Below are 57,671 nucleotides of genomic sequence, written 5' to 3'. Positions count from 1 at the left end.
CTCCATTTACTAAATACTACCATATAATGATAGGCGGGGCCCATGACTATAAATCTTAATGCTTTTGACTATAACGCCTCCAAAACCTCCAACCATGCAATGACCGTGGCCATGGCGATTGAATGCAAGGACAGCAATACTCAAGTATTCGCCGTCACACCTGGTTTCACCAAGACGGATTTGAACGGCAATGCCGAAGGCGGCAAATCCAAAGCTGACGGTGCAGCTATTATTGTCGGCTACGCAACGGATGGTAAACGGCATAACGGTGAGTTTCTCGATGTAAATGGTGTTTATGTCTGGTAATGAAAAACGCCCGCCAACGGATTACGGTTGACGGGCCACAATATAATAGACTAGCGTGTCACTTCCATGAAAAACTGCTGTAAATCCAATTCGGATTTTATATTTTCAATCACATTTTTCAAACCAGGAACCCAGAGCAATGTATCTTGCCGAATATAGTTTAAAACTAAGGCGCAACTCCGTTCAAATTTTTCAATATGGGGGCTGTGCTCATTTTTCAAAACTTTTCTGATCTTATCTGCTAATTCTATATAATCAGAGTCAATGTGATCTTGCTTATTTATTTCAGCGGGTTTTAATTTAGACCAGGCTTAAGCTCCTCCAGCCACTACTTCTTCAGATCCCTCCACATATTCCAGAGACGAATCCTCGTTAATGAATTCATTAATCCGCGCCTCTAAACCTTTGAAAGTTTGGACAAAATCAATTACGTCTTCCAAAAAGACACCTCCCAAATAGATAAGAAGATGTGATTTTCCGCTGCTGTAAAATTCCATCAGTTAGCAATCACAATCTTATGTAATTCCAGTGTATCGCATTTTGAAACAAAAATATATTGTGAAAATTTGAACCTTCTCCAGAAACTCACATTAGATGCTAAAACAAACCGATAGAGAGCGAACCATTCCAAGCGAAGACGTTTAATCAGTTTGATAAAATTCACTACTGCAATCATTGCTACTATGAAGGATGCCGCGAAGCCAATTAACATTAGAAGTAAATCGTCAGAACTCAACAAATCAGGCATTGGAACAGTCCGATTCCGAAGGCTTGTTTATAGCTAATCCCATCCATCATAACCGATCACGACAGGAGTAGGGCTGAATAAACGGCTTTTTATCGTGTCCTTGAAGAGGAGATACAGGATTAATGCAGGCAACACGGCTAATATCATATGAATGATGTTTAATTTACCAGTATACGGGGGACATCATTATTTCCAAATCGATTGACCTTACATTCTTCCATTCAGCATGACATATTTGTCACATTGATCATTCTTGTATTCATGGAGTGATAAGCACCCTGCTTGTTATAAATCATGAGCAGACAGATCTTCACGCTTGATATAAGGATCGTAGTTAGCCACGATCAGAATATCCATATGTCTTGCCGTACGGAGCAGTTTTTGAATAACCGTTCCTTCCCATATTCTTCTCCACACTGGGCGGTCACATTGACCAATAATTAGTTGGGTGGCCCGGTGCTTATCAGCTTTCTCCTGAATCACTTCAGCCAGCTTGGCGGAAGGAGCCGAGAGGATCATTTCGAAGTTTCCTCCCAGCCGTAGTGTCAGGTTCTCAATCGAATCCTTTTTCTTTCGTTCCTCTTCTGTCATCTCTTTGCCTGCATGTACGTACAACACGATCCATTCAGCTTTCATGCGAAAGGCGGATCTGAACCCCCGGCGGATAAGTTTTTCTGCATTCGGACTCAGCTTGACACAGACAAAGATCACCTCCTGCTTATTCCATGGTCCACGCAATGAATTTTTACGCTCCCATGATTCCAGACGCTCATCTACATCATCTGCGATCTCCCGAAGTGCAAGTTCCCTTAAGGCAATTAAATTTCCGATTTTGAAAAAGTTGCCCAACGCCTGATCTATTTTTTCCCGGGCATAGATCTTTCCCTCCTTCATTCGGGCTTGCAGCGCCTGAGGCGCCACATCGATGAGCTCGACCTCATCCGCCAGACGCAGAATGGAATCCGGCACCGTCTCTCTTACCCGAACTCCTGTAATTTGTGCTACAGCATCATTGAGGCTCTCCAGATGCTGAACATTGACGGTGGAAATCACAGAGATCCCGGCATCTAGAATTTTAATGACATCTTCATAACGCTTTCTGTTGGCGCTCCCTGGGACATTGTTGTGGGCCAGCTCATCCACGAGAACCAGTTCTGGGTTTCGCCGGATAATGGCCTCTGTATCCATTTCCTCCAGCACCGTATCTGAGTATTTAATTTGGGCTCTCTCAATGAAAGGCAGTCCGGCTACTTGCTGTCCAGTCTCCAACCGGCCATGGGTTTCCAGAAGTCCGATTACCACATCTACGCCCTTCTTCAGCAGGTGATTGCCTTCCCGCAGCATGGTATACGTCTTGCCGACACCAGGAGCTGCGCCAATCAAAACCTTGAACCGCCCCCGCTTGATTCGCCCAATCTTCTCATCTACTTCCCGCGAGCTGAGCCGGTGATACCTCGAATTATCCACCGGAGCTGCCAGCTTGGCCGGCATGATCCTCTCCCCCTGATGTTCTGCCCGGTCGGCAACCATAAAGATATCCATATTTGTGGACTTGCGGAGGATATCATTGACGACTGAGCCCTGCCAGAACTCCTGCCACCTGGATTGACGGGAATGTCCCAATACAATCCGGGTCACATTGTGCTCAAGAGCGTAGCGGATCAGACGGTCCGGCAATCGTCTCCTTGAATGGAAGGATAGCTCCTCGAAGTCTGCCCCAACCTTCTTAGCAAGCTTAACGAGCGAATCCTTAAAGGCAGCCTGTTCCTTCGTCAGCGGATGCTTCCTGCTCACAAAGGTAACCACAATCAGCTCTCCGTTCAGCCGCTTGGCGACCTGCTGACCCCGCCGCACATAAATGGAGCCATTCCAGTGATATTGGGTAGATACCAGGATGCGCTCCGCCGCTCCTGAAGGTCCAAGCATACCCATCTGCTCCCGGTGCTTCTCCAGGGAGTCATTCACCCCTTCGGCTACCAGCCGGAGGGCAAGCTCCCGCAGCACGCCCAGCGTTCCCCGCTGAAACAGGGGAGAGGCCTTGCTGTTTCGCACATGTCCTTCCGATACACGCTGAAGCAGCGTTTCCGGGGTAACATCGATCAGTCTGATCTCATCTGCAATCTCCAGCGTGTGCGCAGACACGGTTTCTTCTACCCGAATGTCCATGAATTTCTGAACAAGCTCCCTGACGTCTTCCAGCTCATACACATTGACAGTCGTCATGACGCTGATTCCATGACTCAGCAAGAAATGGATATCCTCTAATCTTGTCGGCCGCTCTGCACCTTGCCGGTTCCGGTGAGCCAGACCATCTACCAGCACGACCTCAGGATTCCTGCTAAGGATAGCCTCTATATTCAAATCCTTTTTTTCCATGCCTGCTTTCGTCCAATGAATACTTGGGATCCGTTCCAGTTCACCCACCTGTTCAATAGTTTCCGGGCGCTGCAGGGTAGAGACCGCACAGATTACCACGTCTATTCCCTGCTGTTGAAGCGTCGTACCTTCCCGCAGCATATGATACGTTTTACCCGATCCGCTTACAGCACCAATGAATATTTTGAGCCGTCCACGATGCAGCTTGGAGATGGACAACAATATTTCCTCTGGACTTTTCCGTTTGAAGTTCTCCACTTGGCCTTTCCCCCCACAATATACGCAAAGATCCGGCAAGAAATACTTGCCGGCGTCTTCGTGTATAACTTGATTAATCCCTTATTAATTTCATTTTCCACTAACCGTCTTCTGCACATCGATATTGAGCATAAGAACATTGACGGTCAGTTCACCAAAGATTCCAAGCTCTCTTTCTTTGGTATGTTGTGCGACCAGCGCATTCAACTCAGCTTCCGGTATACCCGTACTTTTACTGATACGCGGGATTTGAACCTGAGCAGCCTCCACACTGATATCCGGATCTAATCCGGATGCTGAATTGGTGATCAGGTCAACCGGCAGCTTGGATACAGGCACACTAGGGTTCTCCATCTTCCAGGCGTCTACGGCTGCCTTCGTACGGTCCAGCATGTCGGGATTGGAAGGCGCATAGTTTGGTGTACCGGAAGATGCGGCATTGTATTCAATACTGGATACCCGGCCATGAAAGTAACCGGGAGAAGTGAAATTCTGTCCGATCAGCTTAGAGCCGATGATTTCATGGTTATCATTATAGATTAAGCTGCCATCCGCTTTCTTCGGCATCACTGCCTGGGCGATCCCGGTCACAACCAGCTGATAGGCCAGAACGATGACCATGAGTATGATACTTGTTCTTATTGTAACAGCTATGCTCTTCATTTCTCATTCACCCTTCTATACCCAAAATTGGACAATCAAGTCAATCAGTTTGATTCCAAGGAATGGAACAACTACGCCGCCCAAGCCATATACAATCAGGTTGCGGCTCAGGAGCTGCGATGAGCTCATCGGCTTGTAAGCAACCCCCTTCATAGCCAGAGGAATCAGCAGCGGGATAATGACTGCGTTGAAAATCAAGGCCGAGAGGATAGCAGAGAGAGGGGAATGCAGTCTCATCACATTTAATACTTCCATTTCAGGAATGGCCACCATGAACATTGCCGGGATAATCGCAAAATATTTGGCGATATCATTTGCAATACTGAATGTGGTTAAGGCTCCGCGGGTCATCAACAACTGCTTGCCGATCGAGACCACTTCAATGATTTTGGATGGATCGGAATCAAGGTCCACCATGTTGGCGGCCTCTTTGGCAGCAACTGTTCCGCTGTTCATGGCAATCCCTACATCTGCCTGAGCCAATGCTGGAGCATCATTGGTGCCATCACCGGTCATGGCTACCAGTTTGCCTTCCGCTTGTTCACGACGGATCACGGCAATTTTGTCCTCCGGTTTACTCTCAGCGATGAAATCATCGACCCCGGCCTCAGCCGCTATAGTCGCGGCAGTCAGCGGATTGTCACCCGTACACATAATCGTTTTGATTCCCATTCTCCGCATCTGCTCAAAACGTTCCTTCATCCCTGGTTTTACCGTATCCTTCAAGTAAATGAGGCCGTACATCGTCTGATCGACAGCTACAGCAAGCGGTGTCCCCCCCGCCGATGCAATAGCATTGCTGTTTGCCAGCAAATCATCCGGGATCATCCCTCCCTGACCGGTAACCCATTGTCTTACTGCGTCTACCGCTCCTTTGCGGATATGGCGTCCATCCGGGAGGTCAATACCACTCATACGGGTCTCTGCCTTGAATTCAACGAACTCCGCACCTTCAGCTATGGACTCCTCAAAAGAGAGATTCTGATTCTTAATCAACTCCAGCACAGACCGCCCCTCTGGCGTCTCATCCCGGACCGAACTTAAGGCTGCCCAGGCGGCCACATCTTGAATAGAATGCTTACCGACCGGAATAAATTCGCTGGCCATACGGTTACCGTACGTGATCGTTCCTGTCTTATCCAGAATAATCGTGTTGATGTCCCCGGAGGCTTCTACCGCCTTACCGGACATAGCCAATACATTGAATTGAGTGACCCGGTCCATTCCCGCAATACCGATCGCTGACAGCAATCCACCAATAGTGGTTGGAATCAGACAGACCAGCAGTGCAATCAGTACTGGAACCTCCAGACGGATATCCAAATAATCCGCAAAGAAAGGAAGGGTAATCACTACAATCAGGAAAATAATCGTCAAACTGACCAGTACCGTATTTAAAGCAATCTCGTTTGGCGTTTTTTGACGTTTGGCCCCTTCTACCAATGAAATCATCCGATCCAAAAATGACTCGCCGGGATCACTGGTAATGCGGACCTTAATCCGGTCGCTGACTACCTTGGTTCCTCCGGTTACTGAACTGAAGTCTCCGCCGGCTTCTTTAATGACCGGAGCAGATTCACCCGTAATGGCCGATTCATCGACCGAGGCCAAGCCTTCAATCACTTCCCCATCCCCGGGGATCATTTCACCCTGGGCTACAATTACAACATCACCTTTACGCAATTCTGTGGATGGCACTTGCTTGACCGAGTTTCCACTGACCTTGTTTGCCGTGATCTCTTTTTTGGATTTCTTGAGCGAATCTGCCTGCGCTTTACCACGGCCTTCTGCCAGTGCTTCTGCAAAGTTGGCAAAAAGCACGGTGAACAGCAGTATGAACGCAACAGCCAGATTAAATCCAGAGGATACATCTCCGCCAAATGCCCCAGGTACAAAAACAAGAAGTAAGGTAATGATAAACCCCATTTCCACCACAAACATGATTGGATTACGCATCATAATGCGCGGGTCCAGCTTGATAAAGGACTGTTTGGTAGCCTGCATGACGATATCTCTAGTTAATGCACTTTTTTTTGTACTCATTTCATATTCCTCCATCCATAGCCTCTTAAGGTTTCAGCGTCAAGAATTCAGCAATAGGTCCCAGGGCAAGCGCCGGAAAGAATGTTAAGGCTCCGACAATTAGCACTGCACCAAGAAAAACAGTGCCGAACAATGCATTGTCTGTACGGAATGTCCCAGAGGTCTCCGGTACAGATTTCTTGACGGCCAGCGAACCGGCTACGGCAAGCATTGTAATGATTGAGAAATACCGGCCTATAAACATTACAATCCCAGTGGATATATTCCAGAACGGCGTTGCATCTCCAAGTCCCTCAAAGCCAGAGCCATTGTTGGCGGCAGATGAAGTGAATTCATACAGCGCCTGTGTCAGTCCGTGAAATCCGGGATTTGAGAGGGTATCCGACTGAGTCATAAGAGCCAGGGCCGTAGGCAATAGAATAAGCAGAGGATTGATTATCAAGGTAATCGCAATCAACTTCATTTCTTTACCTTCAATTTTTTTGCCGAGAAACTCCGGTGTTCGCCCTACCATTAGCCCGGATAGAAATACAGCAATCATCGCATACATGAGCACATTGACAAAACCTGCTCCGACACCGCCAAAGACGGTATTCAGCATCATATTCCCAATCGTTATTAGACCACCTATAGGCGTTAACGTATCATGCATCGTGTTGACTGCTCCGGTCTCCGTTGCCGTCGTGACCACAGAGTAAAGGGCAGACTGCGCCACACCGAACCGCATTTCCTTGCCTTCCATGGAGCCCTGCTGATGCTGAATGCCCAGAGCATTCATTACCGGGTTTCCGGCATTTTCACTGGCTAGCGAAATTCCCAGGAAGACAATGAACATCATTGCCATGGATACGAATAGTACCCGGCCCTGTTTTTTATTGCCGACCATTTTCCCATAAGTGAACGGCAGTGCCGTACCCAGCAGCATCATAAGTAAAATTTGCAGCAGATTGCTGATTGCACCCGGATTCTCGAAAGGATGGGCAGAGTTGACACCGAAGAATCCGCCCCCGTTGTTGCCCAGTTCCTTGATAGATAGGAACGAGGCAACCGGCCCGCGTGCAATCTCTTGTTTGACACCTTCAAGCGTATTGGCCACAGCTGTGGGCTCCAGAGTTTGCGGTACACCGAGAGCTACAAAAACAAAGGCCAGGACAAAGGATACCGGCAGCAGAATGCGTGTAATTCCTCGAATCATATCCACGAAGAAATTCCCGAGTGGTTTCCCGGCTAAACCGCGGATAAAGGCAATCGCTACCGCAAGCGCTGAAGCCGGAGCGGCAAACATCATAAACAGAATTCCTAGCATTTGCGACAAATATGAAAGTCCGCTTTCGCCGCTGTAATGCTGAAGATTGGTGTTCGTCATGAAGCTGATAGCTGTATTAAAGGCAAGTGTCGGCTCCATCGAAGCCACTCCGCTTGGATTTAACGGCAGGGCTCCCTGAAATCTGAAAATCAGATATACCAGTAGAATCATCACTGAGTTGCTGAGCACCACAGCCAAAGCGTATTGCTTCCAGCTATAATTCTCCTTACGTATTCCCCCGATAGCATAGATAGGTTTTTCGATCCAGCCGAACCAGCGGTCAAGCCCTGTTTTCTCATAATTGAAGGCTTGCGCGATATACAGCCCCGCAGGACGCGCAAGCAGCAGAGAGAGTAATAAGGTTATTGCAATAGCGATAAAAGACATCGTTGTCACTTGAATCCCTCCTGAAATCGTCTAGAATTGTTCCGGATTAAGAAGCGCGTAGGTCAGGTACACAAAAAGAGCGGCTATAAGGATTGCAAGTACCCACATCATCCTTGGTCACTTCCTTTGTCAACAGTTCCAGACGCCCATTGGCCCAGCCCTATCATCAGTAGGGTAAGGATTACTAGAGCAGCAATCATATATATATCCAGCATGTGAATGGCCCCCTTTAATTCATTTTCACTTATCCAGCAGAAAAGAAAGATTATCGCTGGTCGTTCGTATAACGTAATTCGCACCCAGTGCCTTATAGATCATTTGCGGGTACCGGTTCTTGGTAATGACGAAAATCGTACCTAACGTCCATTTCCGGAGAGTTTCAATAAGCCCGCAGCATTGACCCAGATCTTCTTCAAAAATATATACCTTGCTGAACTCATTCTCCGGAATGCTGATCAAGCACTTTTCTTTAATATCCACTTCAACAACATTTTTTACTCCCAATTCAAGCAGATGTTGTTTTTGTACAGGGCTACAGGACACCGCAGCAAAGCATTCACTTGTTCCTAGCGCCTGTATAAATTGATTCTCTGCCACATTAGGAGAGTACACTAACATCATGGCATCACTGCGACCCATACCATTCCCTTCTTTCTGAGATTAGCAGCACTGCACTGATAGCATATCCGCATAGTCAATCATTTTTTTCACGAGTTTCACCACAGTCCATCCCCCATACCTTCTTTCCTCTCTTTCAGCGACTGTTTATTCGCAAAATGCTTCGTTTTCATTCCTGTTTCAGCGTAACATTTCCAGCATTAGTTTAGGATTAGGGTTTAAATGAATGTATTAAGATCACCTTAAGAAGGATATTTCACGTTGAATAAAAAAAGCTATGCTCCCAAAAAGAGCATAGCTTTTTTTATGATATCCACCTTCTCAATAAAAGGCTTATTCATGAACATCTACCTCCTCAGCTTTCAGGGTGAAGGAAAAAACTGTACCATTCGGAACATTATCCTTGACACTAATATTACCCCCATGGGCATTTACAATCGATTTGCACAGGGAAAGACCCAGACCGAGTCCGCGGCGGCCATCTCCGCGTATATTATTTGCCGTGTAGAACATCTCAAATAACCTTGATTTATCTTCATCTGAAATACCGGGACCATCGTCAGAAACCTCCACCACAACCCACAGCTGGCTCCTCCTTACATGTATAGAGATCTGGGATCCCTCCTGGGTGTACTTGATTGCGTTATCCACAAGATTAATCAGCACCTGGACAATAAGCCGGGAGTCCATCCGGGCCATCATCAGTTCATCATCCAATAGGGTTCGAATGATATGCTTCTCACTGTTCCGGTTCACATGAAGCAGAGCCTCCGAAATGACCTCTTCCATTAATTCCGCCTGGAAATTCATGTTCAGCTTATCATTCTCCATCCGGCTAATGGACAGCAAGTTTTCCACCAGATTGATCAACCAAATGGAATCGTCATAAATATCGGAGTACAACCCTTTTTTCTGTTCTTCGTCCAGCACCCCTGCGTTTGCAACAAGAATTCCTGCATTGCCCGAGATGCTGGTAAGTGGAGTGCGGAGATCATGGGAGATTGAACGAAGCAGATTGGCCCGGAGATGCTCCTGCTGGATTTGCAGCGAGATCTCTTTTTGTATCTCATTCAGTCTTTCTTTCTCCAGCGCGAACGCGCACTCTCCAAGCATGGCAATCATCAGGCTTTTTTCAAAGACCTCCAGTGGCTCCTCCTCTTCCATGACGATGGCCGCTACTGCAAAAACAGTATCTCCTCCACGCACGGCATGGTATAGACAACTCGCACCAAAAAAAGTATCCGTGGTAGCTCCGGCACGTTTGTTGTTCTTAAATACCCATTCTGCAACTGCACGTTCATTGCTTCCTGTATAAGCCGCCGAATCGAATGCAGCTCCTCTCTTTGGAAATACCTGAGGTGCGGACAGCCCCTCCCGCTGAACCGGATAGAAGATAATCGTTCTGTCCAGGAGCTTCACCATCTGTTGCGCCATAGCATCAATAATCTCCTGTGAATCCTTCGTCTGCTGCAATTTCCGGCTTGTTTCCAAAAGCACCTCAGTACGATAGGCTTTTTGCGCGGATTGGCGTGCCTGTTCTCTAACACGCATGGTCAAAGTACTCATGATTAAGGAGGCGGACAGCATGACTAGAAATGTAATAGGGTATCCGGAATCATACGCAAGCAGAGAGTAATAGGGCTCTGTAAAAAAGTAATTAAATACAAGAACACTCATGACAGAGGAAATAACACTGTATACTCTGTCCTTAGTGACTAAAGCGCTTAATAAAACACCAAGAATGTACACCGTAATAATATTCGCTTCCCGAAACCCCAAATTTTTGAACCAGATACCAATGATCGTACAGACAGTCAGTATGGTAAGAACTTTGGCGGTGTCGACCAAGGAGAGCTTCGGATATTGGTTGTATAAAGGACGTTTTTTATAAAAAGTGGAATCGGTATACGGAATAATAAAAATCTCAATATTGGGGAGGAAGGCGGTTAATTTATCCACAACATTGGATTTTGCAAATCCCCTCTTTTTATTCGGAGAACGACCTAAGACAATTTTTGACACATAACTTGTTTTGGCATACTCCGCAATTTGCCCTGGAATATCCTCACCGTATACAGTGGCGATGTGTGCCCCCATTTGTTCGGCAAGTCTAATGTTTTCTCTCAGTTCTGTTTTATTCTTTTGAGTCAATTTTTGGGTTTCCGGTGTTTCAACAAACAGCGCTGTAAAATGACCGTGAAACGCCTCAGCCATTCTTGCTGCTGCCCGGATCACTTTTTTATTCGAAGCAGCAGAAGACAAGCAGACCAAAATATGATCTTTAATATCAAGCTCGCTTGTTTTCGTCTGCTCACTGATCTGCATCGCGATTCGGGTTAACTGGCTTGCTGTATTACGCAAAGCTATTTCACGCAGGGCGGTGAGCTTCTCTTTGGTAAATAAGCCGGCAATCCTAGGATCGTCCTGACGATACATGCTTGCCTTATTCAAGCGCTCAATTAAATCATCAGGTTCTATATCAACCAGTTCCACCTGATCTGCACTGTCAAACACACTATCCGGTATTCGCTCCTCAACCGGAATACCTGTAATGGAGTACACAATGTCTGCCAGGCTTTCAATCTGCTGGACGTTAATGGTGGTATATACATGGATTCCAGCGCGAAGAAGCTCCTCCACATCCTGATACCTTTTTTTGTGACGGCCTCCCGCCTCATTTACATGTGCCAGATTGTCCAATAAAACAAGTTCAGGGTTTCTCTGAAGGGCACGATCCAAATCAAATTCTGTGATGGTTGAATTATTGCTTGTACTATCCATGGAAGGCAAAACTTCCAATCCCTTCAATAGATTCAGGGTATCCTTACGGGCATGGTAATCAATATATCCAACAATAACATCCATCCCCTCTTTTTGATCTTCATGAGCCGCACTCAGCATAGTATATGTCTTGCCGACGCCGGGAGCGTAGCCAATAAAAATTTTCAATTTTCCCATGACCGCCATTGTAATCCCGCTTTCCACTTTCATTTTTTCGAGATTTATTTGAAGTATATCATGGGCCATATCATGATCGTGTTATGACTTCACCCATTGCATTAAGATTGCATTAAGATAACTTATCCATACTATTCAGCAAATACTCTAACAATATGGAGTTTCTCGCTGCTCATCTCGGTGGACTCGCCAAGTTCACTCAGATCCTGGCCACGGTGTTCATGTTCTTCTTGTTTCTCTGCGGCCTCAATGCCCTCAAACAAAGCATGTACCTTTTCTTGGAATTTGGCCTTATGCTTACTAACCGCTTTGCCGCACACGAAGGTATAACGATTCGCGTTGGCCTCTATCTTGGTACCGTTCACAAAAAAATGCTCAAGAGAGATGTACTTTTCATCGGCCAGGAACTGAATAACCGCAGTGAATACGGTTTCGAGAACATCTTTCATCCGCTCGGAGGAATAGATACGCTGAGTGTAGGCATAAATGATAACTTGGTGAGCATTTTAGGGTGGTAGCTGTCACGGCCACCGCCGGGGTAGGCAGCGTCAAAGATGGTATCGTCAAGCCAATTAACGGCTGCGTTAACGAGCGCGATCGAGGTGGTTTTCTGGAACGTCTTCTTCCAAGTCCATTGGCAAGCAAAGTGGGTCCATGGACTATTGAATGTACAAGGAAATCGCTCCTTTTGGGATGGTTGGTGGTACTTCCATTTTATTAAAAAGGCGATTCCTTTTTTTGTATTTTTGTTGAAGTTGGTGTATTCGTACCCCGCTTAAACAGCGGAGAGGACGGAACGACCCGCGGAAAAGCGGAAGCGTTCGCCTTGGTCTCCGGATTTTCACCGCTAAGGGAAATGAAAAACCCTCAATTTTCATCGTGGAATTTACATGCATTCCGTTCGTAATGAGCAAGGCTACTACAACTCCAAGAATTGCGATCTAACTGATAATAAACGGCCATGGTTTGTTATAGGCTGATTTGCCCACTTTGTACAATAATGTAGACACTGTAATGGTTCTCTCCCTTATTAAATCGAATAAACAAATCTAAGTCATCATTCCGTAATTAGGCTATCTACAGCGTAAAGCCGTGGTGCCTTTATGCCGTGCTTTCTGGCCTCTGATATAACTTCCTGTACGGCATAACCAACCTTAAAGTGGTTATGCTCCACAAGTGCATAGGGCATGCTTTTAGGTGAATAAACAATGTTACTCATAAGAAATCCAACAACACTCGGCGGTAGGGTGCTCACCACCCTTGTCAAAATATCAAGTTTTGATCCTTTTGCTTTCAAAATAGGGATCAATTCTTTCATATTACGACCTATTCCAGCGAGGGCTTCGGGTGAAGAAATGACTTTTTTAAAACTGCCACTTTTTAATACTTCGATTTCCATTGCAACGTTTAATGCGAAGTGATTCCAGAGCCAACTATGCGGATCCTTTTGAACCCTTATCTTGAAGCCTGCCTCAACAAAAAGCTTGCGAACCTCTAAATCTCTTTGGGTAGGCTCGGATTCAAATGTTCCAAACTGAACCGTCTTGTAAACACCACCGTAAAGAGTATTTCCTTCAAATCCGCCCCACCACCGGGGAAGCCAAAAACAATTTGATTGACCGGAATCGGCTGAATAGCGGATTGAGGATCTTGCCAACAGTTATTGAAAAACAGAACTGTTGCATTTCCAACTCGTGGAGCAAGGTACTCAACCACACTTGATACTTCTGGGCGTTTGGTTCAATCAGTGGATTAAGTATCAGAATAAAGAAAAAGAATTAGGCCTGGTTATATACTAAAGCCACTATTTATCTCTCTTTATTTTGAATTGATGATCAATTGTACATGCCCTTATTAGCGTAAAACTGGTAAGGGAGTTAATTTTAATGGGCATTGCTTATTGGATTTTTATAGTTTCAGTTATTATTGTTATTGGTGGATTAGTTGGTCTTAAAAAGCAGAGTAATTAGTAGGAGCTATAACAAACCCTACTAATTACTCTGCCGGTATGTTCGCCATCCTCCGCTGTGTTATCTCTTCGTACTGTGCAACAATCGTTAAGACTCTCGATGAAAAAGATTTATTAAGCTAATGGGCAGTTTAGATTTTTATGAAGAAAAGCGGTGTTTGTGGTATTATTTGTAATTATGGGTTATGAAATAAATGGATTTTTTCAAAATGGGGGAATCAAAATATGGAACGTAAAATTCAACTAATGGAAACCTACGTAAATATCGACCTTGGAAACTCACCCTTTTTAAAATTAGATAAAGGGTTGCAAATTCCATACTCTTCAATCATAGGAATAACAACAGGTAGACCGATACCAAATGCTTTTAAACTATATGGTGCTTTATTAGGAGGAATGAGAAATGGGTTATTTAGATCAAATGGTGGTTATCAACTGCACTTTTTTGAAAATGAGCTCGAAACTCTTCATTTAGATTTGAATAGCTTTAAAGTTGGTAAGTTCAAAATATCAAAGTTGATCATTGGTGTTGAAAATCCTGAAGAAATAAGTAAAAATATTTCCGAAAGAGTGAAGTGATAATTTGTTGATGAACTGTTCTTTCAACTAACAGAAACTTTAGTTCAACAATACAGCGACAGTGTATGACTCTAATTTCTAGTTCTGAGCAACCATCGATAAAAATTTTGGGCTAACGATTCCTCTCCCTCACTGCGCAGTTTGCGTCAACCATGAATCACACACAGTTTATAGAAAAATCTGTTTATAATCCTTGGAATCGAATTTCCCCGTTTCTCGATCTACAGCGACCAGGCCGATATCTGTATGAAAAAAACAATTCACCTCCTAACCAGTTAAGTTTTCGCACTCTAGTGCCCCTTCAGATAAACTTGATCTTATTTTGCTCGCGAGCCCATAAAAAGCAAAAAACCCTTACAGGGTAAGGGTTTCGTTGAAGTGGGCCCTACAGGACTCGAACCTGTGACCAATCGGTTATGAGCCGACCGCTCTAACCAACTGAGCTAAGGGCCCGGACTAGGATATCCGTATTTTACAAGTGCTGTCTGATGAAATAAAATTGGTTGCGGGGGCAGGATTTGAACCTGCGGCCTTCGGGTTATGAGCCCGACGAGCTACCGGGCTGCTCCACCCCGCGTCAGTAATCATATTCAAACAGCGACAATAGATAATATACAATATAAGCATGGATAAAGTCAAGGATGAATTTGGTTAATTTATTTATGGCAGAAAACGCACACCGTAGCGGCCCTTACGCGAACGGTAAATTTCCACAAAACGCGGATCATGATAGCCGTAGATCCAGCCGTCCTGCTCGAGTCTTTTGGCCAGACAACCCGCTTGAAATCTTGTCCTGAACAATTTTGCGAAGTATATCCAATTCATGATGCCCTTCTCCTTTTTCGTATTCATGTATGCTACTCTGATCATTATCATGCCCATTTTTTCATTAATAACAGGAAAAAAGTCCTGCGGAACGGTTGGCAAATTCTGCAACGCAATTCTGTGATTATTTTCCACCCAACAATTCAGAGGATAGTTGTATAATGTACAATTAAAAACAGCGAAAAGGGATGCTTGCCTCTTATAACTGTAGTCTGTACAACTAATTCTGTCCGAATCAGGGAAAACCGTCTGAAACAGGAAGTTTAATTGCACGAAATACAACTAAACAATTAATTGGTTATAAATCAGACGATTTAGTTGTACAAAGTACACTTAATCATACCGGATCGGATATACCATAATTGGGTTACTACAAACCATTGGCAAACGATTCTCCAAAGTGGTTCTCACTTGTTTAAATCTGATGCTATCCTACTTGCCCTTCACACTTCGCTCCAGCCAGCCGTTGTCCAGATTGAACAAGACTGTGGGATCCTTGCGCATCGCGTTAAGCATATGGTTGCCCTGCTGCTCCCAGGCCTTGAGGGCATTCGCTACCGTCCGTTTGCCTTGAATGACTTCGCTGAACAGCATTTGTCCGGCCAGATTAATCTGATAAATATTAGGCATCTTGTAAGCCAGACTCTCCACATTAGCGTCCGTCAGCGGCACAGGCTTCAAATTGTAAAAAGGTTCAAGGCTTACTCCAGCCTTCTGTGAACGGTTGAAATCCATACGGGAGGTAAGCTGATAAGGATTGGCCGCCTTGATTCTGGCTACTTCGTTGCTGTTCACAAACTTGATCAACTCCCAGGCATCCTCTTCATTCTGCGCGGTACTGCTGATGGCCAGCAGCTGATCCAGTCCAGCACCGACGGCCACGCCCGGCTTCTCGGCAAACGTAGGTACGGCGGCGATTCCCCAATCCACATGTCTGAAATTAATGTTCTTAATCAGGAGCGCATTGCGGTCCGCGGAAGCCAGCTCGTTGATATAACCATATTCTCCGATGACCATTGCCGCTTTGCCCGTCAGAAACCAGTCACCCAGAAACGGGTTAAATCCGGTCTCTGCAGGTTCGGCAACAGCTGCGGCTGCGGCTTCAATATCATCCGGGCCGGGGATAATCTTCTTCTGAATCAGATTGCTGAAGGTAGTCCAGCCTTTACTCCACAGCGCATTGTTCACTGTCATTGCCCTGCCTTGGTTATCGTACATAGCAGCTTGCAGAGGAGAGAGATACGCCTGCATATCCGCGAACGGATCGCCGGCATAACGGCTCCTTGAGAAGCCATATATCCGCTCATCCATCTGCTTGGAGGTCTTCGTCACCATACCTGCAAGCTTGAAGAATTCATCCCAGGTCATCCCGTCCGTTGGATAATTCACTCCGGCAGCATCGAATATCCCTTTATTATAGAAAACTACACTTGCGTTGAAAGTAGGTGCCAGCGCAAACAGGTGGCCCCGGCCAAGCTGACGTACACCATACAGCATCGTCGGTGCCATATTGCTGATATCATAGCCGTCACGGTCAATCAGCGGCTGCAGAGGCTCAAGCATGTTCTGGGCTGCCAGACTCCTGATCAGGCTGCTGTCTCCTATGACCACATCTACCGGATTACTGCCAAGCATGATGTCACGCATATGCCCCAATGCTTCCGGTCCTTCCACCATGTACGTGTTGGTGAAGCGGAACTGCTCCTGATCCACCGCCGGAACAAACTCCAGCTTCACGTCCGGATGCGTGAACTCATAGAGGTCAGTCAGATTTTGGCGCAGATAGGTATCATCGCTGCTACTCCACAGACTGCCGATCCGCAGGACCCGCTGTCCGTCCGATGGCTGCGTCACCACGGATGCCGTCAAGGGTTTGGCCGAAGTGGCAGAGCTGACAGGGGCTGCCGCCGCTTCAGCCGAAATAACAGGCAGCAGTACCGCCGTACAGAGTGCCAGCGGAAGCCCGCGCCTGAGCAGAAGATGAATCGTTGATTTAGCCATATTTATAGCCCCCTAATGAAATATCATACACCTGGACAACCGGCAGAGCATTCCTTTATTTAGCATTATATAGCCTATTCGAATATCGGAAGTGACATCCCGTTTAAACTAAAAAGACAGTTTGTTCACCTTGGCACAGACTGCTTTTGTCTAACGCAAAAAAGAAGCCCTGCTGTACCTGTTGAACTGTGACCCACAAGAAAGACACTTTGAAAAAAGTGACCTTCTTGTGGGTCTTTTGTGTTTTAATCAGAATATTGGAAAAGGAGCGGGATAAGACTGTGGGAAATTTAAATCGAACCCTATTTACGGAAGATATCATCAGAAGATTAGAGAAGAATCCAAATGTTCAGCGAGTATCCGAGACGAATATTTCGTATACTGCTGAGTTTAAGTTGGCGGCAGTGAAGGCCTACAACGAGGGGACACCCCCGTCAGAAATATTTCTTAAGGCGGGCTTTGACCTAAATCTCATCGGTTCTAAAAAACCAAAGCATAGTTTGAAACGCTGGAGAGATAGCTTTGCTAAATATGGTGAACTGGGACTACTGGAAGAACGGCGTGGCAAAGGCAGCGCTGGACGAAAGCCTGCATGTGCCTTGTCTGCTGACGAAGAACTGAAGCGCGCAAAGGCGAAGATTAAATTACTAGAAGCTGAGGTCGACTTTCTAAAAAAGCTCGAAGCGCTCGAACGGAACCAAGGAAAACCTTAACACCTTCGGAGCGCTACGAAATCATTTATCACACCCTGAGAGCCCATGGATTAAGCCGTATGACTCGTTATCTATGTGGAGTCGCCGCTGTGAGCACCAGTGGCTATTACAGATGGCTGGGCGCCGAGCAAAGGCGTCAACTTCGTGCAGCCGACGACGAGCGCGACCTTGTTCTTATTAAGCAACACTTCAACGCATTACAAGGAAGAGCTGGCGCTTTGGTGATTAAGATGCGTTTGGAGCATCTCAGCGGTGTCACCATGAATCACAAGAAGATTCGCCGATTAATGCGTAAATTTAACCTTGTCGCAGCCTTACGGCAAGCTAATCCGTACCGTAAGATGGCAAAGGCAACGCAGGAGCATCAGACCTGCGCAAACTTACTGAAACGCCAATTTGACCAGAAAGAGCCGGAGAAAGTCTTTCTAACCGATATCACCTATCTGCGGTACGGAAACGGACAGTGGGCTTATCTTTCGTGCATAAAAGATGGAGCAACCCGGCAAATTCTTGCTGACTGTGTAGCAGGGACACTAGAGTTACCACTCGTTGAAAAAACCATTCGGCGTCTGCTGGAACGGCTTGATGGAAATCTTCATCCAGAAGCCATTTTCCACTCCGATCAGGGCATGCACTACACACATCCTAAAACTCGTCTCCAAATTGAGCAGGCAGGTTTTCAACAGTCTATGTCCCGTAAAGGGAACTGTTGGGACAATGCATCGATGGAGTCGTTCTTTGGGCATATGAAAGATGAAATGAGCGTTCGAGATTGTCAGAATCTCACAGAAGTCAGGGCTCGTGTTTCGGAATATATTGCCTACTATAACTCCGAGCGATACCAATGGACATTAAAGAAGATGACTCCTGACGAATTCAGAAGTCATCTCCTTGCGAGCTAGCTCTAGGGTATTTCTTTTAAACCGTCCTCAAATTGGGTCACAGTTCATGTGAAGGCACGGGGCTTCTTGCTGTATTTCTGGCCTGCTTCCGGGCGGCGGCTGTTGTCGCATGAATTTCCCGATTCATCCGCCTTCTATGGTAGAGATCCGTTATCATTACACAAAATCCTGCCCAAAATACAACATTTCCCTCATCCTTTCGGCCCAAATCGAAGATTGTTGTAGAAAATGCAGCATTTCCTCTTCACCAAGCAGCTTAACGGGAATATTCTTGTATTTCATACAACAATCCTCCTGAACACCTGGCTATCCATGAGTCAAAGTTGTAAAACGTACAATATTTGTGTCCACACCGCTCAATAAGAAAACTCCAATGGGCAAGTAACAAATCAAGTGTGAGGAATAACAGTATTCAGCCGTCCTGAACCTGCTGACAGCCCACGAATCCCGCTTATACGCCGAACGCTGCAGGATCTTTGCGCCACGATTGCAGCAGCGCTACATCCGAATCGGCGATCGTGCCTTGAGCTAGCGCCACATCAATGAGTGTGCTGTAATTGGACAGGCTTTGCAGCGGGATATCCGCAGCGGCGAAGGCATCTACGGCGCGGTCCAGCTCGTAGCTGAAGATGGCCAGTACGGCCAGCGGTACGCCGCCCGCTTCCTGCACAGCCTGCGCGGCCTTGATCGAGCTGCCGCCGGTGGAGATCAGATCCTCGATCACGATCACCTTCTGGCCGGGAGCGATCAGTCCTTCGATCTGGTTCTGCTTGCCGTGGCCTTTGGCCTTATCACGGATATAAGCCATCGGCAGACCGAGCTTATCGGCCACCCAGGCCGCGTGCGGAATTCCGGCGGTTGCAGTTCCGGCAATCACTTCAGCATCCGGATAGCTGCCTCTGATCAGCTCTGCGAAGGCGTTGGCAATGTAGCTCCGGACAACCGGGAAAGACAAGGTCAGGCGGTTATCGCAATAGATCGGCGATTTGATGCCGGACGTCCAGGTGAACGGCTCCTGCGGACGCAGGGCTACCGCTCCAATCTCCAGCAGATAACGTGCAACTTGTTCACTTTTATTCTCTAATGGGCTCATACTTCGCTCATCTCCTCAATAATGGTAAGTGCTGCGGCGCGCGGATCTGCCGCCGCTGTAATCGGCCGGCCCACTACCAGGTAGTGGCTGCCCTGCCGTATAGCTTGTCCCGGCGTCATAACCCGGGACTGATCGTCCAGCGAGGCACCGGCAGGCCGGATACCCGGGGTCACTGTACGGAAATCCGGTCCGCAGGCTGCTGCGATCACCGCTGATTCCTGCGGCGATGCCACCACGCCATGCAGCCCGGCTTCAGCTGCAAGCTTGGCGTAACGTACTACGGTGTCTGTCACCGTACCGTTGATGCCGATTTCGCTGTTCATAACCTCCTGGCTGGTGCTGGTCAGCTGGGTCACCGCAATAATGAGCGGAATATGCAGCGACGGATTCAGGCTGACGGCCTTGGCGGCACCTTCCAGCGCAGCAGACATCATGGCAGCTCCTCCGGCGGCATGCACGTTGAACATATCAACGCCCAGCATGGTTAGGCTCTCAGCCCCCCCCCGTACGGTGTTCGGGATATCATGCATTTTGACGTCCAGGAAGACCGAATAGCCGCGTTCCTTCAGCTCCCGGATGAAGTCCGGCCCGGCAGCATAGAACAGCTGCATGCCGACCTTCATATAGCAGGGGATACCTGTGAGCTGTTCCATTAGAACCCTAGCCTGTGCTGCGTCCGGATAGTCCAGGGCAACCATCAGCCGTCCGGCCATTTCATTACGCTTTTCTACTTGTCCGATGTTCTCATGTTCATGTTGCTGCTGTGCTGCGGTCCCATCCATTTGCCAGCCTTCTTTCTTTGTTCAAGTGATAACAAGCTCTGCAAGGTCCCGGGCATAGGTGAACGGCTTGCGCTAACGCAAACCGTTCCTATAGCAGCCTGTAGCGGCTGCCCTCACCCTATATGTTATTGTCCGACAAAAGCAGGCATCGACTGTGAAGAGAAGTTAATCGTCTGCAGCATTCTCAGCAGTGCGGTTACGGTATCCAGCGAAGTCATACATACAACGCCGTTCTCTACTGCTTCCCGGCGGATACGGAACCCGTCACGCTCAGGCGTCTTGCCTTTGGTCAGTGTATTGAAGACGAAGTTCGCCTGACCGCCGCGGATCAGATCCAGAATGGTCGGCTCACCTTCATCCAGCTTGTTAACGTTCATCACGTTCAGCCCGGCCTGCTCAAGTGCCGCTGCTGTACCGCCGGTAGCGATGATTTTGTAGCCCATGGCATGGAAGCCCTTCATCAGCTCAACCGCTTCAGCCTTGTCTTTGTCTGCAACGGTAACGATGATTGCTCCGGTAGCTGGAATCTTCATTCCTGCGCCGATCAGCCCTTTGTACAGCGCTTTGGCATACAGCTTGTCGCGGCCCATAACTTCGCCGGTCGATTTCATTTCCGGTCCAAGAGTCGGTTCCACTCTGCGCAGCTTGGCAAAAGAGAACACAGGTACTTTTACAGAAACGTAGTCGCTTTCCGGCCACAGCCCTTCTGTATACCCGTCTTCCTTCAGCTTGCCGCCGAGGATGATTTTGGTTGCCAGATTAGCCATTGGAATGCCTGTCACCTTGCTCAGGAAAGGAACCGTACGCGAAGAGCGCGGGTTAACCTCGATCACATACACTTCGTTCTGATAGATGACAAACTGGATGTTAACCAGTCCGATCGTCTTCAGTTCCTTAGCGATCTTGATCGTGATCTCAGAGATCTTCTGCTTCAGGCCTTCATCCAGGTATTGCGGCGGATAGACGGCGATGGAGTCACCGGAGTGAACCCCTGCGCGTTCTACATGCTCCATAATTCCCGGAATCACTACGGTCTCGCCATCGCAGATCGCGTCGACTTCAACCTCTTTGCCCAGCATGTAACGGTCGATCAGCACCGGATGCTCCGGATTAACCTTCACCGCTTCAACCATGTAGCTCAGCAGCTCTGTATCGTTGTAGACAATCTCCATCGCACGGCCGCCGAGGACATAAGATGGACGAACCAGCACCGGATAGCCCAGCGCCTGGGCTGTTTCAACGGCTTCGTCAATGTTGATAACCGTTTTGCCTTTTGGCTGTGCGATATCCAGACGGGCCAGAAGCGCTTCGAATTTCTTGCGGTTCTCCGCTTCATCGATACTCTCCAGGCTGGTGCCCAGAATGTTCACACCAGCTGCGGCGAGTGGCGCAGCCAGGTTGATGGCTGTCTGTCCACCGAACTGTACGATAACCCCGATCGGATTCTCCTGGGCGATCACGTTCATCACATCCTCGAAGAATAGCGGTTCAAAGTACAGGCGGTCTGATGTATTGAAATCCGTCGACACCGTCTCTGGATTATTATTGATAATGACGGCTTCATAGCCGGCTTTCTGGATCGCCCATACTGCATGCACGGTAGAGTAGTCGAACTCGATACCCTGGCCGATACGGATAGGACCGGAGCCGAGCACGATAACCTTCTGTTTATCGGAATGAATCACTTCATTCTCGGTCTCATAGGTCGAGTAGTAGTATGGCGTTGAAGCTTCGAATTCGGCGGCGCAGGTATCGACCATTTTGAATACCGGAACCAGACCCTGCTGCAGACGCAGCACGCGTACTTCGGATTCCTTGGTGAATGCCCCGCCCGGACGCCCTTCGGCACGGATCTCGGCAATCGCCCGGTCGGTGAAGCCCTTGCGCTTGGCCTGATAGAGAATTTCTGCGGACAAGGTTTCTTCCGCGCGGATCTCGTCCTCGAAGCTCACGAGGCCTTCGATCTTGGACAGGAACCACCAGTCAATATTCGTCATATCCTGAATATCCTGCAGCCCGTAGCCGCGGCGGAACGCTTCTGCGATCAGGAACAGGCGCTCATCATCCGCTTTGGCGAGTCTATTACGCAGTACACTGTCTTCAAGCAGCTCTGCGCCAGGCAGACGGAAACGGTGCACACCGATCTCCAGCGACCGGATCGCCTTGTGAATCGACTCTTCGAAGGTACGCCCGATGGCCATCACTTCTCCGGTTGCCTTCATCTGGGTACCCAGCTTACGGTTCGCAGAGATGAACTTATCGAACGGCCAGCGCGGGATTTTGCTGACGATATAATCCAGTGTCGGCTCGAAGCAGGCATAGGTCTGTCCGGTAACCGGATTGACGATTTCATCGAGCGTGTAGCCGAGGGCGATTTTGGCAGCCATCTTGGCAATCGGATACCCGGTCGCCTTCGACGCCAGCGCCGACGAGCGGCTTACGCGCGGATTCACTTCAATGACATAGTATTGATAGCTCTGCGGGTCCAGTGCGAACTGCACGTTACAGCCGCCTTCGATATTCAGCGCGCGGATAATCTTCAGTGAAGCGCTGCGCAGCATCTGGTACTCACGGTCAGACAACGTCTGGCTTGGCGCCACTACGATACTGTCGCCTGTATGTACGCCAACCGGATCAAAGTTCTCCATGTTGCAGACTACAATACAGTTGTCGTTCTTATCACGCATCACTTCATATTCGACTTCCTTCATGCCGGCGATGCTCTTCTCCACCAGACATTGGCCGATCGGGCTGTAACGGATACCTGCTTTGACGGTTTCGCGCAGCTCTTCCTCATTGTCACAGATCCCGCCGCCTGTTCCGCCTAGCGTGTAGGCCGGACGGACGATCAGCGGATAGCCGATGCCGGCGGCGAAGCCCATCGCTTCTTCCACACTTGTGATGATGGCACTCTCAGGAACAGGCTGATCCAGCTCACGCATCAGCTCGCGGAACAAGTCACGGTCTTCTGCTTTCTCGATGGATTCCAGCTGTGTACCCAGAAGCTTCACATTCTCGGATTTCAGTACGCCTGCACGGGCCAGCTCCACTGCCATGTTGAGGCCAGTCTGTCCGCCCAGTGTCGGCAGCAGTCCGTCCGGACGCTCCTGACGGATAATCGCCGTTACGAATTCCAGTGTGATCGGTTCAATATATACTTTGTCAGCCATATTGGTATCGGTCATGATCGTAGCCGGGTTGCTGTTAATCAGCACAACCTCTACGCCTTCTTCTTTGAGCGCCTGGCAGGCTTGTGTGCCCGCATAGTCAAACTCGGCGGCTTGGCCGATGACAATCGGACCGGAGCCGATAACCAGAATTTTTTTGAGTTTATCGTTCTTAGGCATGTTATAGTGCTCCTTTCACGGCTTCAAGCTGTGCTGCAGGTTTCGGTGCCGTGATTCTGGCATTGGCCGCAAGCTGCGCCTGGCGCGAGCCTGCCGGCAGTTTCGCCTTGTGGTCTGCGATCATCTGCAGGAAACGGTCGAACAAGTAGCTGCTGTCATGCGGTCCCGGCGCCGCTTCCGGATGGTACTGCACCGAAAAAGCGGGGTAACGGGTATGCTTCAGTCCTTCGACGGTCTTATCATTGTTGTTAATATGCGTAACTTCCAGATCCGTGTTCACTACGGATTCTTCATTAACCGTATAGCCATGGTTCTGCGAGGTGATGAAGCAGCGTCCGCTCTCCAGCTCTTTGACCGGATGGTTACCGCCGCGATGTCCGAATTTGAGCTTCTCGGTGTCAGCGCCGCATGCCAGCGCGAACAGCTGATGACCCAGGCAGATGCCGAAGATCGGATATTCGCCGAGCAGTTCGGATATGGTCTTAACTGCATATGGCACATCCTTAGGGTCCCCAGGGCCGTTCGACAGCTGGATTCCGTCGGGATTCAGGCGGCGGATCTCATCTGCAGTCACATCGTGAGGCACGACAACCACATCACAGCCGCGGCTGTTCAGCTCGCGCAGAATGCCTGTCTTCGCGCCGTAATCTACCAGCACGATACGTTCCTTATTACCGGGACTGCTATATGTCTTGGTTGTGGAGGTACGTGCTACCTGATTGCGCAATTCTTCAATTGTAGTATCGCCCATCATTTCCATCAGTTCTTCCACACGTTTATTCGAAGTGGTGAGGATCGCCTTCATCGTGCCGTGGTGGCGGATAATGCGGGTCAGCATCCGGGTGTCAATCTCGCTGATTCCGGGAATGCCGTATTCCTTCAGCAGATCGTCTACACTGTATTCAGCACGCCAGTTGCTGGGCACAGTCTCGTGACGACGCACCACAAAGCCGTGCACAAAAGGGCGCACAGATTCGAAATCATCACGGGTAATGCCGTAATTTCCGATCAGCGGATACGTCATGGTGACGATCTGGCCGCAGTACGAAGGGTCCGACAGCACCTCCTGATATCCCGTAATTCCTGTGTTAAATACAACCTCGCCCGTCTTTTCGCCTTCCGCGCCAAATGCGGTGCCTGTAAACAGCGTTCCGTCCTGAAGCAGCAATCTCGCCTGCATTCCCTTCCACTCCTTCTTGTTTCTGTAGTCTGATGCTTATGTCACGGCCGGCAGCCTGGCTGCCAGTAACCGTCAGTTATACTTCACTCCATACGGCTCTGCCGTCTACCCAAGTCTTCACCGGCCAGCCCTTAAGCTTCCATCCGCCAAAAGGAGTATTCCGCCCTTTGCTGGCAAACGTTGCCGGGTCCACTTCCTTCTCTTCATTCATATCAATCAGTGTCAGATCGGCAGGCGCGCCTACTGCAAGGCTGCCAGTGTTCAATCTGAACACCCGGGCCGGATCAGCGGTCATCCGCTGGACCAGCAGGGACAGATCCCATTTGCCAGTGGCCACAAAAGCGGTATACAGCAGCGGGAAGGCTGTCTCAAAACCGACGATGCCAAACGGTGCAAGCTGCATGCCTTTTGCTTTCTCTTCCGCACTGTGCGGTGCATGATCGGTAACGATGATATCCAGCGTGCCGTCCAGCAGGCCTTCGATGCAGGCTTCCACATCGCGGCGCGAGCGAAGCGGCGGGTTCATTTTCCAGTTCGCGTCCATGCCCGGAATGTCTTCCTCCGAGAGCAGCAGATGATGCGGGCACACCTCAGCGGTCACCTTGATGCCGATCTGCTTAGCCTGACGGATCAGCCGTACCGATTGCTCGGTGCTGACGTGGCACACATGGTAGTGAACGCCCGTAGCTTCAGACAGCAGTATGTCGCGCCCTACATGGATGGCTTCCGACTCATTCGGAATTCCCTTAAGTCCATGCTTGTCGGCAAACGTACCTTCCGCTACCGCGCAGCCCTCAACCAGCGAGTTGTCCTCGCAGTGGGCAATGACCGGCATATCCATTCCTGCCGCCAGCTTCATGGCATCCTTCATCATTTGTGCGCTCTGTACGCCTACACCGTCGTCGGTGAAGCCAATCGCTCCAGCCGCTTTCAGTGCCGCAAAGTCAGTCAGCTCAAGTCCCAGCTCATTCTTCGTAATGGCCGCATAAGGCAGCACCTTCACGAGTCCGGCTTCACGCGCCTTATCTTTTACCAGTTGGACGATCTCTGCACTGTCTGTTACCGGGCGTGTATTCGGCATGCAGGCGATAGTCGTGAATCCGCCTTTGGCCGCCGAACGTGCGCCGGTCTCAATCGTTTCCTTATGTTCAAACCCCGGTTCACGTAAGTGCACATGCATATCGATCAGTCCCGGGATCAGCAGCTTGCCTTCCGCTTCGATGATCTCTCCTGCTTCATCTACCGCTTCAGCGGCATCCAGAATCTTAGAGATTACCCCGTTCAACACGACAATATGCTTGCGCTCCAGCACGCCTTCTTGGCCCAGTACACTGGCGTTTTTAATGATCACGGTTATGATTCTCCTTTGTGCCTCAGGCCGCAGCCGTAAGCTCTTTAGTTATTATATAATAAAAATTCATCTTTGTGTATATTTATTAGTAAAGTTATGTGAGGTTTTTTTACGGAATCTTGCTACTGAAGTGCTCTCTCCATCACTGCCATCCGTACCGGGACTCCATTCGCCATCTGCGGGAAAATCCGTGACTGGCTGCTCTCCACCACTGCATCATCGATCTCCACATTGCGGTTGACCGGCGCCGGGTGCATGATGATCGTTCCCTTGTCCAGCTTCGCAGCGCGTTCTTCCGTAAGTCCGAAGTGCTCCCGGTACTCTGCTGCCGATAAAATAATACCGGAGGCATGCCGTTCCAGCTGCACTCTCAGCATCATAACCACATCCGCTTTCAGCGCTTCTTCCATTGAAACGTATGGAGCGTACGCGGCAAGCTCAGGAGCCTGCATATTCGCCGGTGCGCAGAACTGGACGCTTGCGCCCATCTTGGTCAATGCCCACAGGTTGGAGCGTGCCACCCGGCTATGCATAATATCTCCGATAATCGACACTTTCAGGCCCTTCAGTTCTCCGAAATGCTTGCGCATCGTGTACAGATCCAGCAGCGCCTGTGTCGGGTGCTCATTGTTGCCGTCTCCGGCATTGATCAGCGGGATGCTTACCTTCTCGGCCAGCTGCTGCAGCACGCCTGCAGGCTTCAAACGCACAACTCCGGCATCGATCCCCATCGATTCTAAGGTGCGTACGGTATCGTAGATCGACTCGCCTTTTTCTACACTGGAAGCTGCCGCCGTGAAGTTCAGGACCTGAACGCCCAGCCGTTTCTCGGCCATTTCGAAGGAGAAGCGGGTCCGTGTGCTATTCTCAAAAAACATGTTGGCAACAAAATGCGATCTCAGCACCGGCGTGAGCTTCTCGCTCTGATTGTCCCAGTAAGCCGTTCTGTTCAAAAGCTGGCTGATTTCCGAAGCGTCCAGTTCCTTAATCCCCAGCAGACTGCGTTCCTTCACTTTGGTTGCCGTCATCATTGTTATCGTTCCTCCCGGTTTGAAATAATGTACACTTCGTCCTTGCCGTCGAATTCGGTCAGTGACACTTCAATCTGCTCATGCCTGGAGGTGGGTACGTTCTTGCCAATATAGTCAGGGCGGATCGGAAGTTCCCGGTGTCCGCGGTCAGCCAGTACAGCAAGCTGGATCATCCGCGGCCGTCCGCAATCCATCAGCGCATCCATCGCTGCCCGGATCGTTCTGCCGGTGTACAGCACATCGTCGAACAGAATCACTTTCTTGTCCTGGATGCCGCTGCTGCCCGGGGGCAGGATCAGATTGCTGTTGACCACAGCCTTGTCCATCGACTCCCTGTTGTCGCCGCCTTCGCGGTCATCGCGGTAATGCGTGATATCCAGCTCACCGTAAGGTATATCCACGCCTTCAATCTCCTTGATGCGCTCCGCAATCCGCTGGGCCAGATAAATCCCTCTCGTACGGATGCCGACCAGCAGACAATTCTCAATACCCTTGTTCTTCTCCAAAATCTCATGTGCAATGCGTGACAGTGCCCGGCGAATCGCCGTTTCGTCCATAATGACATTTTTTTCAGTAACCATCATCGTGCCATCCTCCTGCTTGATCGCCTGCTCAAGTTCCCGGATAAACAAAAAACTCCTTGCCCGAAACAGGCAAGGAGTGAAATCCGCAGATTCAAAAAGATGGCGTGTCCGCGCGCATAAAAAGGCCCTCCGTACTTATACGGATTCCTGCTTCCATGTTCGCGAACCTCGATTCACGTTACCTTGCCAGCCTCACGGGACTGATTTAAAGGCGCATATTCAACTAAAGGGAATTATGACAGAAGAAAAGGGTGGTGTCAAACTTTCTGCAAGATTTGTTTTGGTGAAGGGCGCGGCTGCGGTGATTTTGGACTTCCGGCCGCTGTTATGTTTGGATTTCCTGATTATTACCGCCGCCGCGGTAGAAATCCAAACATAAAGGCGGACGCTCCGCTCCTTCCAGTTCCAAAATCCCCTCCGCCGCTTCCACCTAAACAGGGTGAAAGATTCCACCCCACCCCGAGTTGGGTGGGGCAGGAAAGGCGGTACTATAGCGCTGCGCTGATAGTGCATACTCGGAACTAAAGCTATGCTGAAAAGCGAATGAACCTTTTATTCAGATTCCTTCCGCAATAATGTCAAGAGATCATCGAAGATTCCGGGTGTAGCGAATACGGCCTCTTCACCATTGAGTTCATTAGGGATGTGATCAGGCACCATATGTACATTGCAACTTAATGCTCCCGCCTCCCGTGCAATCAAGCCTGCGGCGGCTACGTCCCACGGTGAAAGACTTTCCGTATGCGCATCTAATTTACCGGACGCCACATAACAAATGTCTACTGTTGGTGCGGCAAAACGCCTAATGTCGCGGCAGTTCCTTCTGAGTCGGTTCACTCTTTCGATTGCTGGCTCCACTTTTGCTGGATCATGCGGAAAACCTGTGCCTATGACAGCATCTAGCAGCGAAGTACATGTACGAATTTGTAAACGCTCACCATTGCAATAAGAGCCTTCTCCTTTAATCCCAACATAAGTACAGTGCAAATCTGGCGCATATACTGCTCCTGCCAGCACTACGCCATCAAGGGCAAAAGCCAATGAAACGCCGTAATGCGGCAGGTTGCGAGCAAAATTAACTGTTCCATCTAAGGGATCAATTACCCAAACCGGACCGTCAAACTTGAAATTATCCCAGTTATGTACTCCATTTTCCTCAGAAAGAATTCGATGACCTTGAAATTTATCCATTATGGCTTCTTGAATGATTTTTTCCGATAACCAATCAGCGGATGTCACAAGTTCACCATAATCCTTGTAATTCACTTCAATTTTTTCCCGGATGCGCAATTTGGAAATTCTGTCACCCGCTTTTGTTACAGCCTGCTCTGCAAACAACGCTAATTCACGAAGGTCGAACTTCATTTCGTTCACATTCCTCCTTATAGTGCGTTTCTTTTATGTAATTTCTTAGTTACAGTGTTGATTATGGTATCTGCTTAATATGGAATCATCAACTATTTGAGAGACAACTTGATGACTCGGTTGCTTCAATTTAATCATACCTTCAAAAAATAATCATTGCGTAAATTCACAGAATTATCCAGCTTATAAAAAATTCGTGAAATGATTGAACTATCCTGCCCGCTGGCATATTTTCGTTCCCGCCCCGCCTCTGCTATGATAAAAATGGAGGCGAACAGATCATGGACCTGGAGTTTATTACAGTAGATAAATGGGATGAACAGCTCTGGAAGCAGATGGAGCCGGTGTACCGGGAGGCTTTCCCGAGCGGCGCTAAGTCAAAAGGGATTCTCCGCAGTATGCTGGAGCGGAAGATTGCTTATCTACATGCGGGACTTGATCAGCAGGGGCAGGTTGTCGCTATGGCCGTTACTGGGGTCGTGGGAAAGACTGACGATAAGGTACTGATCATAGATTACTTGGCGGTCGATAAGGAGCTGCGCGGGGCGGATATGGGAACCTGGTTCCTCGTACAGATCAGGGACTGGGCTGTTCAAGAACACAACGTACGGGGAATCATCATCGAAGCTGAATCCGGAACCTCGGATACACACAAGGAGCGCATTCATTTCTGGGAGCGGAACGGATTCGTCCTGACCTCCTATGTCCACCAGTATGTCTGGGTGCCCGAGCCTTATCAGGCGATGCTGCTGCCACTGGATGGTAGCGGAAATGTACCGGACGATGGCGAAGCGCTATTCCGTTATATTAATGCCTTTCACAGCAAGGCCTACCGGAAAGGTTAGGCTGCTGTTCCAGGTCAGCCGTGAGTTTCCGGCTGGCTTATCTTTATATTCGAGGCTGCTAACTCCACCTTACTCTCACCGTCACATGCATACTGTCCCCCCCTGTTACCGGCCTGTCCAAGTAATGTTGCACATTTTACAGGATTTTTGCTCCGTAAATGCATCATTGGGTTTAATGTTGTATTTTTTACAGCATTTAGTATGAATATGCACTTACCTCTGAAGCGGATTGTTGTAAAAAGTGCAGGATTTGCGCTTTCAGTGCCTGTTTCGTCTGAGTAAAGTTGCAGTTTGTAACATTTGACCAGACCGAAGTGGATAGTGAGGCTCGGGAGCGATCGGCTGCCATAATAAAAAGCCGCCGCAGATTCCTCTGCAGCGGTCTCATCAACCAAACTTAAAATTCGAATTCAACGTCGCTAAGGCGTCTTTGAATTTCAGAAATCACACGCTTCTCATCTTCTTCACCTTTGGCGACGAAAGTCACGGAGAAACGCACGAACGCGCCGGCATCATCCCAAGGCACGGTGGAGATCAGCTTCTCGCGGATCAGGAACTGCGAGAAGTCCTCGCCGGATTCGAAGCGGCGTCCGCCTTTGACACCTTTTGGAGCAGCTACATACAGGAAGAAGGACCCCTTCGGTTTCTCTGCCTTGAAGCCCAGGCTGTTCAGTGCATCCACCAGCATGTTGTGGCGGCGGGAGTATTTGGCAGCAATCGCTTCGGTAATCTCTGGATGAGACAGACCGTATGCGGCAGCTTTTTGAATCGCGATGAATTGGCCGGAGTCATTGTTGTCCTTCACATCACTGAAAGCCTTAACGATCAGCGGGTTGCCGGCAACGAAACCGATTCTCCAGCCGGTCATATTGTAGGACTTGGACAGGGAGTGCAGCTCCACGCCGACATCCTTGGCCCCAGGTACGGACAGGAAGCTCAGCGGCTTCACGCCATCATACGTCAGTGCTGCATAAGGAGCGTCATGGATAACAACTACATCGTATTTCTTCGCCCAGGCTACTACTTCGCTGAAAAATTCAGGAGTTGCGCTTGCGCCTGTAGGATTGTTCGGATAGTTCAGGTAGAGCAGCTTCGCCTTGTGTGCTACATCCTCCGGAATGGAGTTCAGGTCAGGCAGGAAGTTATTCTCCTTCTTAAGCTCAACGGAGAATACTTGTCCGCCCAAATACTTGGTGTGGGTGCCCAGCACCGGATAACCCGGAACGGTCATGATCGTGATGTCGCCCGGATTAATGAAGACGGACGGCATCATCGCCAGCGCAGGCTTCGAACCGATGGAATGTACGATTTCATTTACCGGGTCGATGCCGTCTACCTGGAACACTTCCTTCAGATAAACAGCAGCAGCCGCTTTGAATTCAGGAATCCCGTTGTCAGAATATCCGCGGTTTTCTTCTTTGGCAGCTTCAAGGGCAAGTCTTGCCACAATGCCTTCATCCGCCATTTCGTCCGGCTCACCGACGCCCATGTCGATCAATTCAATGTTAGGAAAATCCTGCTTCGCCGATGCTTTGGCGCGTTTGATTTTCTCGAATTTGTAGATGGAAGTGTCCTTGCCATATCCGGCGCCGCCGATGCGGTCCGCAAAATTAGTCTGAATGAATGTATCCTGATAGTGTTCAATACTCATAATCTTCGTCTCATCTCCTGGCTTTTGTTGTGAATCCATGATCTAAATATGAAGCAAAGCTGCCTTAGAAGCCATGGACTTATAATCTATTCATTTGTACTTATCTGCTGCGCAGTGTGTACAGCACTTCTTCCATATCTGCCGGAAGCGGCGCGCTGAATTCCTTATACTCTCCTGTGGCAGGATGCACAAATCCCAGTACAGCAGCATGCAGAGCCTGTCCAGTCATCGTCGTACCTTTGCTGCGTCCATAGATTGGATCGCCGACCAGCGGATGGCCGATGAACTTCATATGCACACGGATCTGATGCGTCCGTCCGGTCTCCAGCTGCAGCTCAAGCAGCGTACAGTCGCCGAACCGCTCAAGCACCGTAAAATGCGTCACAGAACGTTTGCTGTTCTTCTCAGTGACCATATACAGCTTACGGTCATGCGGATCACGGCCGATTGGGGCATCTACTGTGCCTTTATCATGAGACAGATTGCCATGCACCACTGCGATGTAGCGGCGGGTTACACTGTGCTCCTTCAGTTGGGCGGCAAGTGAAGCATGACTGGCGTCATTCTTAGCAGCCATAATCAGACCGGAGGTATCCTTGTCGATACGGTGCACAATGCCCGGACGAATCTCGCCGTTAATACCTGACAGGTCCTTGCAATGATACATCAGCGCATTGACCAGGGTGCCTGAGGGATGTCCTACTGCCGGATGCACCACCATACCGCGCGGCTTATTCACCACGATAACATCGCTGTCTTCATATACAACCTCAAGCGGGATATTCTCCGCAATTAAATCCGTAACTTCGGCTTCCGGCACCGTAACAGCCACCTTATCGCCTTCATACAGCTTGTAGTTTGCTTTGACAGGCGCGCCGTTCACCGTCACATGTCCGCCGCTGATCCACAGCTGAACCTGCGAGCGGGAAACCTCTTCTTCCCAAGACTCCGTAATGTACTTATCAATCCGTTCCCGGGCATTCTCCGCGGCAACCATCCATTCGGTGACGTCTCTTTCTTCTTCGAGGGCGCCAGACACCGCCTGCTCATTGACGTCTTTATTCAAAATCATTCATTCCCTTCTTTGACTTCCTGTGACTCCTTAACTTCGGTGACTTCCTGCTCGCCTTTCACATCCAGCAGCGTATCAAGAATGATCAGGGCTACCCCTACCACGATGCAGGAATCGGCTACGTTGAAGATCGGGAAGGTATAGCTGCCGAAATTGAACATCAGGAAATCCACAACTTCACCGTTCAGAATCCGGTCGATGAAGTTTCCGATGGCTCCTCCAAGCACCAGAGACAACGCCGTAGGCAGCAATTTGCGGGTCTTCCGGGCCTTGTTCAGATACCAGACGATACCGGCAACAACTATAACCGTAATTACAATGAAGAACCACTGTTGTCCTTCAAGAATTCCGAAAGCGGCTCCACGATTGCGGTGGGACGTGATAATGAAGAAATCCTTTATAACCGGAATCTGCTCTGCGATCTCCAGCCGGGTAGCAATCAGATATTTGGTACCCTGGTCAATCAAAAATACAATTAGCGCAATCAGAAAGTACACCACAGAAGTTGTCACTCCGTTCTTATTTTTCCCGCGGTCCGCGGTACGAATACTGTATAAAGACTTGTATATTGTAGCACAGGCCTCAAGATACAGTCCATTGCATGGCACTCTAAACCCTCCAAAGTACGGGTACTATTTTCCATCGCTAAAAAAGGGCCCCTGCGGCCAAGCTATACAAGCGGAAACGGCTTTGCCCTCCTTAATAAAGACGGAACCGTTTCAGCGAGGATTAAGCCACCGAAAGGAGCTCACAGCAATGAGCCATCTGACATCAACCCAGCTCTCCGGGCTGCGCGCATTACTGCTACAGCAGCAGGAGGACATCAAGCACAGGCTGCAAAATAATGAGCATTACGGACTGCAGGAAGCTATGCGCGATACTACCGGAGAGCTGTCCGAGATCGACAACCATCCCGGCGATGCCGCCACCGAGCTATATAACCGTTCCATGGATATTTCCCTGCTGGAGCGGGACGAGCATGAGCTGGACGATATCGAAGCGGCGCTGCGGGCGATGGATGAAGGCACCTATGGCATTTGTATAGCCAGCGGCGAACCGATTCCTTATGAACGTCTGGCCGCGATTCCATCCACCCGCTACACCAAAGAGCATGCACCACGCCAGAGCGCTCCGTTTACACGCCCGGTGGAGGAGGAGCTGTTGTCACCACCTTTTGGACGGACCAGCCTGGATGAGCGGGAGGACCAGAACGGCTTCGACGGGGAGGATGCCTGGCAGATTGTAGAGAGCTGGGGCAATTCCGATTCCCCTGCCATGGCCGAAGGCAACAACATCAGCTCCTACAATGATATGGAGATCGAAGCGGACGAAACCGAAGGCTTCGTGGAGCCGTGGGAGAATTTCGTCGCTACCGACATTACGGGAAATCATCTAACCATCATCAAAGGCAACAGCTACCGCCATTACATGGACGACGGGGAAGGTGACTACCTGCTGGACCCGCTCAAAAAAGAAAGGGAGTAGCCCCGTGCTGCTCTTTTTTAATTTGGACCCGGGTCAGAAGGTCTTCAGCTCCAGCTGATGCTGCACGATCCGCACAATGTCCGCAATATAGTCCCCGATAATCGGCAGATTCAATGCCCCAAGCACCTGAAGCACATAAATAATCGTCGCCGCAAAAAAAGTAAACCCGAGCGCAATCCCCAGCCCCCGGGCTACTCCGGAAAAAATATTCAGCCATATCAGCCGGAACGGCGAATGCAGCAGCTCCGTATATTCTGCAATCCGCGATTTCTCCATCTGCTGGGCCAGCTGGGTGGTCATCCGGTACAGCGCGTTCAGCTTTTCCTCCTGCGGCAGATCCGCCGGATCACCGGCTGCTGCGAGCGCGGCTGCAGGCTTTTGAGAAGAAAATGGTGTCTGTATACGCTCCCCGGAATGCAGGAATTGGCGCTTCTCCTCCGGTACTTTACCGGTATCCATGCTGCTGTCTACTCCCGAGGTCTGAATTGAAATTCTGCCCGGCCCTTCCGGCCTCTCCGGCTTCCCGCCCTCCGTATCTCCATCTTTCCATCCGCCCATGCCTCGGCACCTCCCTCGAATCTCTATGACCCGCAAAGCAAACGAGCCCGGTTAAAGAGACTTCTCTCTTTAAGCACGGGGCTCGTCATTTTGCATTCTAACCCATAGAATCTTTTCTTTGCAGCTAGTATATGCCATATAGGGACAAGTGATGCAGGGTGCAGGTTTTACTTAAGCGCCGATATGAATTCCGATGCTCTTGCCGCCGGCATCCACAGTTTCATAGGTATAGTCTCCGTCAAAATCAACCGTAGTCACCAGTACATTCTCGCGCAGTATATGCTCGAATGCGGTAACCGCAGCCTTCAGCTCGTCATCCACATGCAGCGTAAGAGCAATCCGTTTGTCGATCGGCAGATCCAGACGTTTACGGTAATCCTGCACGGCACGGACCACCTCGCGTACCCAGCCTTCCTGCACCAGCTCCGGTGTGATTTCGGTGTTCAGCGCCACCGTCAGTCCATAACCGGAAGCCGAGGCAAAACCCGGTTTGGCCTGCTTCTCGACCAGCAGCTCCTCGGATGTGATCTGCAGCTCTTCCCCGTCCGGCGATACAATGGCGAGTCCGCCGTCCTGTACGGTTTTGCGGGTAGCGTCACTGTCCATGGCTTTGAGGAAGCCCTGCAGGAAGCCAACGTTCTTGCCGTATTTCTTGCCTGCGACCTTCAGATTCAGCTTCAGGGTGAAGTCTACAAAGCCGCTGTCGCTGTGCTCGATCACAATATGCTTCACATTGATTTCGTCTTTGATCAGCTCTTCATAATCTGCCACATTGAAGTTATCGTCAATCGAGGCGATCAGCTCAGACAAAGGCTGGCGGGTCTTGATGCCGCTCTCGTTTCGCACGTTGCGTGCCAGCTCCACGATCCCTCTGGCGCTCTCCATATCCTTTTCCAGTGCAAGATCGATCAGGCTTTCATCGGCTACCGGATAATCTGCGAGATGCACACTTTCTCCTCCGCCCAGGTTCGTAAAGATATCCTCGGACAGCATCGGTGTGAAAGGTGCCATCAGCGTAGCTGTGGTCAGCAGTACATGCGTAAGTGTGCGGTATGCATCCAGCTTCTCTTCGCCCAGCCCGCTGCCCCAGAACCGGTCACGGGAACGGCGGATGTACCAGTTGCTCAGCTCATCCACGAAATTCTCAATTGCTTTGGACGTATTCACGAAATCGTTAACGGCAAGACCTTTATCCACCAGCAGGATCAGGCTGTTCAATCGGGACAGAATCCAGCGGTCGAGCTTATGCCGAGGCAGCTTGAACGGGTGATCCGCAGGATCGTAGCCGTCGATACCAGCATACAACGTCAGGAAGGCATGCGTGTTAACCAGCGTATCCACAACCTTGGACTTCGTCTCTCCCACCAGACCGCGCGAGAACCGTTTGTTGTTCCATGGCGCACTGTCGGACAGAATGGCCCAGCGGAACGCGTCGGTGCCGTATTCGTTCATGATCTCCCAAGGGTCGATGACATTGCCTTTGGATTTGGACATCTTCTGGCCGTTCTCATCGAAAATATGACCGTGGGCGATTACCGCTTTGTAAGGCGCTTTGCCCGTGAACAGCGTCGATACGGCAAGCAGGCTGTAGAACCAGCCGCGTGTCTGGTCAATCCCTTCACAGATCATATCTGCCGGATACTGGTCTGCGAATCTGTCCTCATTCTCAAACGGATAGTGACTCTGGGCGAACGGCATCGAGCCGCTGTCGAACCATACGTCGATGACTTCCGGTGTGCGCACCATTACGCCGCCTTCACTGAAGGGACTCCGCAGCTTGATGTTGTCCACATACGGCTTATGCAGCTCGATATCCTCTGCTACTTCGCCGATCGCCATCGATCTTAGTTCAGCGATACTATGCGGTGCGAATTCCTTGCCGGTGTCCTGGCAGACCCAGACATTCAGCGGCGTGCCCCAGTAGCGGTTACGGCTGATATTCCAGTCCACCAGCTCCTCCAGGAACTTGCCGAAGCGGCCTTCACGCACATGGTCCGGATACCAGTTCACACTGTTATTGTTGGCGATCAGCTGATCCTTGATCGCTGTCGTCTGGATGAACCAGCTGTCTGTTGCATAATAGAGCAGCGGAGTATCGCAGCGCCAGCAGAACGGATAGCTGTGCTCGTATTTTTCTTTACTGTAGAGCAGTCCACGTTCGGACAATACCTTCACGATATCGAGGTCGACGTCTTTGACGAACCGTCCGGCAAAATCGCTCACTACACCGGTATATTTACCGGAGGTATCCACCACGTTGACGAAGCTGATGCCATTCTCGCGGCAGCTCTTGTAGTCATCTTCACCATGTGCCGGAGCCATATGCACGATCCCGGTACCGCTGGAATCTGTAACAAACGATGCGCCTACGATCACATTATGCTTCTCTGCCTTAATATAATCGAACGGCGGAGTGTAGCTCTGGCCGATAAAGTCCGCACCTGTATGGGTGGACAGGATCGTATACTCGCCTTTGAGCACCTCATCCACGAGATTCTTGGCCAGTACATATACGCCGTCTTCCTGCTGGGCACGCACATATTCCATATTCGGGTTCATTGCCAGCGCCATATGCGCCGGTAGTGTCCAAGGCGTGGTCGTCCAGGCCAGCACATAATCGCCGCTGCCGTCCAGCTTGAACTTAGCTGTAGCACTCAGATCCTTGACTGTCTTGTAGCCCTGCGCCACTTCATGGGAGCTCAGTGTCGTCTGACAGCTCGGGCAGTACGGGCTGACGCGGTGTCCGCGGTACATTAAGCCTTTGTCATGTACTGTAGCGAGGATATTCCACACACTCTCGATGTAGGTGTTATCCAGCGTAACGTAAGGGTTATCCAGGTCCGTCCAGTAGCCGATCGCTTCGGTGAACTCACGCCACTGCTTCTCATAGCCGAATACACTTTCCTTACATTCCTTGATGAACTTCTCCACGCCGTATTCTTCAATATCCTGTTTGCCGGAGATTCCAAGCTTCTTCTGCACACCGAGTTCAACCGGCAGGCCGTGGGTATCCCAGCCCGCTTTGCGGATCACACGGAAGCCTTTCATCGTCTGGTAACGTCCAACGAAGTCCTTGATGACCCGGCCCAGCACATGCCCGATATGCGGCACGCCGTTCGCCGTCGGAGGTCCTTCATAGAACACATAGTTCGGGCTTCCCTCGCGGTTCTCCATGGATCTGCGGAACGTATTCTCGTCGCTCCATTTCTTCAATATCCGGACATCTCTGGCCCGTGCTTTTTCTTTGACATCTACTTTATGCATGATGGTCAATCCTTCCGTTTAGTCTTTAAACCTTATTCGGATTTCATCCGAGCCTTCTTTAAAAGCTTTCAAACCTATCAAAACCTTTCAAAGCTTTTCGATCCCTCCCAAACCCTCCCTTCGCCAAGGGAGGGCCCCAAGGGCTCCGCCCTCTGGACACCCGGAAAGTTTGTCGATCTCCAGGGGAAAGGGGTTTGGTAAGTTAATTTTGTTGTAATGCCCGCTTACGCCGCAAGCGGCACGCTCTACCTCAAGCTACCGGCCCGGGGTCTGTCGGTGTAGTTGAGGCCCCGCAGGCGTACCCGTCAGGGCAGCCTAAGAAGGGCCGCGCCCTCCGCCGCAGTAATCCTTCCCCTTCCGCCATCGTCACTCCCCATTCGGAGCACTTGTTGCAGGTGTCTAGAGGGCGGCCAGCCCTTGGGGTCCCCCTTGGAAAGGGGGATTTAGGGGGATGTAAACACAAATGAGCGCCATCCCGCCCCCACAGGGGCGAGACAGCGCTCGCGATACCACCCTAATTCTGCACCTCACGCACATCCTTAAGGGGAGTGTATTCAGTACAATCTCAGTTCCGCATGCAGAAATGCCACACGGGTCCGGGATAACGTCCGGCAGACGGCATAGCTTACACACGTATGCATATACGCTTCAGCTTAGCTTCTAGGGGAGGATCTTCCGGCAAGGCGTGAACGATCGGCTCGCAGCAAACACCGACTCTCTGGAGAACGTTACCTTATCGTACTTGTCCCGTCATCGAAGTTCTGTTCAATGGGATATATGCTATAGTTATAGACTTTTTCGATCAAATTGTCAAGATTCACTATAATAACTGCTCCCAGCTTTTCAAATCTTTTTTCATTGGTTTTCCCAAAAGCAGGTCATAGTATTTCGGAGCTAAGCCATGCACAATGTGCACATTGATCGATTGCTGGGTATTGTAAAAGACTGATGCAAGAACAACACCCGCATGTTCCGTATAACTCCTTCCTTTATTCTTAATCGTCAAAACCAGCTCAATTATTTCTCAAGGACCACCTACCCTTAAAAGGTATGTTTACCCTGGTGACTGGAGTGGACTATTTCCTAGTACGTATTCTATTTATTTTGAATCGTTCTGCAAGTCAGCTTAGATTCTTGTGACCGTCGCATGATCGCCTAGGATATGACGGGCTGGCTGCTCCTGAATTTCTTGTTCAGCCAGATGAACATATGATCCAAAAACACTTCCCTCCGCATGAATATGGGACAATTTAACCTGATCGGTCAAAATGCTATTGGTCAGAATGCTATCTTCAACCACGCAATTCGGACCAATATACACATAAGGCCCAATTACACTGTTCGTTACGCTTGCGGTCGGATCAACCCTAACTGGAGGAATCCATAGAACAGACCTGTGAATGCAGGATGGATCCGCAAAGTTCTGTGTATCTCGATCCATCTTGTAGCGGTTCGCTTCAAGCCAGCGTTCGTGGGTCCCGATATCAAAAAACGCTGCGGTCGTTATGCTGTACGCAACATGCCCGCCCTCTGAAATTAACATTTGGATGGCATCCGTCATCTCGTATTCTCCTCGCGGGGAAGGCACTAGCCTGTCTATTACCGCCCAGATAGCTGCAGTAAGAGCATACACGCCGACAATAGCCAAATTGGATTTGGGATAGCGGGGCTTCTCTTCCAGATTGACAATTTGCCCATCATTAATGACGGCAACTCCAAATTGACCAGGTTCCTTAACCTGCTGAAGCAGTATCGACGCCGCAGCCTTATCTGCGTCCAGTGATCGGATTAATGGCTTTATATCACCCTCATACAAATTATCGCCAAGCATCAATAAAAAAATGGAATCCTCCACAAAAGGCCGCGCGCTTTTGACCGCATCCGCCAGTCCCTTAGCTTCTTTTTGCAGCAGAAAGGTTAAAGAGGCGTTCCACCGCTCCCCATCCCCAATCATTTCCCGGATCTCTCCTTGAGAAGGGTTCACTACGACTCCAATATCGGAAATTCCGGCCGCAACAAGTTTTTTTATAATTGAGACAAGAATATACTCCCCGTTAACAGGCAGCATGCACTTTGGTTTGGTATAAGTCGAAGGCTGCAGTCTCGTCCCCCGGCCGGCGCACAAGATTAGTCCTTTCATAAACGTCCCCCTACTCATTAAATTAGCAAACTGCGAGACTTGGTGCAAATGATATATATATATATTTTATGCACAAACTATGAAAGAGCTTGGGTACATATTAAGCAGCAATAACCTATTAAACTTTGATCCGGAAGGCATATGCCTTATGCAAATCAGGGGAACAATCGGGCTGCAAGCAGAAAAAAGCCCCAACATCCATATGTACATGGATATTGAGGGCATACCAAGGGGCTTCTTCGTACTTTGCTTTCTTTCGGATCCAATACCATCCCTGTTGAAATAATCATCGGCTTTCCTTTTGATGTGACCTTTCTTAATAAAGGGATATCATTATTTTCGAAGGGTTTCTAAAAATTCAATGTTTTTCTACGGTATAATAAACATCTTTAATATGGTCATAATTTGCTGCAATTTGCCGTAAAGTATCATTAGCTTTTAAATCAGCGGCAATTACGGTATCAAAATGCTGACTAATTCGAATCAATTCACTTTTATTTTCGTAAAATATAAAATGAACTGCTTGATGTGGATATATTTTTGTAAGATATTCTTTAAAATGAAAAGGTACAGCCAATTTTAGAAGTATATTATCTTTATACATTCTTTTGGTTTCTTTTATCATCGTTTCAAGATCGCTATTTTTTTCCGGATCAGAGCAGAAAAGCAAAATAGCCCTATTGTAATCATACATACAACTGCTATTAGTTAGCGCTAGATCAATTTCTTCCCTTATTCTTGCAAGTTCAATGTTATTTTTTATTTCAGTGTAATGATGTTTAACAATTGTTGGTGTATGTTTTTCCCGTAGAAGTCTCCCTGCATTTTTCCTTTTCTCGTTTTTTTCTTCAGTAATATAACTTTTGGATTTATAATGATAAATATAGCAATCATCGGCAACCTTTAGTTTAAACCCTGCATTGACTGCCCGAATACAATAATCATCCTCTCCCCCATAGCAAGGAAAGTTTATTTCATCCTGATCACCTATTTTTTCAATGACGGAACGGTTAATCATATAACAAAACCCATTCACTTGATTAACAACCGGAAATATTTTTTTTGATTGTTGTTCTATAAAATATGCCATTTGTTCAATGGTTAGCTCTTTACCGCCTAATTTCTCTAATTCGTTTACCGTGCCTCCATTTCCATTAACATCCTTAGGTACTGACTGATAGCTGGCCGAATTGGATAAAGGTCCAACAATCCCTGTACTGCTTTCAGATTCCATACAATCCATCAGTTTTTCTAACCAATGAATAGATACAATTGTGTCACTATTTAATAACACACAATATTTTGATGTAGACAATTTCAGTCCTTGATTTGATGCAATTGTGTAATCAGTCTTTGAGTGATTAGTTTTTAATTTACAATCATATTTATTTGCGAAAGAAGCTAAATAGTCTTTTGTTTCTTTTTCACTCCCACTATCCACAATAATTAAATTGAATGGAATGGTTTTTTTGGCTATCAAGGATTCTAAGCACAATTTGACATACTCCAACGCGTTATATACGCAGACTATTACATCTATAGTATGAGATCTGTTTAAATTACCACTTTCCAATAATCTCACCTCTACCTCTATTTTTTCTCCCTTTTAAAGACTAAAAGTTCATTCTATATAAGCGATTTCGCATTTTAATAATATCTGGACGTCTTTTTGAAAGACTTAATGAATCAACAATAAAAGTTGAATTAGCAGTTGGAATTAGTTCATGCTTAAACCCCTGTGAATAAGTGCGTTTAAATATTTCTTGTGTTGCCCCACCATATTCATCAACACGCTCACAGAACATGCCAGCTTTTATTAGATCATTTCGGTAAACACAGGAGAAGTTCTCAACAAATCCTTTTATTGTTCCTTTTGTACCAAATAACCATTTTTTAGGCATTAGATTTTTGACAAATTCACTAATAGCATTGGAATGCATACTTATACGCTGATCGCAAAATACTAAAATATCACCACTTGCCTCTATGATCCCTACATTACGAGCTCTAGCTAGCCCATAATCATTTTCCTTTCGGGATGTGTTTCGATATACAACTGGAAAAGAGACTGAACGTGCAAATTCCTCTATTACTGACTGATTTTCACTATTCGGATTGTCATCACAGATAATTAACTCTTTATTAACATAATCTTGGGCAGCAATAGATTGTAAACAATTAAGTATTGTATGATTATATTCATAAATTGTTACAATTACAGAGACTGGGGTTCCAGGAAAAAGGGAACGGTAAAGCTTTTGATAATTGTATGCTCTGCGTTCGTCTGCTTGTTTTGAGCCAATTTGCCAAGCTCTCTCGCGCATAATTAAGAGCTCTTGCTCGTTGCTCAGAAGATTCTCAATAGCATTTGTCAATGAAGCGACATCATTTAATGGAGACTCTAATAATCGCATACAATTCTTTTTGTTAAGTTCTGGCACATGTCCGACTAAACGGGAAAGAATGGGCACCCCAGAGATCATGGCCTCTAATATGGAAACAGGTCCAATCTCACTTTCATCCGAATTACAAACGAATAAGGTAGATTGATAATACAATTGTTGAAGTTCTTCCTTACTCATCTCTTGTCGGTAAGTAACACTTCCAGTTTCTAACACTTTAGTTAAATAGCTTTCATCCGATTTTCGACCAACCAATAAAAGGTTTAGCCCAAGGTTACGGCATGCAACTGCTACTTCAAAAACTCCCTTTTCTTGCTTTATTTCATCGGTAACCATAATCAAATTTTTATTCTTCGTCCACTTGTCATTAAAAGTCCAGAAATTAGTATCCACTGTTAAAGAAATAAACACGCTGCCACGTATTCTTCTTTGCATCGTTTTATTTGAATAGACTACTTTATCAAACATGCTATATTGACTGTTATTTAGATCATCAGGAATATGGTTGGTTAATATTTTTTTCTTTTCTGAAAGCCAGGAATACCTGTTTAATAGCAAAAGCGCAGTATGAGGATGTTGAAAATCAATAATGTCTGCATCCTTACCGTATTTTTCGAATCGCATAAGTTGAGAAGTACTTGGGGTTGTAGGATGTACATCGAAAACTTGGTAATCATAGCGATCCATATAGGGCAATAAACCATTAGCTAGATAATCTATATCTGAACCGATCTGGTCAATTACGCTAACTATTTTCAACAAAATTATATCCCCTCCTTTCCTCCCACTATAAAATAATAAATACTCTTGTTTACTCACTCGTTCTTAGATTTTCCACTCACATCCTCAATTAACTTATGTCTCAAATTTAATCATTGTCACTTCATTTGAAAAAAAAGGCTACTGATTGTATCCCCCCCGGCCACATCAGCGGGTATATCTTAAAAATTTTGCTGGGTTACCAACAACTACATTGTTTTTCGGAACATCACGCAAAACGGCACTATTCATCCCAACAAGTGAAAAATCACCTATGGATACATTTTGTTTTATTGAGCTATTTGTTCCTATATAGCATGATTTACCAATTGCAACAACCCCGGAAATACAAACTCCACCTGCAATACAGGAGTAATCGCCGATAACATCATCGTGACTTATCACTGTATTTGGAAGGATGATTACATGATCACCAATTTTAACATTTGATGTGATCGTGACATTCTGGAAAATAACCGTCCCCCGACCAATATCAGACATGTTTGATATATGGGCAGTAGGATGAATAATAGTTTCGAATTTTTCGATACCGACTTTCGTCTTTGCTATAATAGATTCTTTTTCCCAAAAATTCCGGGGACTTCCTATACCGTTCACAAAAAAATGCGATGAAGGAAGATCTATGGCAGTGGGAAGCGGGCCAAGAATGGGTAACCCCGCAATCCTTTGTCCCCAATGATCTGGGTTATCATCAAGAAATCCGACACATTCATATTTTAATTGAATAGCATTAATGTCATTTATTGTATCCAAAATATCAATACAGTTTCCACCTGTACCTAAGATAACAATGGGTCTGATTGTCATTATTACACCCTCCTTGAAATTCGATTAGTTATATTAATGTATGAGGCATTAAAAATGTGTTTTATCGGAAATTCCATTCATGTCTATGGAATGTTAAACATCCAATGCATACTATAATTTTGAAACTTGTAGATGGATTTTTCATGAGTGGATTGTATTGACTAATTTGAAAGGAGTAGCTTATGGAAAAACTCAAGATATTATATATTAGCCGTGATTTTTCCAAAAAGACGGAAAAACATCCATATTATCTCTCTCAGGCATTGTCTAAGGTAAGCGATTTAGTGCTATGGAGTGAGCCAGGGGATATTCAAAATATCCTGAATCATATCAGGTTTAGGCCGGATTTTATATTGATCAATGATCCGGTCGACAATCGTTCTCCCGTCATCACCGGACTCTCCTCTCTTAATATCCCATTCGGTGTTTTCATGTATGATCTTCATCGACTCGTGCAAGAACGTATCCTTTTTATTGAGCAGAATCAGGTTCCATATATTTTTACACTTTGTCGAGATTACTTTATAAATAGGTATCCCAAATATCTCCAAAGAATGAGGTGGCTGCCTCACTTTGCCAATGAAGAGGTCTTTAAAGATTATGGGTTACCTAAAGACATCGATTGTTTAATGATGGGGGTAGCAAGGCGGTATTATCCGTTAAGAAAAGTCATGTATGATGCTTTAATAGATAAGCCTTTTTTTGTTTATCATCCACACCCTGGTTACGAAAACCAGGATGAAACCAGAAAAAATATTATTATAGGAGAAAAATATGCTAAGGAAATTAATCGAGCAAAATTATTTTTAACATGTGATTCAACTTTCCATTATCCATTAGCAAAGTATTTTGAAGTTCCGGCTTGCAACACTCTTTTGCTTGCGCCCCCCTTACAAGAGCTAGAGGATATAGGATTTATACCGGATGTACACTTTGCCTCTATTAATGAAAAGAATTTCATGGAGAAGATTGAGTTCTATTTAACCCATGATCAAGAACGGGCAAAGATGGCAAATGAGGGTTATAGAATGGTTCATACAAAACATTCAGCGACGGTACGCGCCTTAGAGTTAGTAAATATGATTAAGGGTATCTTAGGTACTCACAATTGATATAAGAAAGTGGAGTTACATTTTTTTAATTTGATACCAAAAAGAGGGATACAAATGATTGATAGATTTAGAGAGAATGCAAATATAGGTGAAATGGTCGTAATTCAGGAGGATGTCGTATTAGGGAAAAACGTTTCTATCGGGCATCATACGGCTATTTTGGGAAATACCCGAATTGGGGATAACGTAACGATAGGATCTCATTGTATTATCGGGGTTTATCCCGGTGGAAATGCAAATATGCGAAAAACGGAGACTACTTTACCTCCACTTGAGATCAAATCTAATGTCAAAATAGGAAATCATGTTTCGATTTACACGGGAACTATAATCTCTGAAGAAGCATTCATCGGGGATCAAGCAAGTATCCGTGAAAAAGTACGGATTGGAGCGAATACTGTCATAGGTCGAGGTGCCATGGTTGAATTAAATACATCCATTGGTTCGCATTGCACCATCCAAACCTTAGCTTATGTTACGGCAGATACTACGATTGAAGATCACGTCTTCATTGGTCCCTGCGTTTCCATGTCCAATGATAAATATATGGGAGCAAAAGAATATACATTGAGAGGTCCTTATATTAAGGAAGGAGCAAAAATAGGCAATAATGCATCATTGTTACCTGCCATCATTATAGGTAAGAATACTGTAGTTGGTGCAGGGGCCGTTGTGACAAAAAATGTGCCGGATTTTGAGACAGTTGTAGGAAACCCGGCAAGAAAAGTACCGGATGAAACTACCTTGTAAAGGAATGAAAACAAATGATACCTCAATTGGATTTGAAGGCGGAATACGAGAGTGTAAAGGATGAGATACAGAAGTCAGTGCATGAAGTTCTGGAAAGTGGATCCTATATTTTAGGGAATAAAGGAAAGCAAATTGAAAAATTGTTATCCGAATACGTAGGGACCTCTTATGGCATTGGGGTTGCGAATGGGACAGATGCACTCCTTCTTTCATTGGAAGCCATGTCTATTGGGGATGGAGATGAAGTCATTACTCCCCCCTTTACCTTCTTTGCCACAGCAGAGGTTATTGCTCGTGTCGGGGCAAAGCCTGTTTTCGTCGATATTGATCCCATAACGTATAATATGAACCCCGCTTTGATTGAACAAGCGATAACAAAAAAAACGAAAGCAATTATGGTTGTACACCTTTTCGGACAATCGGCAGATATGGAAAAGATTATGGAAATAGCCAAAAAATATCGTTTAAAGGTTATTGAGGATGCATGCCAATCCATCGGAGCCACTTTTAATGGAAAAAAAGTAGGATCATTTGGTGATACAGGTTGTTTTTCGTTTTTCCCTTCCAAAAATCTCGGAACATATGGAGATGGAGGTATGGTAGTAACGAGTGATAAGGATTTATATGAAAAAATTAAAGTATTGAGAAATCATGGAAGCGAAAAAAAATATATACATTCTGATATCGGTTTAAACAGCCGGTTAGATGAAATCCAAGCAGCCATATTAGAAGTGAAATTGAAGAGACTAGATGATTGGAATCAAAAAAGGAGAGAAATTGCGAACCGCTACTCAGAAAAGTTGATAGGTTTGGTTAAAACCCCTATTACGGTTAAGAATCGGGAACACGTCTTTCACCAATACAGCATTGAAACAGACAATCGCGACGAATTAGCCTCATACCTAAACCATAGAAAAATTGCTACAGGCATCTATTATCCCCTACCCCTTCATCTTCAACCTGTCTTCCAGGAACTCGATTATCAAAAAGGAGACTTTCCAATAGCAGAAAAGGTTTCGGAAAAAATCCTGGCCCTGCCGATTTATCCAACGTTAAAAGAATACGAACAAGATGATGTAATATCCTCAATTAAAGAATTTAAGGGTGATAGTAATGGAATTAATTAATATTGGGGTAGCCGGAGTCGGAATTATGGGCATGAATCATTGCCGGACCCTGGATAAGATGAAAAATGTCCATTTTGTTGGTGTTTATGATAACGATATGAAACGGTGCCTGAAAATAGCTAATGAGTACGATGTTTTTCCTTTTGCGTCATTTAGTGAATTATTAAAAAAAGTGGATGCAGTCATCATTTCTGTTCCAACCAGTTTACATTTCACTTTCATCCAACAGGCATTGCAGGAAGGAAAACATGTTTTGGTTGAGAAACCATTCGTCAGTTCGATGAAAGAGGTGGAACAAATCAAACCATTAATCAAGGCTAAGAATGTCATTGTTCAGGTAGGACATGTGGAAAGATTCAATCCGGTAATTCAACAGCTAAACAAAATTATCAATCGCCCCAAAATGATTTCCATTGAAACGAGGCGATTAGGGTCCCTCAACCGAGTGATAGACATAGATGTTATTTTCGACCTTATGATCCATGACATTGATATTGTCTTAAGTTTGGTCGGAAGTCCGATTCAAAGCCTTTCTGCGGTAGGTTATAGCCTGACGGAATCTGGGCAGATGGATGTGGCTAATGCTGTGCTTACTTTCAAAAATGGGGTCATAGCAAATCTGGTAGCCAACCGCTTATCCCAGGAAAAAGTAAGGACGTTGACAATCACCGAAAGAGATCGGTTGATCAAATCTGACTATATGACCAAAGAGTTATTTATCTATCAAAAAGTGGATTCTGTTATAGAAAAAAATCTATCCTACCGACAAGAAAGTATAGTTGAAAAGATCATCGTTCCCAACACTGAACCCCTTTTGGCTGAAATCGATCATTTTGTACAATCCATTCGAATGAAGCATTGTTCCATTGTAGGACCTGAAGAAGCATCCAAAGCCTTGGAAGTCGCACAGATGATTAGAGCATACATCGAGGGGAACAAGTAACAAGTGGAGGTGGACTATGAGGCCTAAAATAAAAAATAGCACGATATTAGTTACCGGCGGTGCGGGATTTATAGGGAGTCACTTGGTAGAACAATTAATGATGAATGAAGCGAAACAAATCATAGTTGTTGACAATATGTTTTTAGGAAACAGAGAAAACTTATCAGACGCATTGTCCAAGGGAATGGTCTTATATGTAGATGATGCTGAATTAAAAGGCTCTCTGGAATATATAATTGAAAAACATAAGATTGATATTGTTTTCAACTGTGCCACCAAGGCATTGAATTATTCCTTTATCAATCCATCGAATGCCTATATGACAAATGTGATCGTTTTAAATAATCTGCTTGAGTTACAGAGAAAAGGAGCATTTAAAACACTCTGTCACTTTTCATCATCTGAGGTTTATGGCAGCGCACAATATGAGCCGATGGATGAACAGCATCCGATACTTCCAACTACGGCCTATGCTGCAGGCAAGGCCGCTGCTGACACCATGTTACACAGTTATGTTAACATGTTCGGTCTGGATGCGTTTATCGTCAGACCCTTTAATAATTATGGTCCTAGGCAAAATTATGAAGGCCCTCTATCAGGAGTGATTCCTGCAACGATTATGAAATTGTTAAATGGTGATGCTCCGGAAATCCATGGAACCGGTCTACAAAGTAGAGACTATATTTATGTAGTAGATACAATCGATTCTATAATCAAGGTTTATGATGTGATTAAACGTGGAGATTGTGTAAATATTGCAGCCGGTAATCACATTTCCATTAAAGACATTATCTTAAAAATATCAAAAATCCTCAATTATAAAGGTCCTATATTATATAAAGATTGTCGAGCGGCAGATGTAGCCTGTCATCATGCAGGCAATCAAAAGATCAAGTCGATGATTGATTTTAATGTAGTGGATTTTGATGAAGGGTTATTAAAAACGGTGCGATGGTATAAAGAAATATATAACAAGAGGAATGTTCTTAAATGATAAAATTAATAAAACCTTATATTACCTTTCAAGAAGTTGAAGAAGATTTCAAAAGAATATTTGAATCTGGAACTTTTACCAAAGGAGAATATGCAAACAAATTCTTACAGGAAATAAAAACTTATATAGGAGTCGATCATGCCTTCCTGACCACCTCTGCGACTACAGCATTGACAATGTGCTTAAAATCACTCGGAATAGGATTGGGAGACGAGGTGATCGTATCCGACTTTTCTTTTCCGGCAACCGTAAATGTTGTAGAGGATATCGGAGCGATGCCAATTTTTGCGGATGTGGATCAGGATACTTTCAATATGAAACCGGAAGAACTAGAAAGGAAAATAACCAAAAAAACAAAAGCAGTCATATTCGTGGATGCGTTCGGAAACCCAAGCGGAATATCTAAAATAAAAGGGATATGTGAAAAACATCAAATACCGTTGATTGAAGATGCTGCTTGTGCCATCGGGAGCAGTGAAAATGGAGTCAAAGTAGGTACAATCGCAGATCTTACCTGTTTTAGTTTTCATCCCCGGAAATTGCTTACGACTGGCGAAGGAGGAGTGATTACAACCAATAAGAAAGAAATCGCGGAAATTATGAGTGTTAAATTAAACCATGGAGCGATTGTCCGAGATGGAATGGCTGACTTCATTAATTATGGATATAATTACAGACTATCGGAGCTTCAGGCAGCAATGGGAATACAACAATTAATTAAATTAGAATCAATTGTGAAAAGTAGGAACTGTATAGCTGACGAGTATAAAAAGAGACTCCATCTTTTAGGTTTTAAAAGGCAAAATTCACTGGACAATGTGATTCATAATATTCAATCCCTCGTTTTTAGGGTTCCCGAAGGGATGAATAGAGATCATTTAATCGCTTATTTAACGGAAAATGGAATTGAATCCACAATAGGAACGTATTGCCTGAGCAACACAACTTATTATAAGAACAAGTATAATAGTGTTCAGCCAATTGCAAAATATCTTGAAAAAAATACCGTAACTCTTCCTTGTTATGATAACGTGGATCACAAATATATTAGCAACATAATAGAAAAATATGTGAGGACTCTCGAGGATTAAGCAGTCCAATGGGATGGCTGCCGATTTCTTCTATTTGAAAACACCCGTCAAGGCTAAATGAACGCTTCGTGGCCTTGACGGGTTTACGGTCCCGGACAACTACTCCAGCTATTTTCGGACAACCCGCCCCATCCTCTTTTGGACATTATGTGATACGTAAGTTATCTTAAGCGATCATTCGCTAATAGACTTGAGGAGGGCATACTATGAAGGTAGTTGTTTATACTTCATTATTTGGTGATCATGATTCCGTTAAAGAACCCTTATGTATAGATAAAAGTGTGGATTATATTCTGTTTACGGATGACCCGAGCATAAAGTCTGAAAAATGGACGATTAAAGTATTGGAAAACCAATTTGAAAGCCCAAGAAAAATGGCTCGTTTAATCAAATTGTTATCTCATAAATTTCTACCAGAACATGACCTAAGCATTTATTTGGATGCAAATTTCAAATTAAAAGCAAAAGATATTTATGAGATGATAGTGGAATGTCTAGAGGGCCAAGATATTGCCTTATACAAGCATCCAAGACGAAGCTGCACCTATCAAGAATTAGAACACTGTTTAAAAGTCAACAAAGTAAGCACCGAAATTGCGGACCGTGTAAAAATAAAGTATCTAAATGAAGGATTTCCTCGTGATTATGGATTATTTGAGAGTGGATTTATTATTAGAAAAAACACGGAAAAAATAAACCAGTTGAATGAACTTTGGTGGAACGAAATCGCTACTGGAAGCGAACGAGATCAGTGTTCTCTAGTGTATTGTCTGTGGAAATTGGGAATCACTGCAAATGAAATCAAAATTGGCCAACAAATTCGTATAAATCCCTATATCATTGGGTATAAACATAAAAATAATTCATAAAAAAACCTTTTGTTTCAAAAAATTCTTGAATATATTTTGCAGACCGTTTAGGCATTTTAATTAAGCATAACAAAATTTAACGCATATTATTATATAAGACTATTTTGGGAGGGGAGTAAAAGTGGGAATAAATCCGATTAAGATAACATTCATCCCAAAAAGAAGGCCTTTTATAAAAAATGCCACATCAAGACTTCGGGCTTTATATCTAATAGATCATCTTCAAAAGTTATTTCCCAACAAGTATATAGCTAATCTTGATGATCCGGAGAATGCTGACATTATTGTTGTGAATCAAACCGCTTCACAAGAAAATTTAATAAAAATTCTAGATCAAAAAAAGAAACGAAAGGTTTTTCTCATCTATGATGTGGTAGGGCGGCAGTACGATGATGCCAGAGAATCATTTAACCAAGTTGCGCAGCAAGCTGATTTAATTACTGTTGCAAATGAAACTCAAAAAGCGCGGATAGAGGAATTGAAGCTAGGTAAACCTTGTTGCATTTTGAATGATGGTATCGATTATGTTGAACAATTGAACCCTTCCCTTTCACCGTTTAACGGAAAAGTAGTTTGGTTTGGTAATCACCAACTAGGTAATTTAGAATCAGCCATGTGGGCAATTGATTATATATCCGCGCAACCTAAATATTCAATAGGTGTTATAGGCAATAAAGACATTAAATTAGACAATGTTGAGTTAATAGAATGGAAATATGAAGGATTTATTAATAATCTAAAACGCTATAGTCTATGCTTTTTGTCTCACGATAGTTTGGAAAAACAAAAGAGCAATAACAGATTGCTAGTGACGATTGCAAATGGTATTCCCACAATTGTATCAAATTCTGCTGCTTATTCTGAGTTACTTCGTAAGTTCAAGTTAGATTATGCCATTGTCAATAATGAAAATGAATTACAAAAGGCTCTTTCCATCCTTAGTGATGAGGAACAAAGACAAAAGTATTTAAGTGAGATACAGCCTTATATTTTAGAGAACTACAATTATAATGCTGTAGCAAAAAGGTTTGATCAGATATTAAATCTCTACTACTTAAAAGGTATATAAGAGGTGTAATTAATGTCCAGAATTGCCGTAGTAGGTACAGGTTATGTTGGTTTAGTGTCGGGAGCAATCCTGTCAGACTTTGGCCATAAAGTTACATGTGTTGATATTGATCAAAACAAAATTGCTCGTTTAAAACAAGGGATTATGCCCATATATGAGCCAGAATTAGAAACAATGGTCGAAAAAAATTATTATTATAAACGACTATATTTTACAACTAATATCCAGGATGCTGTAGAAAAAAATGACATTATCATCATTGCGGTTGGAACACCGCCAGCAGATGACGGAAGTGCTGATCTTCAATATGTTCTTACTGTTGCCGAGAGTATAGCGACTTACATGAATGGATATAAGGTGATTGTCAATAAGTCGACTGTACCCGTAGGAACAGGACAAAAAGTCAAGTCACTGGTGCAAGATGCTCTAAACGAAAGAGGGGTAGACTATACTTTCGACGTGGTTTCAAACCCTGAATTTTTAAGAGAGGGCTCTGCAGTTAGAGACTTTACTCATCCCGATAGAGTAGTTATCGGTGCTGAGAATGAAAAAGCTATCAATCTAATGAAAGACGTATATCGAGTCCTATATATCAATGAAACTCCTTTTGTCATCACGAACATTGAAACGGCAGAAATCATTAAGTACGCATCAAATGCCTTTCTTGCCATGAAAATCACCTTTATTAATGAAGTAGCTAATCTTTGTGAAAAGGTGGGGGCTGACGTTCAAAAAGTAGCTAAAGCAATGGGAAAGGACGGACGCATCTCCCCCAAATTTTTACATGCAGGTCCTGGTTATGGAGGAAGCTGTTTTCCAAAGGATACCAGATCTCTCGTCAAAATTGCCCAAGATAGCGGTGAACCTCTCTCTTTAATAGAAGCTACTATAAAAGCTAATGAAAGACAAAAACTTAGAATGGTAGATAAGATCGTGGATGCTCTGGGTGAAGTTGAGGGGAAAACTATAGCGGTTCTAGGGATTACTTTTAAACCTAATACAGATGATATGAGGGAAGCACCTTCATTAGTCATCTTACCAGAATTAGTGAAGTATGGCATAAAGCTAAAGGTATATGATCCAAAAGGACGTGAAGAAGGTACATGGCGTCTTCATGATATAAAAGATAACCTGATTTGGTGTGAAGAAACTTACGAGGCTATTACAAATACGGATGCTACTTTGATTCTCACTGAATGGAATGAATTCAGAAACCTGGATTTTGATAAATATGATGAACTGAATAGTGGAAAGTATTTCTTTGATTTTAGAAATATTTACGATAAACAAGAATTAACCGGAAAAGGATTTAAATACTATGGTGTAGGTGTGTAAAATGAATTTAAAACCTGTGGATAGCACAAAAACATATCTTGTTACAGGTGCAGCCGGCTTTATTGGTATGCACCTTTCCCAAAAGTTATTGAGCATGGGTTGCAAAGTAATAGGATACGACAACATGAACGATTATTATGACGTGAACCTTAAACTTAGCCGTTTAAACATATTGAAGAAATTTGATCATTTCACTTTCCATAAAGCAGATTTAATTGACAGGGACTATCTTGAAAACTTGTTTTCAAAAAACAATATTGATATAGTAATCAACCTGGCGGCACAAGCAGGTGTAAGATATAGCATTGAGAACCCACATGTTTATATACAATCCAATATTGTGGGATTCTTCAATGTTCTCGAGATGTGTAGACACCACAAAGTAAGCCACCTGCTTTATGCTTCCTCAAGTTCTGTGTATGGTTCTAATCAAAAGATACCATTTTCAACAGAAGACATGGTTGATCAACCCGTTAGTTTATATGCAGCTACAAAAAAGTCTAATGAACTAATGGCACATGCTTATAGTCACCTTTATAAAATACCTGCAACCGGATTGCGTTTCTTCACAGTTTATGGTCCGTATGGAAGACCTGATATGGCATATTACTCTTTTACAAAGGCTATTATTGAAGATAAAATGATAAAAGTATTTAATAATGGAGATATGTACCGGGATTTTACTTATATTGATGATATTATTGAAGGTGTCACTAGACTTATAGAAAACTCTCCTGCAATAGTTAATAAAACCTTACCCTACAAGGTTTATAATATTGGGAATAATAAACCTGAAAGACTAATAGATTTAATTCAAGCGATTGAATATTCAACTGGTAAAAAAGCGATTAAAGAATATTATCCAATGCAAGCTGGGGATGTGTACCAAACCTATGCTGACATAAAAAATTTATTTGAAGATGTAGGCTTTAAACCAAATACATCCATTGACGACGGTATCAACAAATTTATAACCTGGTATAATCAATATTACAATCAAGTGGACATGAATTAGGGAATTGACTTATGTGTATTCTGTCAATTCCCTTTTTCTTTATTATTTAACATATGATCGAAAAACTGATACAGCGAAAGACTTGCTTTTTCTATCGAATAATTTTTAGCAGTTTCTATTCCATTGAAGAAAAATTTATTTCTTATGCTTTTATTTTCTACTAAATAACTTATAAAATGAATAACCTCTTCATTATTAGCAGTATCCACTAAAAAACTGTTGTATCCATGTACCGCATATTCATATATTCCTCCTATCTTTGGAAGGATAGTAGAGCACCCCATTGCCATTGCCTCTAATCCTGAACGTCCAAAAGCTTGATAAGTTGATAAATCAATAAAAATATTGGAGTCTTGTAAAAGCTCTGCAACTTGTTCCCTATGGAGTATCCCCTGATTTTTAAAATCAAAATTCAAAGGAACATTTAAAGAGTTCAATTCATTATCAGAGCAACCAAATATAGAAATTTCTATTTTTGAATTATATTTTTCTTTTATCGCTTTCAACACATTCATTGTTTCTTTAGGCGATCTTCGAGGAGTTTTTGGCCTGACCATTGCCACAATATGAACAACATCTTTTTTACTATTATTTATTGTCACTGCAGGTTTAAAAAGCATGTTGTCTAAACTCGGAGCAATTTTATAAACCTCAATTCCATGATTTTCTTTTATTATATTACGGATCCAATTCGTTTTGGCAAAAGCATTATTATTTAGAATTAATGTATAAGATTCTATCGCTTCTTTATACCAATGATGATCTTTATCAAACATCAATGGTTCATAATCTTGTATATAGTAGGAGGGTTTTATATAGGGGTGACATTCGATGATGTTTTTTAACATTTTCACCGTTGTAAATACGGTAGCTACTACGATGTCAAAGTGTTGAGAAAGGCGAATTAATTCATCTTTATTTTTATAATAAACACAAAATTCATCAACATTTAAGTATTTTTCGGAAAATGGAATCTTATGGTTAAGATTGTTGGCTATTTTTGCATTTATATTCAATGTACGAAGTCCCATTGTTTCCTGTACAACTGAGTGTGATCCCCCATCTCCTCCTTTTGTTGGCAAAATAAATAAAATCGAGATATTACTTCTTTTAAACTTTTCACCGTTTTCTATCGCATTTTCAACTTTTTCCCTCAAAGTGTTTAGTTCCTTATTTTCTTTTAAAACTGTCATACAATCTCTTATTTTTTTACTGGAATACTTTCTGCAAATTAGCTTATCTGCTTGTTTTTTCAACAATTTTTTTTGGTCACTCGTGTAACTACTAGATTTATAATGATACAAGTAACAATCATCGGCTACTTTTAGTTTGAAGCCAGCATTTTTTGCTCGGATACAATAATCATTTTCTTCGCCATATCCTTCTGAAAAAGTCTCCTGATCAAAATAACCAATTTTATCTATAACCTCTCTTTTAACCATTAAACAAAATCCATTTAAAAGTGGAACTTCTGGATAACATTTATCGGACTGGTTTTCCACTACATTTGACATTTGTTCCAAGTTCATTTTTTCTGGGAGTGAATTTATTGCCCAATCATTTTGATCAAACAATTTTGGTACGGATTGCCAAGAAGCTGCATTGGAAAGAGGACCTGCTATACCTACAGCCTTCTCAGATTCCATACATGCAATTAGCTTTTCTAACCAGCGAAGTGTAACGATTGTATCACTATTAAGTAACACACAATATTTAGAAGAGGATGCCAGCAACCCTATATTAGCGGCAATTGTATATCCTTGTGCATAATCATTTCTAATAAGCTTACAATTATAGACTTCAGCATATGCCCTTAAAAATCTACTTGTTTCCTTGTTACTGCCATCATCAACTATAATAATATTAAAGCTTAATGTTCTCTTAGCAATTAATGACTCGAGACATACTTTTACTTCCTCTAAAGCATTATGCACACAAATGATTACATCAATTTCTTCAATATTAGTTTCATTACGTTCATCATTACTTATTAGATTTTGCTTATTCAGTCTGTCTTCTTCTAAAATCAAACTTATTAAGCCCGGTTTTTTTTCAGTCATTCCATTATTCATATTTTCGTAAATTTGTCTCTTTGTTCTAGCATAATCCCAAATTCTAACATTAGTAATTTCACCAATAAAAAAACCGTAATTACTCAGACCCCCGATTATCCCTGAAGCAAAAACATTTGTTTTCAGGCTTTTCAAACCCATTTTTCTAATCTCACCATTAATAAAAAGATATGGGGTTTTATCACGATAAACAATTGCAATGTGAGTCCAGTCAGTAATCCTTGTTTCATATACTAAAGTAGCTGGCAGATGATTTGCTGTATGTTCAAAAACTGAAATACCATTCGTCCCTACTGACACTCCTGTTCCAGCAGACTCATTATCGCCCCCATAACCAGCTGCAATAACATACCTTTGATCTGAAATACCTGAAGCACCTATAACTGACTCTTTTCTAATTTGATGAGTTGCTTCAGGCTTAACCCAGAATTCATATGTGAAGTTATTCATTACTTCCTTAAATATGGATTGAATGGTTAATGTATCGCTACCACCGAACCTCATTTTATTATCACCCTTTTTCTTTGACCATTAGCATTGCATCGAGCTGTCCATGCAAGTAACTGTCACTTTCGCTTAGAGAGCCCCCTCCCCGGCTGGCTCTCACTTATTAACTCAATGGCTCTATCCCACCGAAATATTCATTCTTCGTGACTTTAATACTTCGTATTGACATTAGATCAAAGATTTTTTTCGATTTGTCTCATGGTCGTGAATTCTCCATTTGAAGTATTTATTATCCCTAATGTAATCATCGAGAATAGAAAAAGGGGTATTATACTTCCAAGCGATATAATTAAAGCTCATCTGATCTCTTTTACTGAAGTTTTCAACTTCATTCCACCAAGCGTCCATTGTTTCTATAATTTTTGGATCATTGTGTCTCCTTAGAATTACTCCAGTAG

48 protein-coding genes, 2 tRNA genes and 1 pseudogene (1 of these 51 only partly in view) are annotated in these 57,671 nt (G+C 45.3%); 16 read left to right on the top strand and 35 right to left on the bottom strand.

Annotated elements, in window-relative coordinates; translation table 11 throughout:
• Positions 1 to 42 precede the first annotated feature (42 nt).
• Positions 43 to 306 (top strand): hypothetical protein, encoded by a 264-nt coding sequence (locus MKZ24_RS13585; protein WP_231637706.1) that lies wholly within the window; start codon positions 43 to 45, stop codon positions 304 to 306.
• Positions 307 to 617: 311 nt separating this feature from the next.
• On the opposite strand, the gene MKZ24_RS13580 is transcribed toward MKZ24_RS13585, so the two are convergent.
• The 11 genes and pseudogenes from MKZ24_RS13580 to MKZ24_RS13535 all read right to left on the bottom strand — a co-directional run bounded on the left by MKZ24_RS13580 (position 618) and on the right by MKZ24_RS13535 (position 13,320).
• Positions 618 to 746, bottom strand: a complete 129-nt coding sequence (locus MKZ24_RS13580) for a hypothetical protein (protein ID WP_269322073.1) — start codon at positions 744 to 746, stop codon at positions 618 to 620.
• A gap of 56 nt (positions 747 to 802) precedes the next feature.
• Complete coding sequence (locus MKZ24_RS13575; RefSeq protein ID WP_269322074.1) at positions 803 to 1,054, bottom strand: undecaprenyl-diphosphate phosphatase; 252 nt, start codon at positions 1,052 to 1,054, stop codon at positions 803 to 805.
• A 285-nt stretch (positions 1,055 to 1,339) separates the two neighbouring features.
• Positions 1,340 to 3,688 carry a histidine kinase gene (locus tag MKZ24_RS13570; protein WP_340783732.1) on the bottom strand — a complete coding sequence of 783 codons (2,349 nt, stop codon included), beginning with the start codon at positions 3,686 to 3,688 and terminating at the stop codon, positions 1,340 to 1,342.
• Positions 3,689 to 3,778: 90 nt separating this feature from the next.
• Positions 3,779 to 4,351 (bottom strand): potassium-transporting ATPase subunit KdpC, encoded by a 573-nt coding sequence (gene kdpC / locus MKZ24_RS13565; RefSeq protein WP_042238467.1) that lies wholly within the window; start codon positions 4,349 to 4,351, stop codon positions 3,779 to 3,781.
• A gap of 15 nt (positions 4,352 to 4,366) precedes the next feature.
• On the bottom strand, positions 4,367 to 6,394 hold the full coding sequence (gene kdpB, locus MKZ24_RS13560; RefSeq protein ID WP_042243157.1) for a potassium-transporting ATPase subunit KdpB: 2,028 nt from the start codon (positions 6,392 to 6,394) through the stop codon (positions 4,367 to 4,369).
• A gap of 25 nt (positions 6,395 to 6,419) precedes the next feature.
• A complete protein-coding gene (kdpA, locus tag MKZ24_RS13555; RefSeq protein WP_340790162.1) occupies positions 6,420 to 8,087 on the bottom strand; it encodes a potassium-transporting ATPase subunit KdpA in 1,668 nt (555 codons plus the stop codon).
• Positions 8,088 to 8,117: 30 nt separating this feature from the next.
• Positions 8,118 to 8,195, bottom strand: coding sequence for a K(+)-transporting ATPase subunit F (gene kdpF / locus MKZ24_RS33095; RefSeq protein ID WP_445253833.1), 78 nt, complete (start codon positions 8,193 to 8,195; stop codon positions 8,118 to 8,120).
• Between the two features lie 132 nt (positions 8,196 to 8,327).
• A complete protein-coding gene (locus MKZ24_RS13550) occupies positions 8,328 to 8,726 on the bottom strand; it encodes a hypothetical protein (RefSeq protein ID WP_042238468.1) in 399 nt (132 codons plus the stop codon).
• A gap of 312 nt (positions 8,727 to 9,038) precedes the next feature.
• Positions 9,039 to 11,672 carry a sensor histidine kinase KdpD gene (locus MKZ24_RS13545; RefSeq protein WP_340783729.1) on the bottom strand — a complete coding sequence of 878 codons (2,634 nt, stop codon included), beginning with the start codon at positions 11,670 to 11,672 and terminating at the stop codon, positions 9,039 to 9,041.
• A gap of 149 nt (positions 11,673 to 11,821) precedes the next feature.
• A pseudogene (locus MKZ24_RS33090) lies at positions 11,822 to 12,319 on the bottom strand (transposase); the annotation flags it as partial.
• Positions 12,320 to 12,720: 401 nt separating this feature from the next.
• Complete coding sequence (locus MKZ24_RS13535) at positions 12,721 to 13,320, bottom strand: ketopantoate reductase family protein (RefSeq protein ID WP_340783726.1); 600 nt, start codon at positions 13,318 to 13,320, stop codon at positions 12,721 to 12,723.
• Positions 13,321 to 13,857: 537 nt separating this feature from the next.
• Here MKZ24_RS13535 and MKZ24_RS13530 point away from each other — a divergent pair.
• Positions 13,858 to 14,211, top strand: a complete 354-nt coding sequence (locus MKZ24_RS13530) for a hypothetical protein (protein ID WP_042238470.1) — start codon at positions 13,858 to 13,860, stop codon at positions 14,209 to 14,211.
• 379 nt (positions 14,212 to 14,590) lie between these two features.
• On the opposite strand, the gene MKZ24_RS13525 is transcribed toward MKZ24_RS13530, so the two are convergent.
• From MKZ24_RS13525 to MKZ24_RS13510, 4 genes are all read right to left on the bottom strand, one after another.
• Positions 14,591 to 14,664, bottom strand: a tRNA-Ile gene (locus MKZ24_RS13525).
• 47 nt (positions 14,665 to 14,711) lie between these two features.
• A tRNA-Met gene (locus MKZ24_RS13520) sits at positions 14,712 to 14,788 on the bottom strand.
• An 83-nt stretch (positions 14,789 to 14,871) separates the two neighbouring features.
• Positions 14,872 to 15,036 carry a hypothetical protein gene (locus MKZ24_RS13515; protein WP_019909365.1) on the bottom strand — a complete coding sequence of 55 codons (165 nt, stop codon included), beginning with the start codon at positions 15,034 to 15,036 and terminating at the stop codon, positions 14,872 to 14,874.
• Positions 15,037 to 15,468: 432 nt separating this feature from the next.
• Entirely contained in the window at positions 15,469 to 17,037 is a 1,569-nt protein-coding gene (locus tag MKZ24_RS13510; RefSeq protein WP_052416660.1) for an extracellular solute-binding protein, read from the bottom strand.
• A 281-nt stretch (positions 17,038 to 17,318) separates the two neighbouring features.
• On the opposite strand from MKZ24_RS13510, the gene MKZ24_RS13505 reads away from it, so the two are divergent.
• Positions 17,319 to 18,652, top strand: a protein-coding gene (locus tag MKZ24_RS13505; protein WP_156123488.1) for an IS3 family transposase whose coding sequence is annotated in 2 segments (ribosomal slippage) — positions 17,319 to 17,700 and positions 17,700 to 18,652 — 1,335 coding nt in all. Because the reading frame shifts where the segments join, the coding sequence is not laid out codon by codon here.
• Between the two features lie 156 nt (positions 18,653 to 18,808).
• Here the strand turns inward: MKZ24_RS13505 and MKZ24_RS13500 are convergent.
• From MKZ24_RS13500 to pyrR, 8 genes are all read right to left on the bottom strand, one after another.
• Positions 18,809 to 18,934: a hypothetical protein gene (locus MKZ24_RS13500; protein WP_340783686.1), complete on the bottom strand. Its 126-nt coding sequence runs from the start codon at positions 18,932 to 18,934 to the stop codon at positions 18,809 to 18,811.
• Positions 18,935 to 19,103: 169 nt separating this feature from the next.
• On the bottom strand, positions 19,104 to 19,745 hold the full coding sequence (gene pyrE / locus MKZ24_RS13495; RefSeq protein WP_042238472.1) for an orotate phosphoribosyltransferase: 642 nt from the start codon (positions 19,743 to 19,745) through the stop codon (positions 19,104 to 19,106).
• Positions 19,742 to 20,458, bottom strand: coding sequence for an orotidine-5'-phosphate decarboxylase (pyrF, locus tag MKZ24_RS13490; RefSeq protein ID WP_340790160.1), 717 nt, complete (start codon positions 20,456 to 20,458; stop codon positions 19,742 to 19,744). Before pyrF ends, pyrE begins: the two co-directional genes overlap by 4 nt.
• Before the next feature lie 194 nt (positions 20,459 to 20,652).
• A complete protein-coding gene (gene carB / locus MKZ24_RS13485) occupies positions 20,653 to 23,874 on the bottom strand; it encodes a carbamoyl-phosphate synthase large subunit (protein WP_042238473.1) in 3,222 nt (1,073 codons plus the stop codon).
• A gap of 1 nt (position 23,875) precedes the next feature.
• On the bottom strand, positions 23,876 to 25,054 hold the full coding sequence (carA, locus tag MKZ24_RS13480; protein WP_042139367.1) for a glutamine-hydrolyzing carbamoyl-phosphate synthase small subunit: 1,179 nt from the start codon (positions 25,052 to 25,054) through the stop codon (positions 23,876 to 23,878).
• 76 nt (positions 25,055 to 25,130) lie between these two features.
• On the bottom strand, positions 25,131 to 26,411 hold the full coding sequence (locus MKZ24_RS13475) for a dihydroorotase (protein WP_042238474.1): 1,281 nt from the start codon (positions 26,409 to 26,411) through the stop codon (positions 25,131 to 25,133).
• A gap of 116 nt (positions 26,412 to 26,527) precedes the next feature.
• Entirely contained in the window at positions 26,528 to 27,436 is a 909-nt protein-coding gene (locus MKZ24_RS13470; protein WP_042238475.1) for an aspartate carbamoyltransferase catalytic subunit, read from the bottom strand.
• Between the two features lie 2 nt (positions 27,437 to 27,438).
• Positions 27,439 to 28,017 carry a bifunctional pyr operon transcriptional regulator/uracil phosphoribosyltransferase PyrR gene (gene pyrR / locus MKZ24_RS13465; RefSeq protein WP_042243170.1) on the bottom strand — a complete coding sequence of 193 codons (579 nt, stop codon included), beginning with the start codon at positions 28,015 to 28,017 and terminating at the stop codon, positions 27,439 to 27,441.
• 79 nt (positions 28,018 to 28,096) lie between these two features.
• Here pyrR and MKZ24_RS13460 point away from each other — a divergent pair, with 79 nt between their 5' ends.
• Positions 28,097 to 28,399, top strand: a complete 303-nt coding sequence (locus MKZ24_RS13460) for a hypothetical protein (RefSeq protein ID WP_340783680.1) — start codon at positions 28,097 to 28,099, stop codon at positions 28,397 to 28,399.
• Positions 28,400 to 28,572: 173 nt separating this feature from the next.
• Here the strand turns inward: MKZ24_RS13460 and MKZ24_RS13455 are convergent, their stop codons facing one another.
• A complete protein-coding gene (locus tag MKZ24_RS13455) occupies positions 28,573 to 29,385 on the bottom strand; it encodes an inositol monophosphatase family protein (RefSeq protein ID WP_340790159.1) in 813 nt (270 codons plus the stop codon).
• Between the two features lie 281 nt (positions 29,386 to 29,666).
• Here MKZ24_RS13455 and MKZ24_RS13450 point away from each other — a divergent pair, with 281 nt between their 5' ends.
• A complete protein-coding gene (locus MKZ24_RS13450; protein WP_340783677.1) occupies positions 29,667 to 30,230 on the top strand; it encodes a GNAT family N-acetyltransferase in 564 nt (187 codons plus the stop codon).
• Positions 30,231 to 30,627: 397 nt separating this feature from the next.
• On the opposite strand, the gene MKZ24_RS13445 is transcribed toward MKZ24_RS13450, so the two are convergent.
• From MKZ24_RS13445 to lspA, 3 genes are all read right to left on the bottom strand, one after another.
• Positions 30,628 to 31,881 (bottom strand): LL-diaminopimelate aminotransferase, encoded by a 1,254-nt coding sequence (locus tag MKZ24_RS13445; protein ID WP_042238477.1) that lies wholly within the window; start codon positions 31,879 to 31,881, stop codon positions 30,628 to 30,630.
• Positions 31,882 to 31,981: 100 nt separating this feature from the next.
• Complete coding sequence (locus MKZ24_RS13440; RefSeq protein WP_039304352.1) at positions 31,982 to 32,953, bottom strand: RluA family pseudouridine synthase; 972 nt, start codon at positions 32,951 to 32,953, stop codon at positions 31,982 to 31,984.
• Positions 32,950 to 33,453, bottom strand: a complete 504-nt coding sequence (gene lspA, locus MKZ24_RS13435; protein ID WP_042243176.1) for a signal peptidase II — start codon at positions 33,451 to 33,453, stop codon at positions 32,950 to 32,952. The genes MKZ24_RS13440 and lspA overlap by 4 nt, the downstream gene beginning before the upstream one ends.
• 256 nt (positions 33,454 to 33,709) lie before the next feature.
• On the opposite strand from lspA, the gene MKZ24_RS13430 reads away from it, so the two are divergent.
• Positions 33,710 to 34,438, top strand: a complete 729-nt coding sequence (locus MKZ24_RS13430; protein WP_042238479.1) for a TraR/DksA C4-type zinc finger protein — start codon at positions 33,710 to 33,712, stop codon at positions 34,436 to 34,438.
• A gap of 33 nt (positions 34,439 to 34,471) precedes the next feature.
• Here MKZ24_RS13430 and MKZ24_RS13425 read toward each other — a convergent pair whose 3' ends face one another.
• The 6 genes from MKZ24_RS13425 to MKZ24_RS13400 all read right to left on the bottom strand — a co-directional run bounded on the left by MKZ24_RS13425 (position 34,472) and on the right by MKZ24_RS13400 (position 44,389).
• On the bottom strand, positions 34,472 to 34,774 hold the full coding sequence (locus MKZ24_RS13425; RefSeq protein WP_156123494.1) for a DUF5665 domain-containing protein: 303 nt from the start codon (positions 34,772 to 34,774) through the stop codon (positions 34,472 to 34,474).
• Between the two features lie 393 nt (positions 34,775 to 35,167).
• Positions 35,168 to 38,260, bottom strand: a complete 3,093-nt coding sequence (gene ileS, locus MKZ24_RS13420) for an isoleucine--tRNA ligase (protein ID WP_340783672.1) — start codon at positions 38,258 to 38,260, stop codon at positions 35,168 to 35,170.
• 1,126 nt (positions 38,261 to 39,386) lie between these two features.
• On the bottom strand, positions 39,387 to 40,400 hold the full coding sequence (locus tag MKZ24_RS13415) for a sugar phosphate nucleotidyltransferase (RefSeq protein WP_042238486.1): 1,014 nt from the start codon (positions 40,398 to 40,400) through the stop codon (positions 39,387 to 39,389).
• A gap of 358 nt (positions 40,401 to 40,758) precedes the next feature.
• Positions 40,759 to 41,973, bottom strand: coding sequence for a glycosyltransferase family 2 protein (locus MKZ24_RS13410; RefSeq protein WP_052416662.1), 1,215 nt, complete (start codon positions 41,971 to 41,973; stop codon positions 40,759 to 40,761).
• Between the two features lie 40 nt (positions 41,974 to 42,013).
• The gene (locus MKZ24_RS13405; protein WP_042238488.1) at positions 42,014 to 43,564 is read right to left on the bottom strand and encodes a glycosyltransferase; all 1,551 of its coding nucleotides are present in this window, start codon (positions 43,562 to 43,564) and stop codon (positions 42,014 to 42,016) included.
• Positions 43,565 to 43,729: 165 nt separating this feature from the next.
• Entirely contained in the window at positions 43,730 to 44,389 is a 660-nt protein-coding gene (locus tag MKZ24_RS13400) for an acetyltransferase (protein ID WP_042238490.1), read from the bottom strand.
• A 182-nt stretch (positions 44,390 to 44,571) separates the two neighbouring features.
• On the opposite strand from MKZ24_RS13400, the gene MKZ24_RS13395 reads away from it, so the two are divergent.
• From MKZ24_RS13395 to MKZ24_RS13350, 10 genes are all read left to right on the top strand, one after another.
• Positions 44,572 to 45,501 (top strand): glycosyltransferase family protein, encoded by a 930-nt coding sequence (locus MKZ24_RS13395; protein ID WP_042238492.1) that lies wholly within the window; start codon positions 44,572 to 44,574, stop codon positions 45,499 to 45,501.
• Positions 45,502 to 45,555: 54 nt separating this feature from the next.
• Positions 45,556 to 46,251, top strand: coding sequence for an acyltransferase (locus MKZ24_RS13390; RefSeq protein WP_042238493.1), 696 nt, complete (start codon positions 45,556 to 45,558; stop codon positions 46,249 to 46,251).
• Positions 46,252 to 46,265: 14 nt separating this feature from the next.
• Positions 46,266 to 47,378: a DegT/DnrJ/EryC1/StrS family aminotransferase gene (locus tag MKZ24_RS13385; protein WP_042238496.1), complete on the top strand. Its 1,113-nt coding sequence runs from the start codon at positions 46,266 to 46,268 to the stop codon at positions 47,376 to 47,378.
• Entirely contained in the window at positions 47,365 to 48,321 is a 957-nt protein-coding gene (locus MKZ24_RS13380; RefSeq protein ID WP_042238498.1) for a Gfo/Idh/MocA family protein, read from the top strand. Before MKZ24_RS13385 ends, MKZ24_RS13380 begins: the two co-directional genes overlap by 14 nt.
• 16 nt (positions 48,322 to 48,337) lie before the next feature.
• Positions 48,338 to 49,315 carry an NAD-dependent epimerase/dehydratase family protein gene (locus tag MKZ24_RS13375; protein ID WP_340783663.1) on the top strand — a complete coding sequence of 326 codons (978 nt, stop codon included), beginning with the start codon at positions 48,338 to 48,340 and terminating at the stop codon, positions 49,313 to 49,315.
• Positions 49,312 to 50,406 (top strand): DegT/DnrJ/EryC1/StrS family aminotransferase, encoded by a 1,095-nt coding sequence (locus MKZ24_RS13370; RefSeq protein ID WP_042238502.1) that lies wholly within the window; start codon positions 49,312 to 49,314, stop codon positions 50,404 to 50,406. Before MKZ24_RS13375 ends, MKZ24_RS13370 begins: the two co-directional genes overlap by 4 nt.
• Before the next feature lie 206 nt (positions 50,407 to 50,612).
• A complete protein-coding gene (locus tag MKZ24_RS13365; RefSeq protein WP_042238505.1) occupies positions 50,613 to 51,275 on the top strand; it encodes a glycosyltransferase domain-containing protein in 663 nt (220 codons plus the stop codon).
• Positions 51,276 to 51,396: 121 nt separating this feature from the next.
• Positions 51,397 to 52,344 carry a glycosyltransferase gene (locus MKZ24_RS13360; protein ID WP_042238507.1) on the top strand — a complete coding sequence of 316 codons (948 nt, stop codon included), beginning with the start codon at positions 51,397 to 51,399 and terminating at the stop codon, positions 52,342 to 52,344.
• 12 nt (positions 52,345 to 52,356) lie between these two features.
• Positions 52,357 to 53,679, top strand: a complete 1,323-nt coding sequence (locus MKZ24_RS13355; protein WP_340783658.1) for a UDP-glucose dehydrogenase family protein — start codon at positions 52,357 to 52,359, stop codon at positions 53,677 to 53,679.
• 1 nt (position 53,680) lies between these two features.
• Positions 53,681 to 54,694, top strand: coding sequence for a GDP-mannose 4,6-dehydratase (locus tag MKZ24_RS13350; protein ID WP_042238511.1), 1,014 nt, complete (start codon positions 53,681 to 53,683; stop codon positions 54,692 to 54,694).
• Positions 54,695 to 54,717: 23 nt separating this feature from the next.
• On the opposite strand, the gene MKZ24_RS13345 is transcribed toward MKZ24_RS13350, so the two are convergent.
• The gene (locus tag MKZ24_RS13345; protein WP_340783640.1) at positions 54,718 to 57,270 is read right to left on the bottom strand and encodes a glycosyltransferase; all 2,553 of its coding nucleotides are present in this window, start codon (positions 57,268 to 57,270) and stop codon (positions 54,718 to 54,720) included.
• Between the two features lie 171 nt (positions 57,271 to 57,441).
• Positions 57,442 to 57,671: the final stretch of a glycosyltransferase domain-containing protein gene (locus MKZ24_RS13340; RefSeq protein ID WP_340783635.1), read on the bottom strand. It continues 514 nt past the right edge of the window; 230 of the gene's 744 nt are visible here — the last part of the coding sequence; its start codon lies off the right edge, out of view; it ends in the stop codon at positions 57,442 to 57,444.

It is taken from the genome of Paenibacillus sp. FSL R7-0297 (genome assembly GCF_038009025.1).
Classification (GTDB): Bacteria; Bacillota; Bacilli; order Paenibacillales; family Paenibacillaceae; genus Paenibacillus_AQ.
This window is presented reverse-complemented; position numbering and strand designations above follow the sequence as displayed.

What these genes read in the sequence shown, in the direction of transcription:
- MKZ24_RS13585 (WP_231637706.1), top strand. Translation starts at nt 43, where the DNA reads ATGACTATAAATCTTAATGCTTTTGACTATAACGCCTCCAAAACCTCC.
- MKZ24_RS13575 (WP_269322074.1), bottom strand. Translation starts at nt 1,054, where the DNA reads ATGCCTGATTTGTTGAGTTCTGACGATTTACTTCTAATGTTAATTGGC.
- kdpC (WP_042238467.1), bottom strand. Translation starts at nt 4,351, where the DNA reads ATGAAGAGCATAGCTGTTACAATAAGAACAAGTATCATACTCATGGTC.
- kdpB (WP_042243157.1), bottom strand. Translation starts at nt 6,394, where the DNA reads ATGAGTACAAAAAAAAGTGCATTAACTAGAGATATCGTCATGCAGGCT.
- kdpA (WP_340790162.1), bottom strand. Translation starts at nt 8,087, where the DNA reads ATGTCTTTTATCGCTATTGCAATAACCTTATTACTCTCTCTGCTGCTT.
- kdpF (WP_445253833.1), bottom strand. Translation starts at nt 8,195, where the DNA reads ATGTGGGTACTTGCAATCCTTATAGCCGCTCTTTTTGTGTACCTGACC.
- MKZ24_RS13550 (WP_042238468.1), bottom strand. Translation starts at nt 8,726, where the DNA reads ATGGGTCGCAGTGATGCCATGATGTTAGTGTACTCTCCTAATGTGGCA.
- MKZ24_RS13545 (WP_340783729.1), bottom strand. Translation starts at nt 11,672, where the DNA reads ATGGCGGTCATGGGAAAATTGAAAATTTTTATTGGCTACGCTCCCGGC.
- MKZ24_RS13530 (WP_042238470.1), top strand. Translation starts at nt 13,858, where the DNA reads ATGGAACGTAAAATTCAACTAATGGAAACCTACGTAAATATCGACCTT.
- MKZ24_RS13515 (WP_019909365.1), bottom strand. Translation starts at nt 15,036, where the DNA reads ATGAATTGGATATACTTCGCAAAATTGTTCAGGACAAGATTTCAAGCG.
- MKZ24_RS13510 (WP_052416660.1), bottom strand. Translation starts at nt 17,037, where the DNA reads ATGGCTAAATCAACGATTCATCTTCTGCTCAGGCGCGGGCTTCCGCTG.
- MKZ24_RS13500 (WP_340783686.1), bottom strand. Translation starts at nt 18,934, where the DNA reads ATGAAATACAAGAATATTCCCGTTAAGCTGCTTGGTGAAGAGGAAATG.
- pyrE (WP_042238472.1), bottom strand. Translation starts at nt 19,745, where the DNA reads ATGAGCCCATTAGAGAATAAAAGTGAACAAGTTGCACGTTATCTGCTG.
- pyrF (WP_340790160.1), bottom strand. Translation starts at nt 20,458, where the DNA reads ATGGCCGGACGGCTGATGGTTGCCCTGGACTATCCGGACGCAGCACAG.
- carB (WP_042238473.1), bottom strand. Translation starts at nt 23,874, where the DNA reads ATGCCTAAGAACGATAAACTCAAAAAAATTCTGGTTATCGGCTCCGGT.
- carA (WP_042139367.1), bottom strand. Translation starts at nt 25,054, where the DNA reads ATGCAGGCGAGATTGCTGCTTCAGGACGGAACGCTGTTTACAGGCACC.
- MKZ24_RS13470 (WP_042238475.1), bottom strand. Translation starts at nt 27,436, where the DNA reads ATGATGACGGCAACCAAAGTGAAGGAACGCAGTCTGCTGGGGATTAAG.
- pyrR (WP_042243170.1), bottom strand. Translation starts at nt 28,017, where the DNA reads ATGGTTACTGAAAAAAATGTCATTATGGACGAAACGGCGATTCGCCGG.
- MKZ24_RS13455 (WP_340790159.1), bottom strand. Translation starts at nt 29,385, where the DNA reads ATGAAGTTCGACCTTCGTGAATTAGCGTTGTTTGCAGAGCAGGCTGTA.
- MKZ24_RS13450 (WP_340783677.1), top strand. Translation starts at nt 29,667, where the DNA reads ATGGACCTGGAGTTTATTACAGTAGATAAATGGGATGAACAGCTCTGG.
- MKZ24_RS13445 (WP_042238477.1), bottom strand. Translation starts at nt 31,881, where the DNA reads ATGAGTATTGAACACTATCAGGATACATTCATTCAGACTAATTTTGCG.
- MKZ24_RS13440 (WP_039304352.1), bottom strand. Translation starts at nt 32,953, where the DNA reads ATGATTTTGAATAAAGACGTCAATGAGCAGGCGGTGTCTGGCGCCCTC.
- MKZ24_RS13430 (WP_042238479.1), top strand. Translation starts at nt 33,710, where the DNA reads ATGAGCCATCTGACATCAACCCAGCTCTCCGGGCTGCGCGCATTACTG.
- ileS (WP_340783672.1), bottom strand. Translation starts at nt 38,260, where the DNA reads ATGCATAAAGTAGATGTCAAAGAAAAAGCACGGGCCAGAGATGTCCGG.
- MKZ24_RS13415 (WP_042238486.1), bottom strand. Translation starts at nt 40,400, where the DNA reads ATGAAAGGACTAATCTTGTGCGCCGGCCGGGGGACGAGACTGCAGCCT.
- MKZ24_RS13400 (WP_042238490.1), bottom strand. Translation starts at nt 44,389, where the DNA reads ATGACAATCAGACCCATTGTTATCTTAGGTACAGGTGGAAACTGTATT.
- MKZ24_RS13395 (WP_042238492.1), top strand. Translation starts at nt 44,572, where the DNA reads ATGGAAAAACTCAAGATATTATATATTAGCCGTGATTTTTCCAAAAAG.
- MKZ24_RS13390 (WP_042238493.1), top strand. Translation starts at nt 45,556, where the DNA reads ATGATTGATAGATTTAGAGAGAATGCAAATATAGGTGAAATGGTCGTA.
- MKZ24_RS13385 (WP_042238496.1), top strand. Translation starts at nt 46,266, where the DNA reads ATGATACCTCAATTGGATTTGAAGGCGGAATACGAGAGTGTAAAGGAT.
- MKZ24_RS13380 (WP_042238498.1), top strand. Translation starts at nt 47,365, where the DNA reads ATGGAATTAATTAATATTGGGGTAGCCGGAGTCGGAATTATGGGCATG.
- MKZ24_RS13375 (WP_340783663.1), top strand. Translation starts at nt 48,338, where the DNA reads ATGAGGCCTAAAATAAAAAATAGCACGATATTAGTTACCGGCGGTGCG.
- MKZ24_RS13370 (WP_042238502.1), top strand. Translation starts at nt 49,312, where the DNA reads ATGATAAAATTAATAAAACCTTATATTACCTTTCAAGAAGTTGAAGAA.
- MKZ24_RS13365 (WP_042238505.1), top strand. Translation starts at nt 50,613, where the DNA reads ATGAAGGTAGTTGTTTATACTTCATTATTTGGTGATCATGATTCCGTT.
- MKZ24_RS13355 (WP_340783658.1), top strand. Translation starts at nt 52,357, where the DNA reads ATGTCCAGAATTGCCGTAGTAGGTACAGGTTATGTTGGTTTAGTGTCG.
- MKZ24_RS13350 (WP_042238511.1), top strand. Translation starts at nt 53,681, where the DNA reads ATGAATTTAAAACCTGTGGATAGCACAAAAACATATCTTGTTACAGGT.
- MKZ24_RS13345 (WP_340783640.1), bottom strand. Translation starts at nt 57,270, where the DNA reads ATGAGGTTCGGTGGTAGCGATACATTAACCATTCAATCCATATTTAAG.